Source organism: Bacteroidales bacterium, assembly GCA_035299085.1.
Classification (GTDB): Bacteria; Bacteroidota; Bacteroidia; order Bacteroidales; family UBA10428; genus UBA5072.
In genome coordinates this window covers 1-57,671 of sequence record DATGXG010000036.1, presented here as the reverse complement: position 1 = coordinate 57,671, position 57,671 = coordinate 1, and the positions used below count along the sequence as shown (strand labels likewise).

Sequence of the window (57,671 nt, the reverse complement as noted above, 5' to 3'; positions counted from 1 at the left end):
CTATTTATAACCCAACTGCTTATGATTACCGAAATCTTGCCTTAACCCAGATTTTCCCTCCGGGCTGGGAAATAAGCAATAACCGGCTATGGAATAATGAACTGGCTAATACAAACGAAAACCCGACTTACCAGGATATCCGTGATGACCGTATCTATACCTATTTTGATTTAGCAAAAGGCCAGTCAAGGGTTTTCATCGTACAACTCAATGCATCCTACCTGGGTAAGTATTACCTGTCAGGTGCATATTGTGAGGCTATGTACGACAACAGTGTATCTGCCCTTACAAAAGGGGAGTGGGTTGAAGTGACTGAACCGGGAAATTGATTACTGTTTAAACCGGGCTACCAGCTCAATAAACTGATCAAACAAAAACTCAGTATCCTTCGGACCGCTTGATGCTTCCGGATGGAACTGAGTTGAGAAAAAGGGCTTTGTTTTATGCCTCATCCCTTCATTGGTCTGATCGTTCAGATTAAGGAAAAGGGGTTCCCATTCATCCGGCAATGTTGAATTGTCAATGGCAAAGCCATGATTCTGAGATGTTATATAAGCTTTATTTGAGTCGGTTAACAAAACCGGCTGATTATGGCTTCTGTGACCGTATTTAAGTTTGTATGTATTGGCACCCGCAGCAAGTGCCAGAAGCTGGTTGCCAAGACAGATGCCATAAATGGGCACATTTTTTTTAAGCGCTTTGGCCAGGTTTGAAATGGTTATTCCACATTGTTTCGGATCACCCGGACCATTTGAAATGAACAGACCATCATATTCTTCCGATTCTATATCATGGTTCCAAGGCACCAGGATAACTGTAGTATCACGTTGAAGAAGATTACGGATAATATTATACTTTACGCCGCAGTCAATAAGAAGAATCCTGTACTTTCCAGAACCAAAGACTTTTTTTTCAGTGATACTCACCTGTTCAACCAGGTTAACCAGGTTAGGATCATAAAGGGGAATATCATTGTCATCGACAACAATTTTACCCAGCATGGTTCCTTCTTCCCTCAGAACCTTTGTCAGTTCGCGGGTATCAATTCCGTATATACCGGGAATTTCATATTCCCTTAACCAGTCGCCCAGGCTTTTATTGGCATTCCAATGACTGTATTCATCTGTGTAATCCGATATCACTAATCCTGAAATATGCAAGGCATAGGACTCGAAGAATTTGTACATTGAATCTTCAGTTGTTTTACCCGGAACTCCATAATTTCCGATGATAGGATATGTAAGCGTAAGAATCTGACCTTTATATGAGGGATCTGTCAGGCTTTCCGGATAACCGGTCATAGCCGTGTTAAAAACAACCTCACCCGAAACCGATTTATTAAAACCAAAGGAATGTCCTGAAAATTCCTTACCATCTTCAAGTATCAGTTTAATGCTTACTTTTTTATCCATTGATATTGTTAGCTTTTAATTAGTGACTTAATGATCTCTTCAACCTGATCGGGGCTGATTCTTTTGGCAAGAATCTTCTTATTTTCATCAAGAATGTAAATCTGGGGAGTTGTCAGCACATCATATTTCATTTTAAAATCATACGAGTATGGATTCCATGCATTAATCCAGTCGTAAAGCTGGTGCTGGTTTACAAAATCAACCCATTTCATCTTACCCTCTTCACCAAACAAGGTGCTGATGGCCAGGACCTTTACATCCATATTTTTCAACGAATTTTCATAGATCTTATACAATTCAGGAACCGCAACTTTGCAATGGCCGCAATCAGCTTCCCAGAAAATCAAAACGAGATATTTGGCCTGCACCTGCCGCAGGTTGATTTTAGAACCCACATGAGGATAACGGCGCAAAGCGGTATCAGCAATTGCACTTTTAAAATGGTCGGGAGGAACTGACATAAGCTCTGCATCCGGTGCAACAGCCCCGATAAGCAGAGGTTTTGCTTTTTCAGTCCGTTCTTTAAGATCTGCTATAAATTTGGCATCACTCCACCACGAATCTTTTATATAATATTTATCTGCGATATGCACCTGTACAGCATCCATACCCATGATATTGCTTTTGCCGTAGTTATTAAAAAGAGTTATCAGCATGAAACGGAATAAACCTGAATCGGACCGTGATTTGTCAATAAAGTAATCTACAGCAGGAATCAGGGTATCAGGAATCTGGGGAAGAACCTTATTCAGATACGTCATGATCTTATCCTCGTAAAATGGAGTCCGCAGGAGACGAGGATCGGTAAAATCAAAATTATCGAAATAGTGTGCCCTGTAATAATAGTATTGCCAGTTCGAATCAATAACAACACCGTTTTTATCTTTTGGGGGATCAGGAACATTCACGTCAAGTGTGGCTCTTAAAAAGGCAGATATAAACAAATCAGGATGTTCCTTCTGAATTTGCTGTATTTTGGTTATACGAAGATCGTTAATCTTTTTCAGAGAAGAGGAGAGCTCATCTTTAATTACATTATCGGTCTCTGCTTTGATGCGTATTGTAAGACTGTCGGCCTTATTTCTGAGAGAAGCGAAATAATGCTGAAAATCGAGGAATATCTGGTTTTCATCGCTTCCTTTAAAGGACAAGGTATGAAGAAAGTCAGCTGTATCGGATTCCAACGAAAATTGCTGATCGTTTCCGACAACCAGGTCAAAGTAACTTCCACCCGGGAGATAGACAAGATACATTCCTTCAGGAAGTTTCTTTTTACCGGTGAGAACTCCGTAACCTTTCTGATCCAGTTTAACCGTATCATCAGGATACATCGTTTTGCTAAGGTAATGTCCAAGGATTACCTGTTTTGAAGGCAGATTGCTTATTTTAACCTTTATTTCATAGCCCTGAGCTTGAATCTCAAATGAAATCAGAATAAGGCAAAAAAGAGAGAAGAAGGTACGTAACCGATTCATGGAATAAAAGTATTAGTTACTTGTCAGCCTTTTACAGCGGGCAAAATTAGTTATTAATTGGTGAATATAAAAATGGCTCACGGTTGCAGATTTGTCTATATTTGAAAACAAAACTTAAAATTATCCATGCTGAGTTTAGCTGATTGTCAGAAAATCATCAACAGGCATTTAAACGAAATAGAATTACCGGAGTTACCGTCAAATTTGTATGATCCTGTCCGGTACATGTTATGCCTGGGAGCAAAACGGATCAGGCCTTCTATTGTACTGATGGGCTGCAACGTATTTTCAGACAGCATTGAACATGCCGTTTATCCTGCAATGGCAATTGAAGTATTTCATAATTTCACCCTGGTTCATGATGATATAATGGACAAATCGGAAGTCCGGCGTAATCAGCCCACTGTTTATATGAAATGGAGCCCCAATATTGCCCTGCTTTCAGGAGATGCCATGGTTATTAAAGCCTATGAACTGCTTTCAAAGGCCCGAAATTCAGATCTTGAAAAGATTCTGCCTGTTTTCAATAAAACGGCCTTGCAGGTTTGTGAAGGCCAGCAGTTTGATATGGATTATGAAAGTCACGAAAAAATAAGCATCGAAGAATACCTTGAAATGGTTGAGTTCAAAACGGCGGTTTTATTAGCTGCTTCGTTCAAGATAGGTGCTTTGACCGGTGGTGCATCAGCTGCTGACGCTGATTTACTTTATGAATTCGGCCGGAAGATCGGAATTGCCTTCCAGTTACAGGATGACCTGCTGGATGTCTTTTCAAGTACGGAAATATTTGGAAAATCTACCGGGCATGATATTGTATCCAATAAAAAAACAATCCTTCTTACAGAAGCGCTTGAACGAGTAACCGGAAACACAAGAGAATACCTTCTCGGGTGGCTGAAAAAGGAAAATTTCATACCCGACGAAAAAATAAGGGCGGTGAAATCAGTTTATAGTTCTCTTGACCTGGAGACTATAGTTATAAAGAGAATCAACGACCTGTATGATTCAGCTAATGAACAGCTTGAAAAATTATCGGTTGAACAGGTAAGAATAAAAGAACTCAGGTTGTTTTCTTCGTACCTGCTCAACCGCAAAAAATAAGCTACTTTGAAGCTTGTGATGTTTTTGAAGTGTATATATTGTAAAGCGAATCAGCCGAGGCCTCGTACTTCTTAGCCAGGGCATCCAGTTTATATGTTTTTGTTACGTTTATCAGGTTCTGAAGTATCTGGAAATTATAGAGCACCTCATCATTGGCGGCAGCAATGAATTTCAGTTCCTGGTCCAGGTAATAATCAAGCTTTTCAATACTTAATGCAGCCAGTTTTTCAACCAGCTGATTGGCCTTTTCATTTTGTCCGCACTTATAGTAGGCACTGGCAACCTGTATAATATTGTAATCAAAAGGCACTTTGATATGAGGAGTCAGTTCCATGCAACGGTCAAGGACCTGCACTGCTCTTGCCGTATCGCGCTTGTTTATAAGGGCATTGGCTAGCTGAAGAAAACGGGTCCTTAACCGGATAACCGATATGGTTCTCACATGGAAATCATCAAGGTATACATCCGGCTCATTCATTCGGCCGTAGCTGAATTTTTCCATCAGGTTTTTATACAGAATATTGCTTTCAACCCTTCCTGCTTCGTACCGGTTAATTGCCGGAGTGTAAATGGGAACAAGGCGATAGGCAAATCCTTCAAGTTGCATATAATTTTCAAGTCCCAAAGTTCCTTCATGACCCAAAGAGGCAAAATAAATCGGTCTTTCCCAGTTATTATTCGCAAGAATATCCATTACGATCAGTGAACTCTTTCCCATGGTACCCCTGCTGTAGGTCCATTCAACTGAAGGTACTATAAGACTGCGATCTTCAGGGGCAACTGTACCATTTTTGAGAACGACAGAAGTATCAACCGGGAGAATAAATTTCTTAGTGGGGATGAAATTGAATTTATTCCCGCTTGACGTTTCGACTTTGGCTGCAGGAAGGTCGCTGCCGACAAATGACATGATATCCTTAAGTTCTGCCGGCTTGTTTAGCCTGTCCTGTACAAAAACAACGTCACGGGTTCCGTTTATATACTGATCCGGCTTTAATGATACAGGCAGAGGCTCTGATTCATAGGCTTTCCTGCGTATCTGATCAATATGCCAGTCCATATTCAGCAGCATCAGATTTACAACTCTCACGTCAGTGCGGATCCCTTCAACCTCCTGGGCATACCACAACGGGAAGGTGTCGTTATCTCCGTTAGTGAACAGAATGGCATTCGGCGCACAGGAGTTGAGATAGTCAGCTGCAATGTCCCGTGTGGTGTAACGACCTGAACGGTCATGATCGTCCCAGTTCTGGTTGGCCATAATACCAGGCACCAAACCAAGACACAATATCGAGATCAATATCGCCATCCCGCTTTTACGGAGTTTTACCGACAACGATTCATACAAGGCCAATACTCCGAGTCCGATCCATATGGCAAAAGCATAAAAGGACCCTGCGTAAGCATAATCCCGTTCACGGGGCTGAGAGGGTGTCTGATTGAGGTAGATCACAATGGCGATACCAGTCAGTATAAAAAGAAGCATAACAACCCAGAAATTCCTTGAATCACGCTGTAACTGAAATATAAGCCCGAAAAGTCCGAGAAGCAAGGGTAAAAAGTAATAGGTATTACGTGAGGGTGCATTTTTGAAATCACCGGGAAGTTTGTCCTGTTTTCCTATGAGCACATCATCAACCGGTTTTACCCCGCTTATCCAGTTACCATTCAGAGGATCTCCGAAACCCTGGGTATCATTTTGTCTTCCGACAAAATTCCACATGAAATACCTGAAATACATTTGCCCAAGCTGATAAGTGAAGAAGAATTTCATATTCGCGGCAAATCCCGGAGGATCTTTTGGATTATTCCGGTCATACACAATTTTTCCGCTATTGTCACGGATCGTATTTCCGTCTGCATCACGACGGGGTTCATACAGGTGACTTTCCTTCAACCCTGCCCATTCAATATACACATCGACATGTTCATTATCGGAGCTCCACATTCTGGGGAAAAGGCCGGTAAATCGTTTATCGTACTGGTACGATAGTTTACGGTTGGTGATTTTATATTTTCCATCCAGGGGTGTATAGGTAGGTTTTCCTTCTTTGATCCCCTCGGGCTGTGCATTAAAATATTGCCCGTAAATCAATGGCCTGTCACCATACTGTTCGCGGTTCAGGTAGTACTGCAGCGAAAAAATATTGTCCGGATTGTTTTCATCCATCGGAGGGTTAGCCATTGACCGGATTACAATAGTAGCAAAAGAAGAATAACCGATTATAACCATCATCAGCATCAGCAAGGCTGAATTTAAAAGAGCACGGTTGTTAAGGTGACTTTTCCAAATTCCATACGAAATGCCGCCCAAGAGAAGTATGAAATAAATAAGAACGCCTGAATTGTAAGGCATACCGAACCCGTTCACAAAAATCAGTTCAAACCTTGAGGCCAGCCAGACAAGTCCCGGAATCAAACCATACATCATTATGCCAAGAATAACAACCGAAATGAGCAATGCCTTGATTACCCCGGATGCCGTGACATCATATTTTTTGAAATAATAAACCATCACTATGGCAGGAATTGCAAGAAGGTTCAAAAGGTGAACACCTATGGAAAGACCCATAAGGTAGGCTATTAAAATAAGCCACCTGTTCGCATATTTTTGATTTGCCTCATTCTCCCATTTAAGAACAGCCCAGAAAACAAGTGCCGTGAATAATGAAGAACTGGCGTATACTTCCCCTTCAACCGCTGAAAACCAGAAGGTGTCGGAAAAGGTGTAGGCAAGCGAACCTACAAGGCCGCTCCCGAAGATAATGATCTGATCCTTCAATGAAAACTGATCAGGATTTCCTTCCGAGGCATTCCGGTAATTTACCAGTTTAAGAGCCAGATGTGTAATGGTCCAGAACAGGAACATGATAGTGAAAGCACTTGCCAGACCGGAAAATGCGTTTACCATCATGGCAACCTTTGAAGTATCACTGGCAAAAAGTGAAAAGAAACGCGCAACAATCATAAACAAAGGGGCTCCTGGAGGATGCCCTATTTGGAGCTTATAGGCTGTTGAGATGAATTCTCCGCAATCCCACAGACTGACAGTAGGCTCGATAGTTAATAAATAAACAACCGCTGAAATCAGAAAAACGACCCAGCCGAGAAGATTGTTAACACGCCTGTATTTAGACATAATTATGGTTTATTAAATATGACTCTTTTGCATAAATTCGTAATGCAAACTTTTCAAAAGCATCAAATTTACAGATTACTGAATTTGAACGAGCAAAGTACACAAAAATTAATTATTTAAACAATGGTTGCCAAAAAACGGGATGGTATCGTGTATTCGACTGACCCGAACTTCAAGTATCCGGATGATTCACATAAAGAGGAAAAGGAAACACTTCCTCCTTCACAGCAAATGCTTTATGTATGGCTCGAATCAAAGGGAAGAAACGGTAAAACGGTCACGCTGGTAAAGGGATTCGCAGGAAAGGAAGATGATCTCGATGAATTAGCAGGAAAATTAAAAAGATATTGCGGGACCGGAGGTTCCGTAAAAGACGGTGAAATCATTATCCAGGGTGATTTCAGAAATAAAGTCCTGACCTTTCTTACAGATAAAGGATTTAAATGCAAAAAGGCGGGCGGATAATGATTTTCAGAAACTGGTCCTATAAAAAGGGATTCATACTCTCTTTGATAGTAGTTATCATTTATTTAATCACAGTGCCTCGTTGCCGTTTCAGTGATCCGCTGTCGACTGTGATTTATGACCGGAATGGTATACTTCTGGGAGCCAGGGTTGCCAAAGACGGACAATGGAGATTTCCCGCAGCCGATTCTGTTCCGGAAAAAATACAAAAAGCCACATTGGCATTTGAGGACCGTTATTTTTATTATCATCCCGGTATTAATCCTGTTTCATTGTTTCATGCCCTGATTGCGAATATCAGGGCACGACACGTTGTAAGAGGAGGAAGTACTCTTACAATGCAGGTTATCCGGATATACAGGAACGGAAAAGCAAGGACCGTCAAAGAGAAATTAATTGAAATGATAATGGCAACCCGACTTGAATTGGGAAGATCCAAATCGGGAATACTGCAGTTGTATACCTCTTATGCGCCTTACGGAGGTAATGTAGTTGGAATGGAGGCGGCAGCATGGAGATACTTCGGAACTTCTGGCGCTGACCTTACCTGGGCACAGGCTGCCACACTTGCTGTATTACCGAATTCTCCCTCGCTTGTAAATCCCGGGAAAAACAGGCTGGTTTTAAAAAGTAAAAGAGACAGGCTATTAAACCGGCTTTATAAACTTAAGTGGATCGATAGCGGAACGTTACAATCTTCACTTGCTGAAGATATTCCTGAGAAACCCCTTGCAATGCCTTCATCAGCGCCACATTTGTTAAACCGTGTTTATTCTCTTACCCCCGGAAGTTTGGCAAATACGACTATCAGTGAAAAGCTCCAGCAGCAGGTAACCGATATAGTGCAGATTCATCACCGGCAATTACAATACAATGAAATCCATAATGCAGCAGCAATCGTCATTGAAGTTGAAACCGGTGAAATACTGGCATATGTGGGAAATTGCGATTATCCATTTGAAAAAGGACATTCCAATGATGTGGACATAATCACGTCTGCACGAAGTACAGGAAGTCTTCTCAAGCCCCTTTTGTTTGCCGCTATGATTGACGACGGAAAACTGCTTCCACAGAGCCTTGTTTCGGATATCCCCATTAACCTTGGAGGTTTTTCGCCGCAGAATTTCGACGGCCAGTTTGAAGGAGCGGTAACCGCTTCAAGGGCACTTTCCAGGTCACTCAATGTACCTGCTGTTGAAATGCTGAAAACTTTCGGAGTGGAGCGTTTTCATCATTTGTTAAGAAAGCTTGGGATGAGAACCATTAAGAAGCCGGCTGACTATTATGGATTATCACTAATCCTGGGCGGAGCAGAAGGAACTCTTGAGGAAATGGCAAATATATACGCCTCTTTAAGCAGGGTTCTTAACCATTACGGTGAAACCGGAAAATATTATGCAGGCGATTTTCACCCGGCCAGTTACATTAAAAACGAAGTTTATACAAAACAGGATGCACTGGCAGAACCTGAAATATTTAATTCTTCTTCAATATGGTGTGCTTACCAGGCTATGATTGAAGTAAACCGGCCTGAAGCGGAAACAGGGTGGCAATACTTTAATTCATCAAAAAAAATAGCATGGAAGACCGGTACAAGTTTTGGTTACCGCGATGGCTGGGCAATTGGTACATCTACAAAATACGTAGTGGGTGTTTGGATGGGCAATGCAGACGGTGAAGGCCGGCCCGGGTTAACCGGCATTGCAGCAGCCGCACCTGTGATGTTTGATATCTTCGGACTGCTTCAGGATGCGCCATGGTTCAAGGCTCCGCTTGATGAAATGGTTCCGGGGATTGTGTGCAGGCAGAGCGGATACCTTGCCGGACCAAACTGCCCTGATCCCGATACGGTGAAAATTCCGGTTACCGGAATCCGGTCTGCCGTATGTCCTTACCACAGGCTTGTTCATTTAACCAACGATTTTCAGTTCCAGGTCAGCAGCAATTGTTATCCGGTCGACAGTATGAAACACACAGGATGGTTTGTTCTGCCACCGGTTGAGGAATGGTATTTCAAAAAGCACCATGCCGACTATAAACGATTGCCTTCTTTTAAACCAGGTTGTGAAATGGCAGGTCAGCGTACGATGGACCTCATATATCCAAGAGAAACAGTAAAAATTTTCATACCCCGTGGCTTGAAAGGTGAGAAAGGAAGGGTAGTGTTTGAAGCGGTTCATACCGATCCTGATGCAGTAATTTACTGGCACCTGGATGACCAGTTTATCAGGGAAACAAAATATATTCACCAGGTTGAATTGCTCCCGGCGCCTGGAAAACACAGGCTTGTCCTTGTTGACAGCAAGGGACAGGAACTTGTCAGGAAATTTGAGGTGGTTGAACCATAATGTATCGCCATGGATTGCTAATCCATGGTTCGCCGGCATAGTTTATACCGAAACGCGGTTTGCAGATATATTGAGGTTTTTGACCCGAATCTTCAATCCAAATCCTATCCGATGTAACCAGGTCCTCACCATAAAACGATTTATCAAGGCCCAGAGTTTTTGTTACTTTTCCCGGACCGCTTATGCCTGAAAGTCCCCTGATGAGTACGGCCTGGGGTACTCCTTCTGGCGCTGTAACAATATTGATCATCCAGTACATTCCATAAATCAAATACATATAAATCAGACCTCCGTTTCGGAACATAACCGAATTACGGGCAGTTCTGCCGAATCGTGCATGTGAGGCCTGATCTTCGGTTCCCCTGTAGGCCTCGACTTCAGTTATTGTATAAAAAGCTGTAATTCCCTCGTGTCGGAGGACGAGCACTTTTCCTATAAGGTCAGGAGCAACTATGAGCACATCTTGTTCATAAAAGCTTCTGCCCAGCCTCATTAGAGTAAAATTTACATTAGAGGATCAGCATGGCATCACCATAGGTGCCGAAATGGTATTTTTCCTTTATGGCAATTTTATAGGATTCAAACAGAAGCTCATACCCGGCAAAGGCTGAAACCATCATAAGCAGGGTAGACAAGGGAAGGTGAAAATTGGATATCATTCGCGACGGAACGCTGAATTCATAAGGAGGAAATATGAATTTATTCGTCCACCCGTCATAAGGTTTAAGATGTCCGGCTGTTGAAACTGAACTTTCAAGAGTTCTCAATACAGTGGTGCCAACTGCACAAACCTGCTTGCGTGCGTCCTTGGCTTCATTCACAATATTGGCAGCGTCTTCACTTATAATGATTCTTTCGGAATCCATTTTATGCTTGGTCAGATCCTCCACATCAACAGTCCGGAAATTACCCAATCCAACATGAAGTGTAATTTCGGCGAAGTGAGCGCCCTTAATTTCCAACCTTTTCAGCAATTCACGGCTGAAATGAAGACCAGCAGTTGGAGCGGCTACAGCACCTTCGTGTTTGGCGAATATGGTCTGATACCTGTCCCTGTCCTCAGGCTGAACCGCTCTTTTAATGAATTTTGGGAGTGGAGTTTCACCCAGTTTGAAGAGAGTCTTCTTGAACTCGTCATAATCCCCGTCAAAAAGAAAACGGAGCGTTCTGCCACGTGATGTGGTGTTATCAATAACTTCAGCTACCAGGGTTTCATCGTCATCGCCAAAGTATAACTTATTACCGATTCTGATTTTCCTGGCCGGATCAACAAGGACATCCCAAAGTCTTTGTTCCCGGTTCAATTCCCGAAGCAGGAATACTTCAATTTCAGCACCGGTTTTTTCTTTATTCCCATATAAGCGGGCGGGAAAGACCTTGGTGTTATTCACTACAAAAACATCACCTTCTTCAAAATAATCGATTATATCCCTGAAAACCTTGTGCTCAATTTTTCCTGTAGCCCTGTTAACGACCATAAGCTTGGATTCATCCCTTTTATCTGCAGGAAATTTCGCTATGAGTTCGTCAGGCAGATTGTATTTATATTGTGAAAGTTTCATGGATATATTTTTGTGAAGATGATCTAAATAAACCTAAGGTATACGAATCAGTTGCAATAAGGTTACAAAAAAACAAAATTTCTTTCAAATTCTTCAATATTCATTGAATCCTTCAATAAAAATTCACCAATACGGGTCCGCACGAGACCCGAAAGGTAGGCTCCCGACTGTAATCTGATTCCTATATCCCTGGCCAATGCCCTGATATAAGTACCTTTGCTGCAACTTACGGTTATTTCTATTGAAGGCATTGTGCAGGATATAAGTGTGATATCATAAATTGAAATTTCTTTCGGATCCAATTCAAGTACTTTACCGCTTCGGGCCAGTGTATAAGCTCTTTTCCCGTTTACAAACCGGGCTGAGAAATCCGGAGGCACCTGTGGTTGAATTCCTTTAAATGTATCCAGCGTGGTTTCAACAAGTGACTTTGTAATATGTTCAACAGGGAATCGTGCATTGATATCGGTTTCAAGATCATACGAAGGAGTAGTGGCGCCGAGCGTTATGCAGGCATTGTATTCCTTTGACTGATTCTGGTATTTTTCAATATTCCTTGTTTCTTTCCCTGTGCAAACTATCATTAATCCTGTGGCAAGAGGATCAAGGGTACCGGCATGACCGATTTTTATTTTTTTTAAATCCAACCTGTATCTGAGGATAGCTTTAATTTTATTCACTAAATCGAAGGAAGTCCAATACAATGGTTTATTAAACAGAAGCACTCTTCCATTTAGAAAATCCTCACCGATTTTACCAATATTTTCAGGATTTGCTCCGGATGAAATTGACATTCCTAGGCTTCGTTCTGATTTTTTGGTCTTCTCATAATGGCCCAGATTTCAAAAATAAAACCAACCAGCACAATCAGGGGAGCAAGAGTGATCCGCCTGAAGCTGAAGATCTCATCTTTATTGAAAATTTTCGGATCATCTGATTTACCACCGATCATCAGAAGAAAGCCGATAATAATAATGGCAAAACCGATAACCAGGTAAATGTAATTTTCTTTTGGAAGGGCAAAAGCGGAATCCGGTTGTTTAATTTCAGTCTTTTTTTGCATAATGTATTTCTTTAAGTATAAAGATTATCGGTTTTCATCTTCAAATATTTATTCACAGATAATAATGAGGATATCCAGGCGATCAGAATGCCAAGAATCAATATCGAGCCAAAAACTGTACCCAGAATATTCAAATCCTGAAAACTGAACAGGTCTCCAAGCTGTTTTTCTGCAATATACAAAACAACAAGCAGGACAATAATGGAAAAAACGGCAGCAATAAATCCCTGGGTTATTCCTCGTAAAATAAAAGGTCGCCTTATAAGAGATGGATGGGCGCCAACCAATTGCATAGTTCGGATTATAAACCGCCTGGCATACACAGTTAAACGAATCGTGTTGTTGATAAGAGTAATTGAAATGATAAACAGTAAGATACTGAAAACCAGAATTGCCATCCCGATCCTGTTTATATTCTGATTGATGATGTAGATAAGATCCTTCTGATAGGACACATCGGCAACCTGCTGGTACTTCCTGATTTCTTTTTCTATTACGTTAAAGCTGTCGGGATTGGCATAGGCCGCATGAAGTTTTACATCAATTGAAGATGGTAAAGGATTGTATCCCAAAAAATCAACAAAGTCCTCGCCTAATTGTTTCTTAAAATCTCCGGCCGCTTTTTCTTTTGTAATATAACGTGTTTCCTTAACATAATTCTTTGCGTCAAGAGTTTTCTGAAGGTTGAATATATCAACTTCTCGTGCCTCATCAGTCAGATATACCGAAATGCCGATATTCTCCTTAACATAGTTTGACAATTTCCGTGCGTTCAGAATTAGGATACCTCCTATACCCAGCATGCAAAGTACAAGGGTTATACTTACAACTGATGTAAAATAGGAAGCCGTCAGACGACGGCGTATTGTATTGTTTTTAGCATCCATTATTTCCTTAGCCTGCGCAAAGGTATGTTAATTTTAACCGGATTGTCAATCTATATTATATACCCATCCGTGAACATCCGGTTCATCACCGGTTTGTATTGCGATAAGCTTATTATATAATTTTTTGCTTATAGGACCCGGTTGACCGTCACAGCAGTATTCATAAATTCTGTTTGTATCAGGGTCAACTATTTTGCGGATGGGAGTTATCACGGCTGCGGTGCCACAGGCACCTACTTCTTCAAAATCTGATAATTCATCGATCGGAATCTGCCGTTTTTCAACCTTGTATCCCATATCCAGGCAAAGTTGCTGAAGGCTCATATTGGTTATCGAAGGAAGAATCGATTTCGATTCCGGCGTTACAAAGGTGTTGTTACGGATGCCAAAAAAGTTAGCAGGACCGGCTTCATCAATATATTTTTTTTCCTTCGGATCAAGATAGAGGGTGGTGGAATATCCCTGGTGATGGGCAAGCTCAAGCGATGCAAGGCTGGCTGCATAATTACCGCCTACTTTGTAACATCCTGTTCCAAGCGGTGCTGCACGGTCGTAACCGCGACAAACCATAATATCAACTGGTTTAAACCCTTCTTTAAAATAAGGTCCAACCGGAGTCACAAAAACAATAAAAGTATATTCTTTAGCAGGCTTAACACCTACTTCAGCTCCGGAGCCAATCAGCAGCGGACGGATATAAAGGGATGCACCCGTGCCATAAGGGGGAACATACTTTTTATTGTGACTAACAGCCATAGTGACGACCTTTTTAAAAAGTTCCTGCGGAACCTGGGCCATTTGTATACCAGCTGCGGTATCCCACATGCGTTTTGCATTGGCCTCACATCTGAAAATCCGAATACGGCCGTCTTTGCCCGTAAATGCCTTTAGTCCCTCAAAAGCCTCCTGTCCGTAATGCAGACAGGTAGCCGCCATATGAAGATTTATATATTCGGAATCAGTGACCTCTGGTTCACTCCATTTGCCGTCTTTATAATAACACCGAACATTATAGTCGGTTTTTACGTAACCGAAAGACAGATTTTTCCAGTCCAAGCTATTCATATTGTGATAGGTTCAGATTGGCCAAAAATAGCGATTTCAGATTGATTCACAAAAGAGAGCTGTCTGAAAAACCAGAATTTTTAATGTTTTTTACGCTGATTTTCAAAATAAACAAATAATTTTATAGTTTTAAGTACAAATAAGTTAAAAGCATGGAACAAGAAAAATATTTAATAATGGTTACATGGGATTTCACTGAAAAGAACGTGTACGCCATTGAACATGCTGTTCAGATGTCATCAATGATTAAAGGTGAAATTGCTGTTGTTCATATAGTCAAAAAAGAAGATGAGATTCCCGAGGCCAAAAAAAGAATGGCCGAGGAAGTAAAAAAACGTTTCCCTGATCCGGCAATTAACTTTTCATTTGTCGTGCGCAGCGGTTCCATATTTCATACAATCGGTGAGCTGGCAACTGAATTGAATGCCCTTGTGGTAGTAATGGGAACACACGGTATCGTTGGTATGCAGAAATTTCTTGGTAGCTGGGCCCTGAAGGTTATTGCAAGTTCAAAGGCTCCCTTTATTGTTGTTCAGGAATCACCCCGGGCCGAAGGCATGAAAAACATAGTACTTCCTATTAATTATAAGCGTGAAACAAAAGAATGTGTCACATGGACTCACTTCTTTGCGCGTAAATTCGGGTCGCATTTTCACCTTTTCAGGGCAAAATACCAGGATAGTAACTTTAGAAAAGGATTGGATTCAAATATGTTCTTTATAACGAAATATTTCGCCAATAAGTCAATTCACTATGAATCGCAGGTTTCAGTCGGCGAAGATAACTTCGGAAAGGAAACTATTCAGTATGCTAAAAAAGTGGATGCCGACGCGATTATGCTTATGACAACTAGAGATATCGGTTTTACAGATTACGTAATGGGCGCTCAGGAACAGTACATTATTGCCAACAGTGAACGTATACCGGTTATCTGCATTAATCCGCGACCTGCTAAAATAGGTGGCGGTTTCAGCGCCAGTGGAGGTTGAAAAATTATTCGTTCCCTAAAAATATTTCAAAAACAAGGAACGTTCCTTGTTTTTGTTTTTTATAATCCCGGTGAATCAGATGGATCAAAAAAAAACGCAACTGGTTTTTGCAAGCAATAACAAACATAAATTTAACGAGATAGCCGGTATGCTTGACGATCGTTTTTCATTATTGTCACTGGCAGACATCGGTTGTTTTACAGAAATACCTGAAACGCAAAACACGATCGAAGGAAATGCGATTCAGAAAGCGCAGTTTATCCTTGATAATTATAATACGCCTTGTTTTGCTGATGATACAGGACTCGAAATTGAAGCATTGCACGGAGAACCGGGAGTGTTTTCTTCCCGTTATGCCGGTGAAAAATGCGATTTTGAAGACAACATGAATCTTGTACTTGCAAAATTGGGCCAGGAAACATACCGGAATGCGCGTTTCAGGACCGTGATCGCACTTGCTGAAAAATCAGGAACTATCACTTTTGAAGGAATCGTTGAAGGAACCATAATGTTCTTCAGAAAAGGAACCGGAGGTTTCGGCTATGATCCTATATTTAAACCGGATGGACTTGACAAAACTTTTGCCGAGATGACAATGGAAGAAAAAAATGCTATTTCCCACCGGGCAATTGCACTAAAAGCGTTTACCGATTATCTAAAATCACGGTAGTATGAAACGGAATCTCATATTCCTTCTTGCAACTATTTTTATAGCTCAGGTCATCCAGGCTCAAATGCCATCCGGTGCCTGGCGGGATCATCTTCCCTATTCACACGGGAAAAAGCTTGCCGAATATCATAACCGTATATATTGCCTTACCACAGACGGCAGTCTTTACTCCTTTGGTATAAATGACCGGGATATTAAAAAACATTCAAAAGTTAATGGACTTTCGGATGCGGAAATTTCAACAATCGGTACTTCATCAGTAACTTCCACATTACTGATTGGTTACTCAAACGGGAATATTGACCTTGTCAGAAATGACAGTGTTATAAATATTCCGGATATAAAGAGAAAATCCATTATTGGAGGAAAGTCTATTAATAACGTGTATATTCGTAATAATTATGCTTACCTCGCCTGTGATTTCGGAATTGTGCTTTGCGATTTGAACCGACGTGAAATCAAAGAAACCTACTATTTTGGCCCCGGCGGAACGCAGATTCAGGTAAATGCTATTACGTCCGACGGAGTTGAAATAATTGCCGCTACCGGACAGGGAATTTACCATGCGGATATTAATGATCCGAACCTGCTTGATTTCAGTGCGTGGAGTAAATATCAGAACTTACCTGATCCGGATATATCCTATAAGTATGTGGTTTCTTATAACAGCAGCCTTTATACTATTTACAGGAACGGTACTTCTTCCGATGCAGTAATCCGGTTTGATGAATCATCATGGGAAAACTGGTCCCAGGGATTCAGTTCTCATTATGAGTTTCTTGGGGGGCAAAACGGAAACCTGGTTTTATCGACAACGGATCATACGAGAATCTATTCATCCCAGGGAACAGTTTCACGGGAAATCGTTTCTTTTTATTCCCAGGATGTTCTGGTTGATTCAGGAAATGATCTTTGGTATGCCGCATTATTCGGGGGACTGGTGAAGGTGGATGCCAATGGAAATTCTTCTGCAATAGCCCCTTCAGGTCCGCCTTACCGCGATGCAGGCGATATACAAGCTTTACAGGGAAATGTATGGGTCGCCGGCGGAACGTTTAAAACTAAATGGACCGGTAATGGCGCGTACTTGTTCGTTGATGAAAAATGGAAAGAATACAATGGCAACAGCATTCCCGATTTAAAAGACTTTCTCAATATTTCGGAAATTTCAATCGATCCCAATGACCCCGGTCATGTTATCGGAGGGTCGTATGGATACGGTATTGCGGAATTTCAGGATGGAAGGCTTGTTCATATTGAAAATGAAAGCGGCGGTGTGTTGAAACCGGTTCAGAGTTATGAAGGTCAAACCGGTTATGTTCGCATTACAGGCATTGATATCGACAAAGAGGGTAATATTTACGCAGTAGGTTCCAATGCATTGACTGCGGCATACAAGAAACAGCCGGGTCAGAATTGGACAGCCATTAATCTGAATTACAAAGGTTTCGGATTTCAGACCAACACTGGAGAAATTTTAGTCACTTCAACAGGACAAAAATGGCTTGCTTTAAATAATGCAGGAATAGTAGTATTTGAAGATGAAAACGGTGAATCGACAAGTGAAAAATCTTTTAATGTAAAAAATCAATTCGGTACTGTCGTTGATAATGTTCTCTGCCTTGCAGAGGATAAAGACGGGACTATCTGGGTCGGTACCAATAAAGGTCCGGTTCAATATTCGGATCCTTCAGAAATCATAAATTCAACGGCTAATATAGAAGGATACCAATATGTTATTCCAAGAAATGACGGCACATCAAGCGGGGATATCATGTTATCCTCGGAACAGGTTAATGACATTGCAATAGACGGAGGTAACCGAAAATGGATTGCAACTGAAAAGTCAGGGGTATTTCTTATATCAGCGGATGGGAAAAAGGAACTCCTTCATTTTAATGAGGAAAACAGTCCGTTATTTTCAAACAGTGTCCAGACAATAGGAATCAACGATAAAACAGGTGAGGTTTTCTTCGGAACCGACAAAGGAATTATTGCCTATAACGGCAGTGCAACAGAGGCAGGTGAAGATTTTGGCGATGTATATGTATTTCCCAACCCAGTAAGGGAAACCTACCAGGGAAATATAACGGTTAGCGGATTGGCATCAGATGTAAATGTAAAAATCACGGATATTACTGGTAACCTGGTTTATGAAACCGCGGCCCTGGGGGGACAGGCAGTTTGGGACGGCCGTAATTTCCGGGGTGACCGTGTGCAGACCGGTGTATATCTTGTTTTTTGTACTAATGAGGACGGTACTAAAACATATGTTACAAAATTACTGTTCATCCACTAAACTTACCTATGCTTAATAAAACAAGGGCAATTGTTTTGCACCAGGTTAAATATGGAGAATCCAGCCTGATCGTCACATTTTATACAGAAAAATTCGGCAGGATCAGCGGAATAGTAAGTGGTGTAAAATCAAAAAAATCAAAGATTCCGGCCATATTATTTCAGCCCCTGACTCTTTTGGAAACGGATTTTTACTACCGACAGAATCATACTATTCAACGATTGAAAGAAGCAACCGCTGCACATATATATAATTCAATACCTTATAATACTTCCAAAAGCGCTGTGGCTTTATTTCTTGCAGAAGTATTATATTTAAGTCTACAGGAAGAAGAACATAATCCCCTTTTGTTTTCTTTTGTTTTTCATGCTTTTCAGTTACTCGATGCCAAAGATGAAAACACTTCATGGTTTCACCATTGGTTTATGCTCCAGTTAACCCGGTACCTTGGTTTTTTCCCGGGTTCAGGCACTCCTGCCACGGTTTCACCGGTTATACATGAGTTTGCGGGTTTATCTGAAAGAGCTTCAACTGCACTTATTGAATTAATCAACAGTCCTCAGGGCCCGCCTGACCTGGAACGATTTGGTCATACCCAACGAAATGAACTCCTTGAAAGAATCATCCGCTATTATACAGTGCATATTGAAGATTTTTCACGCCTTAAATCCTGGGCTGTTTTGCAGGAAGTTTTCAAACCCAATAACACATGAAAGCAGAATCGTTTAAAAATAAAAGGTAATTTTACATAAATACCGGATTATGGCTAAAAAGAAAACCTTTCGCGAACTGAAACGTGAGTCGTTGGAAAGGAAAATGGCATTTAAAGATGAAGATCCCCTTGAAATTGAAATTCTTGTTTATGATGAGAAAACGGCAAAGCGGGATGCCACTAAAGATATTCAGGATCTTAAACCCTTAGTAGACAAAGACAAAATTAATTTAATAATTATTAATAATTTAACCGAACAGGATGACATCGATGAGCTGGGAAATTTTTTCGGCATTCACCCGATGGTCATGGAAGATGCTATAAGTGAAGCCGAAATACCCAGCATACAGGAATCCGGTGATCAGCTTTTAGTCACGTTAAAACTGATTGACCTCAAAGCCAGCGGGGATTTAGATATGAAACATATTGGTTTGTTGCTGGGAGAATTTTATGTGATCGTTTTTAAAGATTCGGAAAACAAGGTATTTAATGAAATTAAGGCTCGCATTGAAAACGGAAAAAGCAAAGCGCGTCAGAAGAAACCCGATTATCTTTTCTATCTTTTAACCGATGCTGTAATTGATACTTATTATAGTGTAGTTAATGAGATAGATAATAAAATAGATAAAATGGAAGCTGTTCTACTGGAGCATCCTGACACAAATTATATTCGCAATTTATACAGGATAAAACAACCGATGAGTGAGATGCGCAGTGTGGTTTACCCTATGCGGGAGGCTTTGATGAATATGATACAGGGAGATTATCCGCTAATAGAGGATGAAACCCTGCCGTTTTTACACGATGTAAAAGATCATATCAATAACATTGTAACCATGTTTGAAACAAGCCGTGATACACTTTCTGACCTGCTTGAAATCAATAATTCAAATATAAACAACCGGCTTAATGCTACAATGAAAATGCTGACCATTATTACAACGCTGTTTGTACCCCTCACCCTGATAGCCGGCATTTATGGGATGAATTTCAGGTTCATGCCTGAATTATCCTGGAAAGTCGGATACCCCATGGCGCTTGGCCTGATGTTGGTCACTGCGGGAGTTATGTTATATATTATGAAAAGAAATAAATTACTATAACCAGGATGGAAAAAGGAAGTTATGCATGGCTTGAGATGGCCAGGAGATTGCAAGCCGTAGCTCAGGCAGGCCTTGAATATTCAGACAATAAATACGACATTGACCGGTATGAGCAAATCAGAAGCTTAAGTCTTGATATCATGCAGCATTATTCGGGAATGAATCTCGAAAGTCTGTTAAACGGATTTGCCAGTGAAAAGGGCTATCCCACTCCTAAAGTAGACGTAAGAGGAGTCGTTTTCAGGGATAATGCCATTCTGCTCGTAAGAGAAACGATTGATGGTAACTGGTCGGTTCCCGGTGGATGGGCTGATGTAGGTTTAAGCCCGTTTGAAAATTCAGCTAAAGAGGTTTTTGAAGAATCCGGGCTTGTAGTCAGGCCTGTTAAACTTCTGGCAGTGCTCGACAAAAATAAACATAACCACCCGCCCGATTTATATCATATATATAAAATTTTCGTACTCTGCGAGGAAACCGGTGGTGAATTAAAGATTGGCATGGAAACAAGCGAAGTGGGCTTTTTTACGCCTGACAAACTTCCGTCATTGTCCACTCCGCGTATTACAGTGGAAGAAATCGAAATGATGTTTGACTACAAAAATAACCCGGAGAAACCGGCCCGCTGCGATTAATACTCATCCCAGCTTTTAATCGCAATTTCTTCAAGTGAAATTTTGCACAATGCGGTAAGGAAGGCACTGGCAAGCCTTGCGTTTGTAATCAGCGGAATATTGTAATCCACTGCACTGCGGCGAATGAGGTAGTCGTTGCTAAGCTCACTCTTCGACAGGTCTTTCGGAATATTGATTACAAGATCTATCATTTTGCTCTTAAGATAATCCAGCGTGTTAGGCTTTTTATCCTCATCGGGCCAATGCAGCATTGTGCATGGAATTCCGTTCATTTCCAGGAACTGGGCTGTTCCATGGGTTCCGAATAAATTATACCCTTTATCAATTAAAAGTTTACAACTGTTTACCAATTCCACTTTTGACCTCATAGGTCCGGTAGATAATAGTATGTTTTTCTTGGGATAATTATATCCGACTGAAAGCATCGATTTAAGTATAGCCTCATAAAAGTTTTCACCGATACATCCTACTTCACCCGTAGAGGCCATATCAACTCCAAGGATTGGATCAGCTTTGAGCAATCTTGAAAAGGAGAACTGAGGCGCTTTTATTCCAATGCAATCAAGATCAAATACCGATTTCCCCGGTTTTTCAACTTCCTTGCCCAGGATAACCCGGGTTGCCAGTTCAATAAAATTGACCTTGAGGATTTTGGATACAAAGGGAAAGCTTCTTGATGCCCGCAAGTTGCATTCAATAACTTTTATATCATTGTCCTTGGCGAGGAACTGAATATTGAAAGGACCTGAAATATTAAGTTCTTTGGCGATCATCCTTGAAATGCGCTTAATACGGCGCATGGTTTCAAAGTAAATTTTCTGTGCCGGGAAAACGATCGTGGCATCACCAGAATGTACTCCGGCAAACTCCACGTGCTCGCTGATGGCATAAGCAACGAGTTCACCATTTCGGGCAACTGCATCAAGTTCAATTTCTTTGGCCTGTTCAATGAATTCTGAGACTACAACCGGATATTGTCGTGAAACCTTAGCAGCCAGTTTCAGGTAATGTTCCATTTCTTCCTTGTTGGAAACCACGTTCATGGCTGCACCTGAAAGCACATATGAAGGCCGGATGAGAACGGGAAAACCCACTTCATCAACAAAGTCGTAGGTGTCCTGTATACTGGTAAGCTCTTTCCAGCGTGGCTGGTCAATTCTGAGGTTATCGCAAAGTGTAGAGAATTTATGCCGGTTTTCAGCCCTGTCAATCGACATGGGCGATGTGCCCAAAATGTTAACCTTCTGATCATGCAGGCGCATGGCCAGGTTATTGGGTATCTGGCCTCCCATGGAAAGAATGACTCCATGGGGATTTTCTAGCTCAATGATATCCATTACCCTTTCAAAAGAGAGCTCATCAAAATACAGGCGGTCACAAATATCATAATCGGTGCTCACGGTTTCAGGATTATAATTGATCATAACTGACCTGTACCCTTCTTTATTAATAGCATAAAGGGCATTAACGCTGCACCAGTCGAATTCAACACTGCTACCAATGCGGTATGCTCCTGATCCTAATACGATAACTGACCTGTGATCACCCAGATATTTAACATCATTTGATGTTCCGCTGTAAGTCAGGTACAGGTAATTGGTCATAGCCGGGTATTCGGCTGCCAGTGTATCAATTTGTTTTACAACAGGAACGATTTTCAATTTTTTCCTCAATTCCCTGATTGTCATTACCCCGTCATGCATATATTCATGCATATCTTTCATTACGGAACGGGCTACCTGGAAATCGGAGAACCCCAGGATCTTTGCTTTACGAAGGAGCTCAGCAGGTAAATCTTCCGGGGCATTATATTTTTCAAGTTCGTTTTTGTGATCGTAAATGTGCTTCAGCTTGTGAAGGAACCAGGGATCAATACGGGTAGCCTGATGGATCTTTTCAACCGTCCATCCCTTCTCGAAAGCCTCCTCAATAACAAATATGCGCATATCGGTAGGTTCCGAAAGTTCCTTTGCAATATCCTCAAATTCAAGATCACGGTTACCCACAAAACCATGCATTCCCTGGCCGATCATTCTCAGACCTTTCTGGATAGCTTCCTCAAAGGTACGGCCAATGGCCATTACTTCACCCACGCTCTTCATACTGCTTCCGATCTGCTTGGAAACGCCGATGAATTTATTCAGGTCCCATCGCGGAATTTTACAAACGATATAGTCGAGTGCCGGCTCAAAAAAGGCAGAAGTAGTTTTTGTAATTGAATTCTTAATTTCATGCAATCCGTATCCGAGCGCCAGTTTTGCGGCTACAAAAGCAAGAGGATAACCGGTAGCTTTGGAGGCGAGGGCACTTGAACGCGACAGTCGGGCATTTACTTCAATAACCCTGTAGTCCTCGGAAATGGGATCGAGTGCATACTGGATATTGCATTCACCTACAATTCCGATATGCCGTATAATTTTTATGGCAAGCTGGCGAAGCGAATGATATTCGGAATTAGTGAGGGTCTGGGATGGAGCAACTACAATGCTTTCCCCGGTATGAATTCCCAGCGGATCAAAATTTTCCATATTACAAACGGTAATGCAATTGTCGAAGCAATCGCGTACTACCTCATATTCCACTTCTTTCCAGCCCTTTAAGGATTTTTCAACAAGGATTTGCGGTGCATAGGAAAAGGCTTTTTCAGCCATCCTTCTTAGTTCTTCCTCGTTGTTGCAAAAACCGCTACCCTGACCTCCGAGTGTATAAGCCGCACGTATGATAACCGGATAACCAAGATTGGCAGCAGCTTCAACGGCCTTTTCGGTTTCAGTGACAGCAAAACTTTGTATTGTTTTTACATCAATTTCATTCAGCTTACGAATAAACAGGTCCCTGTCTTCCGTATCCATTATGGCCTGGACCGGCGTTCCCAAAACCCTTACATTATGGCGTTCAAGAGCCCCGTTTTTAAATAAGGCAATTCCGCAATTCAGAGCGGTCTGCCCCCCAAATGAAAGCAGGATACCGTCAGGCTTCTCCTTTTTAATTACCTGTTCAACGAAATAGGGAGTAACCGGGAGAAAATAAATGATATCAGCAATGCCTTCAGTGGTTTGTACTGTGGCTATGTTTGGATTGATCAGCACGGTTTTTATTCCTTCTTCACGCATAGCTTTCAGAGCCTGCGATCCTGAATAATCAAACTCACCTGCCTCCCCGATCTTAAGGGCACCGGAACCCAGAACAATGACTTTACTGATTGATTTATCCATCGGTATTAAAAAAGCTGAAGAAAAATAGTCCTATATTTGGCCCAAAAGTACAAATATTTTTAAATTCCGCTTGCATATTAATAAATAGTTGTATATATTTGCAACGCTATTGAATATCTATACAATATAATATGGGAAACAGGACAGAAAGGCTTTTAGCCATCCGGAACATTATTTCCTCCCAAAAAGTATCCAGTCAGGAGGAATTGCTTGAACTGCTGGAAAAAAAGGGACTTAATTACACCCAGGCCACACTTTCGAGGGATCTTAAGTTTCTTAAAGTTAACAAAATCTCTGATGTGGAAAAAGGCTACATCTACGAATTACCTGATCAGCATCATCTGCCCGGCCAGGAACTGGCTGAAAGTTATGCGGCACAGGGTTTCGTATCCATCCAGTTTGCCAACAAGCTGGGAATTATCCGCACTTTGCCGGGTTATGCCCCAAGCATCGCTTCACTGATTGACAAATTTAACCCGTTTGAAATTGTCGGAACTCTTGCCGGAGATGATACCATTCTGATCATTCCCCATGACAATGTCACCGAGAAGGACGTAGTCAATACGTTAATTATTATTATTCCTGAATTAAAAAATAAGATTAAGTAATCTGATGAAGAAAGAAAAAGTAGTACTGGCTTACAGCGGAGGTCTTGATACTTCGGTTATCCTTAAATGGCTTATTGAAAAAGGGTATGAGGTGATTGCATATGTAGCTGATGTGGGACAGGATGATGATTTTGCTGAGGTTGAGAAAAAGGCGCTGAAAATCGGCGCATCAAAAGTGTATATTAAAGATCTGAAAAGAGAATTTGTAACCGATTATATTTTCCCGGCCCTGAAGGCAAATGCTGTTTATGAAAGCAGGTACCTGCTTGGAACCTCGCTTGCACGACCCGTTATTGCAAAATACCAGATTGAAATTGCAGCTCTAGAGAACGCGGAATGGGTTTCACATGGTGCCACAGGGAAAGGAAATGACCAGGTTCGTTTTGAGTTATCCTATTATGCTTTGAATCCCAAGATTAAGGTCCTTGCCCCTTGGAAAATGCAGGAGTTCCTTGATCAGTTCAAAGGAAGAACGGATATGCTGAATTATGCGCAGGAAAAAGGAATTCCGGTTAAGGCTACAGTTAAAAAACCTTACAGCGAAGACGACAATCTCATGCATATTAGCCATGAAGCAGGCATCCTTGAGGATCCGGCATACAGGCCTGAAAAAGACATGCTGACCAAAATGGTTCCCCCGCAGCTGGCTCCTGATAAAGAAACACATCTTGAAATTCATTTCACCGACGGAATTCCGGTTAAAGTGGTTAACCCCGAAGAAGGTGTCAGCGTTTCAGATCCGCTTGAATTGTTCATTTATCTTAACAAAGTAGGCGGGCAAAACGGAATCGGTTTGCTTGACATGGTTGAAAACCGGTTTGTGGGAATCAAATCACGCGGTGTTTATGAAACACCGGCAGGAACAATCCTGTTGCATGCCCACATGGATATAGAGGGCATTGCCATGGACCGCGAGGTTATGCGGTTGAGAAACATGCTTTCACCTGTGTTTGCGGAAATTGTATACAACGGCTTCTGGTTCAGTCCCGAAATGGAATTCCTCAGTTCGGCGATTGACAAAAGCCAGGAATTGATTACAGGTGTGGTCTATCTTACGCTTTATAAGGGAAATGTTATTATTGACGGGCGTGTTTCACCCAGCTCGCTGTATGACAAGGAACTTTCAAGCATGGATATCGCAGGTGGCTTTGATCAAAAAGACAGCGCAGGCTTTATTAAGATCAACGCCATACGTTTAATGGCACACCATGCCATTACCCGGCGTAAGGGTAAGTAATAGTTTTTTCTAAATAACCCTGTCCGACATATACTTACGGAATAAATTTCCGGAGGTAATATCACCGTATTGTCATGAAACTCTGGGATAAAAATATACAAACAGACAAGCTGATTGAACAGTTTACAGTCGGAAAAGACCGTGAACTCGATTTGTTGCTTGCTCCCTATGACGTACTCGGATCGCTGGCGCATATTCAAATGCTGGAGCATATTGGCTTACTCCGGAAAGAAGAATGGCTGTTACTGAGAAATGAGCTTATATCCATTTTTAACCTCACCCGTGATCAGCTTTTCGTGATTGAACCGGAAAGTGAGGATGTTCATACCCAGGTGGAAGTGTTGCTTACACGGAAACTGGGGGATACAGGGAAAAAAATACACGCTGCCAGGTCGCGCAACGACCAGGTGCTGGTTGACATCAAGCTTTTTATACGTGATCGCATACAGGAAATAGCCGGGCAAACCCATGATTTATTCGAACTGCTGATTTCCCGGAGCAATGAATTAAAAGACTTGTTAATTCCGGGTTATACCCATCTGCAGGTTGCCATGCCTTCATCCTTTGGACTATGGCTTGGAGGTTATGCCGAGAGCCTTATCGACGACATGCGTTTACTGCAGGCCGCCTATAATGTGGCTGATCAGAATCCGCTCGGCTCTGCTGCCGGTTACGGTTCGTCCTTTCCTGTCGACAGGCAGATGACTACCGACCTGCTTGGTTTTTCAAGCATGAATTATAATGTTATCCAGGCCCAGATGAGCCGTGGAAAAACAGAGAGGATCGTATCCTTTGCACTTGCCTCACTGGCATCAACCGTTTCGCGATTGGCAAATGATATCTGTTTATTTAACAGTCAGAACTTTGGGTTTATTTCTCTTCCGGATGAAATGACAACCGGTTCGAGTATAATGCCCCATAAAAAAAACCCTGATGTTTTTGAACTGATCCGTTCACATTGTAATCGCATTCAGGCCATGCCTGCGGAAATCGGCAACATGCTGATCAATCTGCCTTCGGGATATTTCAGGGATATGCAGGTGATAAAAGAAGTTTTTCTGCCTGTGTTCGACAATTTCAGCAACTGCCTGAAAATAGCTACATATGCTGTTTCAGGGATTAAACCGGCACAAAATGTGCTGAGTGATGAAAGGTACCGGTATGTGTTCTCTGTGGAAGAGGTGAATAAACTGGTTCTGCAGGGTGTTCCGTTCAGGGAAGCCTACAAAATGGTAGCCAAAACAATTGCTGAAGGCACCTACAATCCGGCTAAAACAGTGAATCACACCCATGCCGGCAGTATCGGCAATTTATGCAATGACCTCATTACTGATAAAATGAATTCGGTCATGCAAAGCTTTGATTTCGAAAAAAAAGACCGGGCGTTTCGCCACTTATTAGAAAGATGATGGGAAAGAGAAAGCAAACAATAGTAGTCAGGATAGAGATTTCAACCTTGCTCGGTTCAAACGGTAAGATAAGCAACCGGAAGATGGACCGCCTGGCCATGGTGCTCACCAATCTGCATAACAGCGGCAAGCATGTACTTGTTGTGTCTTCAGGAGCCATCGTTCTTGGAGCCGAAAAACTTAAACTGTCAAGGATACCTACAGGACAAATCGATATGCAGGCTACTGCAGCTGTAGGTCAGGCAGAGCTTATCCGTTGCTACCAACGTTTTTTTGATGATTACAACCAGATCATTGCACAGGTATTGCTCACGAGTGACATTATCGATTACCCCGAACGTGTTCAAAATACCCGGAACACCTTCAATACACTTCTTGATATGAGCATTATCCCGATCATTAATGAAAATGACCCGGTTTCGACAGCAGATATTGAATTTGACGACAATTATCCGCTCGCCCTGATTGTTGCCAATATTGCCGAGGCTGATTTTATTGTGATCAAAATGGATATGAACGGGAAGTATCTTATTGTACCCGCCGCCAGCCAGCCTGCAATGGTAGTTGACGGAGAAACCGAACTTCATAATAAGATTGAATCATACTGCGAGGTATTGATTCAGGGTGAGCAAAAAGCAGGAGTGAAATTTCCTGCTTCGATAGGCGATATTGTTTTTACAAATTGAAGAGATCATGGAATACAGGGAAGTTTTAAAGAATAAGCACCGCATTGTAGTTAAGATAGGCACTTCGTCATTATCATACGCCAACGGACGGATGAATTTTCAGCGAATTGAAAAACTGGCCTATGTGCTGAGCGCTGTTCGCCGCCGGGGTGTTCAGGTTATCCTGGTTACCTCAGGCGCCATCGGCGTGGGATCAGGGAGGCTCGGGCTTACCCGCAGACCGCAGGAGCTTGCTAAAAAGCAGGCATTGGCTGCTGTCGGACAGGCTGAATTGATGAAGATATACCAGCGTTTTTTTGAGGAATACAATCAGCTGGTCGCCCAGGTTCTTCTTACAAAAGACGTGGTCATCATCCCTTCAAGAAATCAGAATGCCAGGAGCACGTTGATTAAACTGTTTGAAATGGACATCATTCCTATCATCAATGAGAATGATACCATTGCAACCAATGAGATTGAATTCGGCGATAATGATACCCTGTCAGCCATTGTAGCCTCTCTTGTGAATGCTGATTTGCTGGTTATGCTTTCCGATATCGATGGCTTATACAATGCCGATCCAAGAAGCGAAGAAAATGCCGAGATCATTCATTCAGTGCTGGAAATCACACCTGAGGTGGAACAACTGGCTTCCGGCGCAGGATCTTCATTCAGCACCGGCGGAATGGTCACAAAAATATCCGCTGCGAAGATATGCCTTAAAGACGGTATCGATTGTCTCATCGCCAGCGGTTCGGATCCGGCTATACTTTTTGATGTACTGGCAGGCAAGGAAGTAGGCACTCATTTTGTTGCCAATGTTGAAAATTTTACGCACCATGAATGATCTTAAACAGAAATTGACTTTTCTGGCAGGTTCAGTTAAACAGGCTTCCCGGAAACTTGCCCGTGCGAATACAATGCAAAAGGATAACGCACTGAAGGCAATCGCAGATGAAATAAATAAAAACAGGGAAATTCTGAAAGCTGAAAACAGCAGGGATCTTGAATCAGGAAAATCAAAAGGCCTATCGGCCGCGTTTATCGACCGGCTTACACTGAATGATAAACGGATTGACGGGATGATCCAGGTTTTACACGATGTAGTTAACCTGAAAGATCCTGTTGGTGAAATATTCAATATGAACACCCTTCCAAACGGCCTGAAAGTAGGCCAGATGCGTGTTCCTATAGGAGTGCTTGCCATCATTTTCGAAAGCAGGCCCAATGTGTGCATTGAAGTCGCTTCACTTACCATTAAATCAGGTAACGGAGTCATTTTAAGAGGGGGTTCGGATGCCATTCACTCGAATCTGAAACTGGCTGAACTTATCCGGAATGGGTTGAAATCAGCAGGGTTACCTGAAGAATGTGTGGGTATAGTCGATAACACAAACCGGGAATCGGTTCTCGGGCTTGTTAAATTGAAGGATTACATTGATGTCATTATACCGCGTGGCGGGCTCCAGCTGATCCGCCTCGTTGAAGAAAATTCAATCATTCCGGTGATCAGGCACGATATGGGAATCTGCCATACGTATGTGGATGAATTTGCAAAGCAGGAAATGGCCCTGGATATTTGTTATAATGCAAAAGTACAGCGGCCCGGTGTTTGCAATGCAATGGAAACCCTGCTTGTGAACAGCAAAGTTGCCCCTGTCTTCCTGCCTGAAATGAAGGCAAAATTTGATAAAGCCGGTGTTAAGCTTAAAGGTGATGATAAAACAAGGAAAATTCTTACGGGCATCGAACCGGCCACCGAAGAAGACTGGAATACGGAATACCTCGACCTTGTTTTATCGGTGAAAGTGGTAAACTCGCTCGACGAGGCCATTGATCACATTAATGTCTACAGTTCCCATCATTCGGATGCCATTGTTACCGACAGCTATGAAAACGGACTTCGCTTTATCAGTGAAGTGGATTCGGCTGCCTGTTTTATCAATGCATCCACACGTTTCAGCGACGGAAACGAATTCGGACTCGGAGCGGAGATGGGAATCAGCAATCAGAAGCTTCATGTAAGAGGGCCTATGGGTTTGAAAGATCTTATGGCGCCCAAATACATCATTTTTGGAAATGGCCAGGTGAGAACCTGACCGAATATTAACCTATAAATTTCAATTACCATGCAACCACTCAGTGAATTCATGCAAAAACTTGAGGAGATTACAGTAAAGGCTTCTCAGATTGACAAAGCTCTCTTTGAAACGTACAATGTCAAAAGAGGACTCAGGAATCAGGATGGCTCAGGTGTTCTTGTAGGCCTGACCAATATCGGAGATGTGGTGGGCTATGAGAAAAAAGATAACCAGGTTATACCCTGTGAGGGAAAACTTTTTTACAGGGGAATTGACGTGGAAGATATGGTGCATGGTTTCCAGAAGGATAAAAGACATGGATTTGAAGAGACTGTCTATCTTTTGTTAACCGGTAAACTTCCTTCAAAAGATGACCTGGATCTGTTTTCATCCTATATGGCCGGCCACCGTGACCTGCCCAACAGTTTTGTCAACCTCATCCTGTCTTTCAGGGGAAAAAACATAATGAACATGCTCACCCGTTCAATCCTTGTGATGTACACACAGGACGATGAGGCTGAGAACTATTCACATATCAACCTGCTAAAGCAATCGCTTAACCTTATTGCTAAATTCCCGGTAATTGCCGCCTATGTGTATTTCGGATTTCGTCATACCTACCAGCGCAAATCACTCATATTCCGTCATCCGGATCCCGCCTTAAGCACAGCTGAAAATTTCCTGTACATGCTTAAAGGAGAAGACTATAACAAGATTGAAGCCGACATTCTTGACCTTGCCCTTGTATTGCATGCCGAACACGGAGGAGGGAACAACTCAACCTTTGCAACCCGTGTAATCAGCTCGGCAGGTACCGACACCTATTCTGCCATATCTGCAGGTCTTGGTTCACTGAAAGGTTATCTGCACGGCGGAGCCAACCTGCAGGTGGAAGAAATGATGAAGGATATTAAAAAGAATGTTTCCGACTGGAAAGATAAAAAAGAGGTTGTTGAATACCTGAAAAAAATATTGAAATGCGAAGCCGGCGACGGTTCCGGCAAGCTTTACGGTATTGGCCATGCCATCTATACGCTGTCCGATCCCAGGGCAATCCTGTTAAAGGATAAAGCAAAAGAATTGGCTGCATCCAAAGGAAAACTTGATGAATATTTGTTGTACGAATCAGTTGAGGAGTTAGCACCCGAAGCTTTTGCCAGTTTTAAGGAAGGTAGCAATAAAGTGATCAGTGCCAATGTCGACTTCTATTCGGGATTTGTATATAAATGCATTGATATTCCGAAGGAGTTGTTCACTCCAATTTTTGCCATTGCCAGGATGGCCGGCTGGTGTGCTCACAGGCTTGAAGAAGTGACATTTACATCACGAAGAATTATTCGGCCTGCCTATAAGAATGTTTTTGGCAGAGTACAGTATGAATCAATTGAATCAAGAGATTAAAAAACTGTTAAAGTACCTTCTAAAAATGAGAGTGATTTATAAATATTCAGTAGTTTTTATTATATTTGCCCCCAAGAACAGGATGTATGATTTTAACATGGATCAATAATAAAGACAATAAATGCCAATCTCATTGAGAATGGAATAATAGTATATATAAAAGGCCATTCTCAAAAAAGAATGGCCTTTTTTTACATAAAAAAATTAATATAAGAAGTAATGATAACTAATGGATTACCCACCAAAAGAGGATTGTATGATCCGGCTGAAGAACACGACAGTTGCGGTATCGGTTTTGTTGCTCAGATAAAGGGGATTAAATCGCACGATATTATAAACAGGGGGCTTGAAGTTCTCGAAAATATGTCACACCGTGGTGCTGAAAGTGCCGACAATGTTACAGGTGATGGCGCGGGAATTTTAATTCAGCTTCCTCATAGTTTTTTTAAATCCAAAGGTATTGCGGTTCCCGATGAAGGTAAGTATGGGGCAGGACTTGTTTTCCTGCCTAAATCGGATTCAGACAGGGCTCAATGCGAAAAGATACTGACTGAATCCGTGGAATCCCGCGATATGAAAGTAATCGGATTCAGGGATGTTCCTGTGGATAATTCAATCCTGGGTGAGATCTCACGAAGCTCCGAGCCTTTTATCCGGCAGGTTTTCGTGTCCGGTAACTTTGAACAGGATGAACTTGAACGGAAGCTATACATTGCCAGGAAACAGGCCGAAAACCTGGTTCGCAATTCGGAGATTGAAAGCAGGGGAACTTTTTACATCCCCAGCCTTTCTTCCAAAGTTATGATTTATAAAGGTCTGTTCACCTCTCATCAGCTCAGGCAATACTATACTGATCTTAGAGACAGCAAGCTGACAAGCGCCATAGCATTGATACATTCCAGGTTTTCAACAAACACTTTTCCCACCTGGGACCTGGCGCAACCCTTCCGCTACCTGGGACACAACGGTGAAATCAACACGATTAAAGGAAACCGCATGTGGATGAGCGCCCGTGAACCACTTATGAAAACAGGCGTGCTGGGTGAAGAACTTAAACATGTATTTCCGGTTATCGAACCGGATAAAAGCGATTCCGCATCTCTTGATAATGTCCTCGAATTCCTTGTAATGACAGGAAAATCACTTACGCATGCCATGAGTATGCTCATTCCCGAGTCATGGAACGACAGGAATCCGATACCCGAAAGTCTCAAGGCGTTCTACGAATACCATTCCACGATTATGGAACCATGGGACGGTCCGGCATCCATTGTATTCAGTGATGGCCGTTTTATAGGCGGCACTCTCGACCGCAATGGCCTGAGACCTTCACGATATATCATCACCCATGATGACCTGATTGTAATGGGATCAGAAGTGGGTGTTCAGATTTTTGCCCCCGAGCAGGTAAAAGAAAAAGGAAGGCTCAGACCCGGAAAAATATTACTTGTCGATACCAAATTCGGAATTATCGTTCCCGATGATGAATTAAAAAGACAGCTCACAGAAAGAAATCCTTACGGTAACTGGCTTAAGGAAAATCGTATTGATCTTTCGGATATCGTAGTTAAAAACAGGGTTCCTTCTACACTCGGAGATTCTTACGAGCAGTATCTCAAGGTTTTCGGCTATACAAAAGAAGATATGGATGTGCTGATGAAGCCGATGACGATTGAAGGACAGGAACCGGTGAGTTCAATGGGCAATGATACCCCGCTAGCCGTTATGTCGGACAGACCCCAAAGGCTGTTTAACTATTTCAGGCAGCATTTCGCCCAGGTAACCAACCCTCCCATTGACCCGATCCGTGAAGGACTTGTGATGTCACTCACCAATTATATCGGTTCCGTGTCAAGGAATCTGTTAATGGAATCACCTTCACATTGCAAGCTGATCAAATTCAGAACTCCTATCGTCACCAATACAGATCTTGGCAAAATTAAGAATCTCGACCAGGAACAGTTCTCTCATATCGTAATTCCCATGCTGTTTGATGCCGAAAGCAAAAAACCGGGGGAATCACTTGAAAAAGCAATAAGCGAAATGTGCCGGCTGGCCGAAGAGGCAGTGGATAAAGGCAGGAATTTCATCATTCTTTCTGACCGTGAAATCAGCAGGAAAAGAGTTCCGATTCCTTCATTGCTTGCCGTATCAGCTGTTCATCATCACCTCATCAACGCCCAGAAGCGAATGCAGATTGGGTTGATCGTTGAAACCGCTGAGCCGCGTGAAGTGAACCATTTTGCCCTTCTATTTGCCTATGGCGCCAGTGTTGTAAATCCATACGGTGCATTTGCCATAATAGAAAAGATGTGCGATTCGGGCGAGCTTAAAATGCAGTACCCTGAAGCACGCGAGCACTTTATAAAATCGATTGACAAAGGATTGCTCAAGGTGATGTCGAAGATGGGTATCTCAACGCTGAGAAGCTATCACGGTGCCCAGATTTTTGAAGCCATCGGTTTGGCAAAAGACGTTGCACTGAAGTATTTCAAGGGTACCGATTCAAGAATTAACGGAATTGGGCTGGAAGAAATAGCCAGGGAAGCACTCATTTTCCACAATAGCGCATGGAATCCTGATTCGCAGGATCCGGCAGGATTACAAACTGCAGGCGTGTATCATTATCGTAAAAACGGCGAACAGCATGCATGGAACCCTGAAACTATAGGTTTGCTTCAATGGTCTACACGAACCAATGATTACAGTAAATTTAAAGAATTCAGTGCCCTTGTTGATAGCGAGAATCGCAAGCCTATGTTTCTCAGGGGTTGTGTGAATTTTAAAAAGGGAGTTCCTGTTCCTATTGACGAAGTGGAAACAGTTGAATCCATCATGAAAAGGTTTGTGACAGGCGCCATGTCGTACGGTTCAATCAGCAAGGAAGCTCATGAATCGATGGCAGTGGCCATGAACAGTATTGGCGGCCGCAGTAACACAGGTGAAGGCGGTGAAGATTCAGAAAGGTTCGGCTCAAATGCCCGAAGCGCCATTAAACAGGTAGCCTCAGGCAGGTTCGGAGTAACAACCAGTTATCTTGTCAACGCCGATGAAATACAGATTAAAGTAGCACAGGGAGCCAAGCCCGGTGAGGGAGGTCAGCTGCCCGGCCATAAAATTGATTCCATCATTGCCCGGTTGAGACACTCGACCCCAGGCATTACCCTGATTTCTCCTCCTCCGCATCACGATATTTATTCAATTGAGGACCTGGCACAGCTGATTTTCGATCTGAAATGCACCAATCCACGGGCAAAAATAACTGTTAAGCTGGTTTCTGAAAAGGGTGTTGGAACTATTGCCGCAGGTGTGGCAAAAGCTCATGCCGATGGTATTACAATCAGCGGTTGCGAAGGAGGTACCGGGGCTAGTCCGGCCAGTTCAATAAAATTTGCCGGGTTGCCCATGGAACTCGGAATCTCTGAAGTTCAGCAAACGCTTGTCATGAATAACCTGCGCGACAGGGTTAAACTTCAGACCGACGGACAGCTTAAAACCGGAAAAGATGTTGTATATGCCGGTTTGCTGGGTGCAGAAGAATTTGGTTTTGCAACAGGATCCCTGATCGTTCTGGGCTGTGTGATGATGCGTAAATGCCATCTCAATACATGTCCCGTGGGTGTTGCCACACAAAATCCTGAACTGCGCAAACGCTTTATGGGCAAATCGCAGTACCTGATCAATTATTTCCGTTTCGTTGCTACTGAAGTTCGTGAAATAATGGCGGAACTCGGTTTCAGGAAGTTTGATGACCTGGTCGGAAGAACCGATATGCTGGAACAGAGAACCGACCTGAATCACTGGAAAGCTTCGAAAATTGATTTATCAGCAGTTCTTTACAGGCCCGAAGAAGCTTCAAAATTTGATTCTTATTGCACCTGCCTCCAGAAGCACAAAATAGATGAGGTTATGGATCATGAACTCATCAAACTTTCAAATAAAGCCATCAAGAATGCCGACAAAGTATGGATTTCAAAAGAAATCAATAATACCGACAGAACGGTTGGTGCCATGCTTTCAGGTGAAATTACCCGTGAATGCGGTGAAGCAGGATTACCTGACAGCACGATCATTTGTAAATTCAAGGGTTCAGCGGGACAGTCATTTGGAGCCTTTCTTGTAAAAGGAGTCAATTTCGAACTTGAAGGCGATGCCAATGACTACCTGGGTAAAGGTTTGTCAGGAGGCCGGATCATTGTTGTGCCACCGCGCGGTTCCACATTCAAACCGGAAGAAAATATCATTGCCGGTAACACACTTTTATATGGTGCAACGAGTGGTGAAGCTTATATTCACGGTGAAGTGGGAGGCCGTTTTGCAGTAAGAAACAGCGGCGCAATTGCTGTGGTTGAAGGTGCCGGTGATCATTGCTGTGAATACATGACAGGTGGCCGTGTGGTTGTACTTGGAATAGCAGGCCGTAATTTCGCTGCCGGTATGAGCGGGGGTATTGCCTACGTGCTCGATGTGAACGGAAATTTTGACTATTTCTGCAACAAAGGTATGGTTGAATTAGGCCCTGTAGGCGATCATGAAGATATTCTCGAACTGCAACGGCTTATCAACAACCATTTTCTGTATACACGAAGCGAGCTGGCTGAAAGAATCCTCGTAAACTGGGATGAATACCTGCCGAAATTCGTGAAGGTTATACCGCTGGAATACAAGAAAGTACTGGAAGAACAGAAGATTTCACAAATCATTCAGAAAATCCAGCGTACCGAAGACGAACCCCATTTTCATTATTAACAGTATAAAAGAGATCAGTCATGGGAAACCCAAAAGGTTTTATAGAAATACAGCGCAAGGTTGCCGGTTACAGACCGCTTAACGAGCGCACCTCCGATTTCGGTGAAGTGGAGCAGACATTAAATGAACAGGACAGGAAGGATCAGGCTGCACGCTGCATGGATTGCGGCGTACCGTTTTGCCAGTGGGGATGTCCTGTAATGAATAACATGCCCGAATGGCAGGATGCCATTTATAAGGGCGACTGGAAAAATGCAATCGACCTCCTGCATGTTACCAATAATTTTCCTGAGTTTACGGGCAGAATTTGCCCGGCTCCCTGCGAAAATGCCTGTACACTAAATATTGGCAACGAACCGGTTACCATTCGTGAAAACGAAGCTGCCGCTGCCGAACGTGCTTTTGAAGCCGGTTTTATTGTGGCCCGTCCACCACAGGTCAGGACCGGAATTAAAATCGCCGTTGTGGGATCAGGTCCTGCAGGCATGGCCTGTGCTGATTTGCTGAATAAATGGGGTCATACGGTGACTTTATTTGAGAAAGATGATGCTATTGGTGGTTTACTGCGTTACGGTATTCCCGATTTCAAACTGAACAAGAGGGTAATTGACCGCAGACTCGAGATCCTGGCGCAGGAAGGACTCATTTTCAAAACGGGTACTTTTGTAGGCCGGGACATTAAAGGAGAAAGCATGCTGAAAGATTTTGACGCCATATGCCTTACAATCGGAGCCATGAAACCCCGTGACCTTACTGTTGAAGGATCTGATCTGAAAGGGATTCATTATGCCATGGAATTCCTGACCCAGCAGAATAAAATAAACAGGGGAATTAAAATAGCCGATGAAGACAGAATTCTGGCTACCGGTAAAAATGTGGTTGTAATTGGCGGAGGTGATACCGGATCAGACTGTGTGGGAACTTCCATTCGCCAGGGAGCGAAAAGTGTAACGCAGATTGAGATTATGCCCAAGCCTTCTGAAAAACGGAAGGCAGATAACCCCTGGCCTTATTGGGCTAATGTTCTCCGCTATTCAAGTTCACATGAAGAAGGATGTGAACGGAAATGGAGTTTGTCAACGAAGAAATGCATCGGCGAAAAAGGTCAGATAAAGCAACTCGAAGTGGTTGAAGTTGACTGGGTATCCAATAACGGTAAAATGAACCTTGTTGAAAAACCCGAGACAAAACACTTTATGAAAGCGGACCTTGTCCTTCTGGCTATGGGATTTGTTCATTGTGTTCATGAGGGAATTGCTGAAGAATTTGGTCTTGAATTCGATGCACGCGGCAATATAAAAGTTGATCAGCACTTTCAGACCAGTAAGTCAAAGGTTTTTGCTGCAGGTGATGCCGCCATTGGTGCCAGTCTTGTCGTAAGAGCCATTGCACAGGGAAGAAACCTGGCAAGGTCAGTTGATAAGTATCTGAAGAAGAATAACGGTTAAAGCCGTTTGAAGTTTGAGGTTTGAAGTTTGAGGTTCATTAACTTCAAACCTCAAACCTCAAACAAAATACAATCCACATGCACAAATCGTACAGGGGAATTCTCTATGCCATAATTACAGCCGTATTATGGGGTGTGCTGGCTATTGTTCTTAAAATTTCCCTGAATCAGCTCACGCCGGTTGATATAACCTGGTTCCGGTTTTTTCTTGCCTTTGTTTGCCTGGCAGCCTATTATTACTTCAAAAAGCCAACTTACCTGCGAATCCTTAAAAAGCCTCCGCTGCTGCTCGTCATATCTACTTTATGCCTTGCTACAAATTATTATGGATTTATTGAAGGGGTTCATTTAACCACGCCCAGCGTGGCCCAGGTTTTTATTCAATTGGGACCTGTATTGCTGGCTGTATCCGGTTTCGCCCTTTTCAAAGAAAAGGTAAACTGGAGGCAAATAGCAGGACTTACGCTCGTAGTATTGGGGTTAGTTATTTTCTACCGGGAACAGCTTCATGGAATTGTTACAGGAAAAGATTCATGGCAAATCGGTGTATTATGGGTTCTTATTGCTGCGGTGACATGGGCTGTTTATTCGGTTCTGCTTAAAATTCTTGTCCTTAAACATCCTCCCATGCAGCTTAACCTTGTCATATTCGGTTTACCGGTTGCATTATACCTTCCATTTGTGCATTTCAGCCATTTCACAGGTATCGGGTTTTCAGGATGGATGATTTTGTTGTTCCTTGGACTGAATACATTGTTTGCCTATGGATTGCTTGCATTGGCCATCCAGTATATCGAAGCGAATAAAATCAGTGTTATTCTTGTTCTGAATCCCCTGCTGACCTTTGCTATCATGGCTTTGCTCGGCACCCTCGGGGTTACATGGATAAGGGCTGAACATTACACACTTCTTACAATAGCCGGAGCCCTCGTGGTTTTAGGCGGTGCCATTCTTACTATTCTCAAAAAAACACGATATCCAAAAGCATGGATATCAACAAATGATCATTAACTTTATGGTATATTTGCGGGCCTAAATCAAGCAAATGCCACTTTTAACCTCCATTATCAACTGGCTCAATGTAAAAAGGATCCACCAGATGGACCTTTTCAGGAAATATCCTGCCGAAGTACAACAGGAGACTTTGTTTAAGCTGGTTTCAAAGGCGGAGGACACCGAATGGGGTAAAAAATTCGATTACCGGTCGATCAAAACAATAGCAGATTTTCAGCAGGCACTTCCGATCCAAACGTATGAGGAGGTTAAACCTTTTGTTGACCGGCTCAGGGAAGGGGAGAGCAACCTGTTGTGGCCCGGTGAAATTAAATGGTTCGCCAAATCCTCAGGTACAACCAACGATAAAAGCAAATTCATTCCGGTTAGCAACGAGTCACTCAAAGATTGCCATTTTAAAGGCGCCCGCGACGTCATCTCAATATATTATCAGAATTACCCTGAAACCCGTATTTTAACCGGTAAAGGATTAACCCTCGGCGGAAGCCATAAAATTGATAATTACAATGCGCAATCATATTATGGCGACCTTTCTGCTATTCTTATCGAGAATCAGCCGTTCTGGACTGAATTTATCAGAACACCGAGCCAGGAAGTAGCATTGCTTGAAAAATTTGAAGAAAAGCTGGAGCATATTGCCGGGGAGACAGTAAAGGAAAATGTTACAAGCATTGCAGGTGTCCCTTCATGGAACCTGGTTATGCTTAAATATATGCTTGAATTTACTGGCAAAAGCAACATCCTTGAAATATGGCCTAATCTTGAACTGTTTATGCATGGTGGGGTGAGTTTTTCTCCTTATCGGGAACAGTTCAGAAAAATTATACCTTCTGACAACATGCATTACCAGGAAGCATACAATGCGTCGGAAGGATTTTTTGCCATTCAGGATGTGCCTTCGAGCAACGATATGCTTTTGATGCTTGACTACGGAATCTTTTTTGAATTTATCCCGCTGGAAGAAGTGGGAAAAGATAACCCAAAGGCCCTTACCATTTCACAGACTGAAGTCAATGTGGATTATGCCCTTATTATTTCCACCAATTCAGGACTGTGGCGTTACATGATAGGTGATACCATTCGCTTCACCTCAGTATTTCCCCATAAAATTGTTATTTCAGGAAGGACAAAACATTTCATTAACGTATTCGGTGAGGAGGTAATTGTAGATAATGCAGACAGGGCCCTGAGAATAGCATGCGATAAAACCTCTGCTGAAATCAGCGATTATACGGCTGCCCCCGTATTTATGAGCGATGAACACCAGGGCGCTCATGAATGGGTCATTGAATTTGAAAACTTACCGGCCGACCTTGAATATTTCACCGATCTGCTTGATCATGCTCTCATGTCGATCAATTCGGATTATGAGGCCAAACGATATCGCAACCTCACGCTGGATAAACCCAGGATACATGCCGTAAAAAATGGAAGTTTCTACAGGTGGCTCCAGGAAAAAGGAAAGTTGGGAGGGCAGAATAAGGTACCCAGGTTATCGAATAACCGGAAATATGTTGAAGAATTATTAGAATTACAGGATCGAATATAAAGATTTCAGAAAATGAGCATGCATATCGCAGTAGCAGGTAACATCGGCTCAGGCAAAACTACGCTGACCGGACTTTTATCCAAGCATTTTGGCTGGGACGCCCATTACGAAGACATTGATGACAATCCTTACCTGAACGATTTTTACAATGACATGCAGCGTTGGTCTTTCAACCTGCAGATTTACTTTTTGAATACAAGGTTTAACCAGATCCTTTCCTTCAGGAGATCAGGAAAAACCCTTGTACAGGATCGCACCATTTATGAGGATGCTTATATATTCGCACCCAACCTGCATGCGATGGGCCTTATGTCCACACGCGATTTTGAAAATTATTTCACACTTTTCAACATGCTGGGTTCGTTGATTCAGCCGCCTGACCTTGTCATTTACCTTCGTGCCTCTGTACCTACTCTTGTGAAGCAAATACAGAAGCGGGGCAGAAAATATGAGGATAATATAAGGCTTGATTACCTTAAGCGATTAAATGAACGCTACGAGGCCTGGATTGAATCGTACAAACTGGGAAAAATGCTGATTGTGGATGTCGACACCAATAACTTTATCGATAAACCTGAGGATATGAGTGTCGTAATTGATAAAGTGAGTGCTTCAATCCACGGCCTGTTTTAAATTTCAGCAAGCGCATTTCCGATAAACTGCCACGAGTTTTCACAAATTTTAGCGCCTGCTTCTTCTATTACCTTACCTGCAAGCAGTGAGCCTATCCGGCCGCACCGGTCGGGACTCATATGGTTAACAAACCCATAAATAAATCCGGCCGCATACAGATCTCCTGCCCCGGTGGTATCGAGGCATTTTACCTTAATGACATCAGCACTGTAATTTTTACCATCATGAAAGATCAGTGAGCCTTTGGCTCCTGTTTTTACAATACAGGTTGAAGTATATTGTGAAATGTAATCGAGAGCTTTCCCGGGCTCTGAATATCCTGAAAATGCCCTGGCTTCTTCCTCATTGGCAAAAACAACAGGTTTATACATTCGGATGATCCGTTTCAGAAATTCAAGATTGGATTCAACTACGTTATAACTGGCCAAATCTAGTGACAGAGTCATACCGGCGTTTGTTGCTATCCGCAGGGCATTCTCTACAAGAGGTTGATTGGGAACAAGATATCCTTCGAGGTGCAAATGATCATAATCTCCAAAAATGGCAGGATCGGCAATTTCAGCCGACAATTCAATGGCAGAGCCCAGGTAAGTGCCGAATGTTCTCTCACCTCCCGGTGAAACAAGCGAAACCGCCCTGCCAGTGCCAATGGTACCAATGGATAATAACGGTTTGATTCCTGCTGAAATCATATCGTCTTTAAAAAAGTTACCAAAATGATCTTCACCCACTGTGCCGATAAAAGCGGTCGTTAACCCAAGCCTGGCCAGACCTTGAATGGTGTTGGCAGCAGAGCCTCCGGATGCCATGAATTTTTTAAGAGATCCGGCAGCTTTTTCAATCTGATCAGCTTTACCTGCATCCACAAGCTGCATGCTTCCTTTAGGAAGTTCGAAATTTTCAAGGAACGCATCATTTTCAAGAAAGTAAATGATATCAACGAGCGCATTACCGATGCCGAGAATTTTTTTCATGGTGTGTGTTAAACAGGTGAGCCACAAAGCTAAAAAAAAAGACCACAAAGTTAAATTTATTAAAACACTTTGTGGCCTGTTATGCTCCTCAGCTAAGACTCGAACTTAGGACCCTCTGGTTAACAGCCAGATGCTCTAACCAACTGAGCTACTGAGGAATTTTTCAGAGGTGCAAAAATAAATGATATATCGGAAATATCAAAATAAAATTTACTTTTTTCGCATGCGGCATGTATACTGTTCCCTGGTGAAACTAAAGCCTTCCGATTTGTTAATCTACAGTTAACAGGAAACCTTTTCATTTTAAAAGTGTTAGTCGCAAAACGTTTAAGTATGTTGGTTTCTGCAACCTTATCGAATATTCATCGTGAGAATGAAGTTACAGTAAGCTCAGGCGAGAGCAAAAAAAAGATAATAATTCCGAGTAAGCCTTTGGGTAAAGGATCATCTGTTACAGGCGGGGAACTTTTGTTCCTTGCTTTGGCTACCTGTTTCTGCAACGATATATATCGTGAAGCGGCTCGCCGGGAAATGGAGATCAGTGCAGTTGAAGTGATTGTCAGAGGTGAGTTTGGAAGGGAAGGCGAGCCTGCTTCCAATATTATGTACGAAGCAAAGGTACAGTCGCCCGGAAGTACATATGATGAAATTGCCTCACTGATCAGGGATGTGGACAGAATTGCAGAAGTGCATAACACGTTAAGACAAAGCACTCATATTTCACTGCGTATTCCGGAACCTGCCCCCACACAAATTTATTAATAAAAAAACCGCCTCATAAGGCGGTTTTTTTTCAGTTGTCCGATCAGGATTCGAACCTGAACAGGCAGAACCAAAATCTGCAGTGCTACCGTTACACCATCGGACAGCGCAATTTGGAGGTTGCAAAGTTATACAAAAAACCGTTTTTACAAACTAATTCTTTAATTGCCTATTAGTTCTCATTCAATCAATAGCCCCGGCCTTAAGACCGGGGCATATGGCATGATGAATCTATATTCCCGGTATTAAAGCGGGGCTATTTTAATACAGGTCCGGGGTAATTATTCTGTTGCTATGAGCGCTCCTTCAGGAGACATCATCCATTTCTTTCCAGGTGGGACTTCCTCACAGTATTTTTGTCTTTCATCCATGGTGAGCATTTCACATGCATCCCGGTTGAATTTAATCTTTTGGCCTTCAGGCACCTTCAGGATAAGATCAACCCGTGGAAACATCCAGAAGTCATTGTCATCGGTGAAGAAATACTTGTCAAGTGTCAAAACCGAATCTTTTACATCCCAATTGTAACGGACTTCATCCAAAAAATCCTCTGAATCATTGAATTGCGCATTTTTAATTTTTTTCTGAACAGTCAGGTGAAATTGTTTATCCGGGGATCTTTCAATGTTAAGGCTGGCATCATCATACAGAGCTTCATCCCAACGGCTGTAGTTAAAGCGCATTCCCATTACACGATAATGAGTTACACTTCTGTCTTCAAGATTATCATTCACATTGATTACCAGGTATGGATACTTTTCCGGCTCAATAACAGAGGAATTCGACCCGGAAGCCTCTATGGGGCTGTTGGGTATATTTACAATTAAAACTGTTCCGAAAAGGATGAGGGCCAGAATCCACGAGGTTAATAAAAAGGCTCTCAGTACGGGATGTTTTGTTTTAATATTGAATAAAATTTTAACCCCACCGTAGATAAGAGCGATGATAGGAATGAGAACCAGCACAATGAGTGCTATAACAGCAGCATAATAGTACCCGCTGTTGGCAAAGAAATTTATTGCATCAGGTACATAGACTCCATTCCATGCATGTCCGAAAAATCCGGTGAAACCGAATATGGCCATAATAAGTCCGGCCAGAAAAATCGAACCGATTACAAGAAATATCACACCGATAAAAGCTACAATAAATTTAAAAATAGCCACAACCACTAATCCCAGGGCCCTGAAGATATTTTCAACGGCGTTTCTTGTTCTTTCGCCTGAATCGGGACCTGTTGTCTGGTATGTTCTTACTTTTTCATATTCTTCATTTACCGTTTCCTTAATAGTGGAAAGATTCACCGGCTTGCCCCGCATTTGCAGTTTTTCAGCCGTTGTCCTTGCTTTCGGTACCACAATCCATAGTATAAGATAAATCAGAAGTCCTGCACCCTTTGCAAAGAACAGAAGAACAAAGGCAAGTCTTATCCACATCGGATCGATGTCGAAATATTCACCCATGCCACCGGCAACACCGCCAATATAATAGTTGTCCGGATCGCGGTAAAAGCGCCTGTAATCCCTGCGGTTTGTGTAAATTTCCTGCTGATCCGGACGATCATCATTGAAAACAAAATCCTCTACATTTCCAAGGGTTGAAATAGCCTCATTCACATCACTGAGGTTAACAGCCTGCTTTCCCTGTGTAATTTTGCTCTCAAGGAGTTCGGCAATTCGCTGCTCAATATCATCAACCACTTCACTGCCTGATTCCCCTTCACCGGCGAAATGCCGTTTAAGTGACTCAAGGTAAAGGTTAAGTTTCTGAAAGGCATCCTCATCGATAAAAAAGTGCCTTCCGCCAATATGAATCTGAGTTGTTTTTTTCATGGGGGATGTTATTTACCGGTTATTGAATCAACTGCCTGGATAAGCTGGTTCCAGCTTATCTGCAATTCAGAAAGAGTTTCCCTTCCTTTATCCGTAAGGGCATAGTATTTCCTGGGAGGTCCCTGTGTGGATTCTTCCCAACGGTAACTCAGCAACCCTGCATTTTTTTGTCTTGACAGAAGAGGGTAAAGAGTACCTTCCACAACGATCAATTCAGATTCCTTAAGGGCATTCAGAATATCCGTTGCATAGGCATCATTCTTTGAGAGAATGGAAAGAATACAGAATTCAAGTACTCCCTTTCTCATTTGGGCTTTTGCATTTTCCATATCCATATGCTTAATATATTTCAGTTATAAATAGAAGTGTTTTATCTTTTTCTGCGGAAGCTCTTTTTAACGCTATCGAATTCTTCACGTACAAAATTTCCGATGTTACTGGCGTTGACATGGTCTCCCCGCATTTCGAGTTTTTGCGCTGTAGTCCTGGCCTCAGGCACCACAATCCACATGATCAGGTAAACCAGTAAGCCTGCTCCAAAGAAGAAAAACAAGATCACAAGGATTACCCTGAGAATAACAGGATCAATATCCAGGAAGGCACCAAGGCCACCACAAACTCCGCCTAATACCCTGTTGTCAGGATCGCGGAATAACCTGCGCCTTGTTCTTCCAGTGTAGGCAGTGTATACAGGCTCTGATTTTCCCTTTTCACCTCCTATTTCACGGGGATCACCCATTATCTTAATGGCATCATCCACGTCGGTAAGTGTGATAACCTGCCTGTTTACATTCAGTCTTTCAGAAAATAATTCCGAAAGACGGAGCTCAATGTCATTTATAATATCCTCACGCTCTTTTTCGTCTGAAAAATAACTTTCTATATTGTCGAGATAGTCTTTCAGTCGCAAGTAAGCGTCGTCATCGATGTTGTACACCCGATTCCCCAGGTTGACCGAAAAAGTCTTTTTCATTTTGGTATAAATTTTAATACTTGGTTATAGAAGAATAATTACATAACAAAGATATAAATAAATATTAGTAATATGCAAGACATAGTAGTAAAATATTTCAGATATTCGGTAAAACATTTATATTTACCGGTGAAATGAATGAAACCGACGGTATGACTTCTCTTTTTTTGTGTCATTTTACTACTTTTAACCAAACTATCAGAAATGCGAGCGGTAATTCAGAGGGTCAGCCGGGCATCGGTGACAATCAACAGCGTTACAAAATCTTCTGTTCAGAAGGGCTTATTGGTTTTACTGGGAATCGAAGAAGCGGATACAATTGAAGATGTGGAATGGCTGTCTGCTAAGATATCAAAGCTGCGTATTTTCAGCGATGATAATCAATTAATGAACCTGTCGGTTCTTGATGTTAACGGAGACATCCTTGTTGTCAGTCAGTTTACCCTTCACTCCAGTACAAAAAAGGGCAACCGGCCCTCATTTATTAAAGCCGCCCGACCTGAAACCGCTATCCCATTATATGAATCTTTTCTCAGGCAGATCTCATCAGATACCGGCAAGGATGTATTGTCAGGTGAATTCGGCGCTGATATGAAAGTGGAATTGATCAATGACGGTCCCGTTACAATAATAATGGATACAAAAAATAAGGAATAATGACAATAGGCGAAGCTCAGCAAAAGGTTGATCAATGGATCAATGAATACGGAGTGAGGTATTTTAATGAACTCACCAACCTGGCTCTTTTAATGGAAGAGACTGGTGAACTGGCGAGGATTATGGCGCGGCAATTCGGCGAACAATCCTCCAAACTGGGCGAGGCCGGCAAAAGCCTGGGCGATGAAATGGCTGATATCCTGTTTGTACTGATTTGCCTGGCTAACCAAACAGGCGTTGACCTGCAAACTGCTTTTGAAAAAAATATCGAAAAAAAAACGACGCGAGATCAGATGAGGCATAGAAATAACCCGAAACTGGGTTCATAAATTTACTATCTTTGTGCACTTTTCAGCAGTTATGCGTATGATTCCGGTTAATTATCATTCCGCTTTTCAGGATACAATTATAACAAGGCAGGCAGTAACAGATACTACTCATTCTACCGCCCAAACAACCGCCACCATAACCCGGCATTTTAAACGGCCGTTACCGGAAAAACCGGAAGCGGTTATTACGAAAATCCCCTTTGACCACCAGGATGTGATTGACAGCGGGTGGAATTCTTCGGATTTCCTGAATGAGAATGGTATTTCTGGGATTGTTTCGGGACTTTCCCGCGGGAATACAACCGTGACGACACATACAGGCACTGCTCAGCCTGAATCAATCAAACCGGCAGAAAGAAAACTATACACATACGACTGGCTTCTTGGAATTTTTCTTTTCCTTGTTTTACTCTTTGTCTGGATCCGCATATTTTACAATAAGTTCTTTTCTTCGCTGGGCAGTGCCCTGTCGAGCTTCCAACTGTCCTCAAAACTATTCGAAGAAAAAAATGTACTTCATCAGCGTGTTTCCATTGTGCTCGATTTTATTTATATAACGGTATTCTCGGTCTTCCTATTTGAATATATCGAATATACAGGGGACGCCAGGGCGGGCATGACAGGCATGCGGTTATTCCTGCTTTTACTGAATATCGTTCTGTTATATACAATAAGCCGTGTAGTTGTTTTACGCCTCACCGGTTCATTGTTTATGTCAAGAAGGCTGTTCGCTGAATACATGCACAACACATTTGTTGTAAACAAGGGTATGGGAATTGTTTTATTTCCGGTTATTATTATGGCTCAGTATCTGCCTTTTAAGATCATACCCGTTGTCTTCATCCTGGGTATTATAGTGTTCATTGCTGCATTTCTTCTCAAAACACTCAGGGCCTATCAAATAATAATGCGAAGGGATATTTTATTATTCTATTTGATTTTGTACCTTTGTACGCTTGAAATTTTGCCCCTTCTTCTTGGGTATAAATTTGCTACATCATTGATACAGAGTAATTAATGAAGAGACGATTATTATGAAGATAAAGAGGATTCTCGTATCTCAGCCCCGGCCCGAATCAGATAAGTCCCCTTACTTTGAGCTGGCTGAGAAGAATAATGTAAAAATCGATTTTCGTCCCTTCAGTCATGTAGAAGGGATACCTTGCAAAGATTTCCGGAAACAGCGTATTGACATTCTTGCCCATACGGCTGTGATCTTTAACAGCAAAACGGCTATTGATCATTTCTTCCGGATTTGCGGTGAACTACGGATCATTGTTCCCGACACAATGAAGTATTTCTGTATTTCAGAATCAGTTGCCTTTTATCTTCAGAAATACATCATTTACAGGAAACGTAAAATTTTCTTCGGTGCAGGGACAATCAATGACCTGGTTGAGGTAGTAAAGCGCCATGGTGAAGAAAAATACCTGCTGCCTTTTTCTGACCTGCCGCATGAAGAATTAACCGAATTGCTGGATAAGAACGGTATAAAGTATGAAAGAGCGATTCTTTATCATAATGTAAGCTGTGATTTAACCGACTTTTCAGTGATCAATTATGATCTTCTTGTATTCTTCAGTCCTTCAGGCATTAAATCGCTTATGAAGAATTTTCCTGAATTTCAGCAAAACGATATACGCATAGGATCATTCGGTACAGCTACAGCAAAAGCCGTGGTTGATGCAGGATTACGGCTTGATCTGCAGGCACCCCGTCCCGAGGCACCTTCTATGATCATGGCATTGGATATGTATATCCGGGAGCAGAATAAAAACTGCAAAAAATAATCCGGCCGCCTCCTTCCTCATTTTGTTTAAGATTTGCCTTAAACGCTGTAACACCACAGCCTTTAGTTTCGTACAATAATGGCAAATTGATATTTCATGAAGCCGGTACACTCTGAGAAGTTAGGTAAGTTATGTAAGCGTTGTTTTAAGAATACTGCAACTGATATCATCTGCCCAGCATGCAAAAGTGAACTCCTGTCAATTTATGACAATAAACTTTCCTGGCGTACTGCCTTCGAAGTGGAAAGAATAAGCAAAAAAGCCATGCGTTTTTTAGGGGATAGTGAAGAAGAGATCTATTAACCTTTTTTAACGCACATTTCATTTGATTTTCCTGATTTTAATATGCTTATTTGGATTAATTTTGAAATCCATTTTAATTAATTTATACCGATGAAAGCAAGGTTTAAACGTTTTAAAACCAGTCTGCTTATTGTCATTCCCTTAGTGGCTGTTATAAGCTTTGGTTTTGTTTCACTGAAAGATAAAGAATTCGATATTGTAAAGAACCTCGAAATATTTGTATCCTTATTTAATGAGCTGGACCGGTTTTATGTTGATGACACCAATCCCGACAAACTCATTAAATCGGCAATTGATGGAATGTTGACTTCGCTTGATCCATATACCACGTACATTCCCGAAGAAGATATGGCTGATTTTACATTCATGACAACCGGCGAATATGGTGGCATCGGGGCGCAGATCAGGAAAGCCGGCAATAATGCCATTATACTCGAGCCTTATGAAAATTTTCCGGCACAGAAAGCCGGTCTGAGAGCCGGTGATACCATTCTTTTTATTGACGGCGAATCAACAAAAGGGAAAGAAATCAGTGCAGTAAGTGAAAAGTTGAAGGGAACACCGAACACCAGCCTGAAGGTCGTTATTAAAAGGCCGGGCATGAAGGAATCGATGGAAAAGACACTTGTCCGCCAGCAGATCACCATTACCAATGTGCCTTATTACAGTATTGTAGATAACGGTATCGGCTATATCCGTTTGTCCGGTTTTACCAAGGATGCAGGCAAGGAAACGCGGGAGGCACTTATGAAACTTAAAGAGCAGGGCGCTAAATCGATCATCCTTGATCTACGCGGAAATCCAGGGGGTTTGCTTATTGAAGCCGTGAATGTCGCCAATATTTTTGTGCGCCGGAACCAGGAAATTGTGAGCACACGCGGAAAGGTAAAACAGTGGGATAATGTGTACAAAACAATGTCGGAACCCGTTGATACCATCATTCCCCTTGTTGTTCTTATAAACAGGGGCTCAGCCTCTGCATCCGAAATTGTAGCCGGGGCCATGCAGGATCTTGACAGGGGTGTCATGGTCGGGCAGCGTACTTTCGGGAAAGGCCTTGTACAAACCACACGCCCGGTAAGCTATAATTCCGAACTTAAAGTGACTACGGCAAAATATTACATTCCAAGCGGCAGATGCATCCAGGCGGTCGATTATTCTCATCGGAATGACGACGGGAGCGTTGGGTACATTCCTGACTCACTGATAAATGAATTTACCACATTTCACGGAAGAAAGGTGTTCGACGGCGGAGGGATCACTCCGGATATTCCAATTGAAGCTACTCCTGCAAGTGATATTGCAATTAGCCTGTACACCAAAAACCTTATATTCGATTTTGCCACACAATATGCAGCAAACAATCCGAATGTTTCATCTATCAATCAGCTGAAACCGAATGATGGGCTGTACAATAAATTCATAGAATTTCTGAAGGGCAAGGAATACGATTATACGACTGATACCGATGAAAAGCTCGAGGCGCTGATTAAAAGTGCAAAACAGGAAAAATACTATGAGCCGGCAATAGATGAATTTACAAAACTTAAAACCAAGCTGGCCCATGATAAGGATAAGGACCTTCAGACTTTCAAATCCGAAATCGAAAGCCTTCTTTATGAGGAAATTGCAAGCCGCTATTATTACCAGAAGGGGAGAATCCAGGCTACTCTAAATGAAGATCCGGAACTGGCAAAAGCCATTGATGTGCTTAAGCATCCTGACACCTATGCCATGGTTTTTGACAAATCATTCGGGCATGAAAATCTGAAGACAGGAATGCAACAGGGAAGTAGTTATGAAAAAGCCGGTAATTAACCGGCTTTTAAATTCTTTTGGATAAGTTCATCATAAGCCTGCATCAGTTTCCCCAGGATCGGATCGGTAACTTTATAATTCCATCCCGATATGAAGCGTATAGGCAGGATTTTCGGAGAGGTGCCGCTAAAAAATGCTGCTCCGGCCGTCTGAATTTCCGCCCGGGTTATTGGCTTTTCAACAAGCGGTATCCGCAACCTGTTACATAAAAAGATCAGCTTTTCGCGCGTAATCCCTTTCAAAACTTTGTCACCGGGTGATGTAAGCACCTGGTTGTTTTTTATAAAAAACACATTAGTCCTGCTGCCCTCTGTAACGCAACCTGATTTGTCAACCAGGAGAACATCATATATCTCCTGGTCCTTAATAAATGCTGAAATACGCCTGATCATGTCAGGATGCATCTTTTTAATGTTCGGATCCGGTCTTTCAGCCTCAAAGAAGGCAGCAGCGACACCATGGCTGTACATTTCTTCCGTAGGATAGGAGTGAGGTATAAAAAAGGTAAATATATCAGCCTGAGCCGAATGGAAAAAGGCGATAATTTTAACATTGCCCATATCGATCCTGTTCTTTTCAGCCAGGTCTGAAAGCCGTTTCTTTAAAACCTCCGCTTCAACCGGCAGTTTGTACCCCGAAAGCAAAACAGATTGATGAAAGCGGCTGAAATGATCTTCAAAAAAGAGAGCCTTCCCCTCCTGCATGCGAAGTACCTCATAAATAACGAGACCTTTTTCAAAGATTTGCGGCCTGAAAAGTTCAATAGGCCTCAAAATCTCGTTTTCAGTAAAATATGAACCGGTATATTCGGTCATCCTGAATAATTATTGAGCCAGAAAAACGTATGTAATGGATCCTAACTGTTTTGCAGAAGCTTTGGGATCGGCATTAAACTGCGCTGAAACAGCCGACCGGTATGCTTCTTCACGCAGGCATGGATCTGCTGTTGATTTATTCTCCTGGATAATGGCAGATAGTACCCTTCCGTTGGGATTGATAACTATATCAAGAACCACTGTTCCACCACCCTGACATTTGTAGGTGGGAATATAAATATAACTGTGCCAGCGTCCCTCCAGAAAATAGGAAACCGTTGTATTATCTTTCCGAATGACGTTCGGCCTGTCAAGGTCCCTTACAGCATCCTTCTTTTCATTTTCCTGCCGGGCTATCGCATTTTCGTCCGCTTCCTTTTGCGCCGCTTCTTTTTCCATTTCAGCACCGGGTGACTTAAGACTCGAAATGCCAAGTTCCTGCAACACCTGCTTTTCATATTCGCTTGTGCTTATTTTAGGATCCAGTTTACTGGCCTCATTGGAAGCCATTGTATGAAGGGCCTGTCTTTCTGAAGCCGTCATCTCTTGACCGGCTACATCAGAAGATTGTTCGTTTTCAGCCGGTTTTTGTTCTTCAGGAGGAGGCTGAACCACCTCATTGAATTCGACTAAAACCTGGTCTTTCTTAATCTCATCCATCTGGCCCAGCTTGAACCAGAAGAAAACCAGTACAATCAGCAAGTGCACGCTGATGGCGGCAAGTATACTGTTAACGTTATCTGTAAAGAAACTTCTCAATGGAATATGTTAATATAAGTACAAAAATAATAAAACTAACAAAACTGCTGACCGTTAAGGATACAGGCTGTCTTCATTTGTGTAATTTTAACACCGTTTTTAACAGCTATGAAACGATTTATTTTCATTTTTCTTATATACGCATTTTCATTTCCTGTTGTTCATTCCCAATTTTACTCCACCGGTGAGGCTCCTGCGCGGATTAAATGGAAACAACTTCAAACCGGTCATTTTACGTTGGTATTCCCTGAGAATATGACTCAAAATGCCTTTAAAATGGCTGATTTAATGCAACATTATTATTCACCCACGGTTGATAAATATAATCCAAGATTCAGAAAGATTCCGGTATTGCTTCAGCCGCAATCCGTTTTGTCAAACGGATATGTGACCCTGGCTCCCTGGAGGATGGAATTGATTACAACTGCACCTCAGGAAACATATTCGCAAGACTGGCTTTCACAACTGGCATTGCATGAAACGCGGCATGTAGTGCAACTTGCAAGCCTTAATAATGGATTCAGTCATGGATTGGGATTTTTCATGGGTCAAATATCAAGAGGTATTTCTGCAGCACAGGTTCCGGCATGGTTTTTTGAAGGTGATGCTGTTGATAATGAAACCAGGCTTTCGCTGGCTGGCAGGGGACGCCAGGCTTCATTTGAAATGCCTTTGAGGACTATCCTCGATACCCGGCGAAAAATGTATTCATATGATAAATCTCTTTTCGGTTCTTACAGGGATTATGTTCCCGATCATTATCATTTCGGATACGAAATAGTGAAATACGGCAGAAACCGGTTCGATACAATCTGGTCAGATGCCATCAATTTTACCGCCAGGCATCCTTACATAATTTGGCCGTTTGCCATCCGGATGAAAGCAAAGTACGGCGTTTTCAATTCAGGAATGTACCGTGGGGCCATGAAATGGCTCGACCAGACTTATTACGATCAAAAATCAAGTGATCAGTATAAACTGTATAAGCCTGTCAATAATCGCAAAAGTTCTGTCTATACTTCATATTCTTATGCCCAATCCTTTAATGATATAAAGCTTATTACTTACAGAAAGAGTTTAAATGAAACAGGTAGTTTTGTAATACTGGACTCAAATGGTTATGAAGAAAAACTGTTAACTACCGGTTATCGTCAGGGCGAACGATTTGACTACAAAAAGGATTTCATTGTGTGGGACGAAGTGCATGTGGATCCCCGGTGGTCGCAACGCAGTTATTCCATTATCCGCACACTTAACCTGAAAACAGGAAAAGTAAAAACACTGACCCGTAAATCCAGGTATTTCGCCCCTTCTTTTTCACCTGGTCATGATAAGATAGCTGTTTCCGAAAATGATGTGAAGGGAGATAACTATCTTACAATCGTGAATTCCATTACCGGTAATGTAATCAACCGGATATCAGTAAATAACCAGGAGATCATAAGTCCTTCATGGGGCAAGGAAGATGAAATCATTTTCCTTACTGTTTCGGCCCATGGAAAAAGCCTCTTAGCCGTTAATCCTGAAACATCAGCCATTGAAGTGCTGATCCATGAAACTTCAGCCGATCTGGCTGATCCGGCTCCACTGGGAAACTATGTTGTATTCAGTGCTGATGTTTCCGGCAGGAATGATATCTATGCCGTAAATAAAACAACAGGCGAATTTTACCGAATAACCCGCAGCCAGTATGGAGCTATGTATCCGACAGTATCTGGAGGAGCAATTTATTTTTCAAATTACGGCATAAAAGGCTTTGATATTTGCCGGATAAAAGCTGAGCCCAACAGTTGGGAAAAGGTAAGCGGTTTTGAAACGAAAACAGTGATCATACATGACAGTATTCCCCACAGATCCTATTCTGTCACGAATTTCTCCAAAGCCGGTCATTTGATTAATGTACATTCCTGGCTCCCCTTTTATGTTAATCTGGATGAGATCCGTAATAATTCAGCCGATATTAATATGTTTCCGGGATTTATGTTATTTAATCAAAATCTGTTAAGTACTTTTACCTCAACTATTAGTTACCATTACTATAAAGGCTACTCCTATTTCCGGCCTGAAATAGAATTCAGGGGTTGGTATCCTGTAATCAGAGCCTCTGCAATTTTCGGAGGGCCGCAACAAACTTTTGGAGTTAACACAGGTGAATTGCCGCGAAATGCTCCTCTTTCTAATAGGTATACGTTAGAGGCTTACCTTCCTTTATATTTTAATACAGGAAGTTATAATTGTTATATTCAACCATCAGTTGAATTAGAGCATTCTTCAACTTATTATAGTTTTAAGAATGATCTTAAGAGAGGACTGAACCTCTTACATTTCAGCGTTAGTTCGGGTATTTTAAAAAGAATGCCGGCCCGTCAAATTTATCCTGCCCTGGGTCAGACCTTTTCTTTTGTGTATTCACAAGGCGTTGGTGATTACAGACTATACGGTAATATGTTGGGTGCTGAGGGCACAACCTATCTTCCGGGACTATTCCGCAACCACAGCGTAATTCTCCGATACGGAATTGAAAAGCAAAATCCGGAGACCTATTTTATTCCTCTTGTCCGTATTGCATATCCCAGGGGATATCCGGAATATGTTTCCCGTTTGTTTACCTCGTTGAAAGCTAATTATAGTTTTCCTCTTGTTTATCCCGACCTGGCGCTGGGTCCGTTAATCTATATTAAAAGGATTAGGGCTAATCTTTTTTATGATATTTCCTACGGAAAGGACATTCGTTCGATCAGCAAAGGGTATACCGGAAATTTTAATTCATACGGAACCGATCTCCTTCTTGATTTTCATGCCCTACGGATTTTATTCCCGGTTTCTGCCGGGATACGGATGGGCTATAAACCAAAGGAAGATATGTTATTCTCAGAATTTCTTTTCAGTGTTAATATGAACCGGTTCTGAAAACTGGTCAAGAAGACGTTTCATCAGGGTAACGAGTGAATTTTCAATCTCGGCATACTCTGCATTTTTATTGTCGCCTGTATAAATAAAGGCAATATTTAAAGAATTATATGAAGGGATTGGCTTTAACAATTCTTTATTCAGGCGGTAAGCTTCCCTTATTTTCCTTTTTATACTGTTTCGGTCGACAGCTCTTTTAAATCTTTTACGGGATATAGTTACAATAACCTGGATTTTACCTGTTGTATTAGGCCTGTAGAGAATTCTCAACGGGGAACAACTGTAACTCTTCCCTTCTTTAAAAAGAGAGTCTATTTCATTTAAAAGAACAAGTCTTTCGTGTTTAGCGAATGAGAATCGTTTCATGGCTTTTTAAGGAGTATGCGGAAAACGGTTCCCTTGTTAATTTCCGATTGGTAAACAAAGATCCTGCCCTCATGATATTCCTCAATGATTCTCTTAACAAGTGACAGGCCCAGACCCCATCCTTTCTTTTTAGTTGTAAATCCGGGTTCAAAAACACTCTTAAACATTGATTTTGGCATTCCTTTGCCCGTATCACTTACATCAATCTGAACCCATTGATTTAAATTAGAAGCCGAAATTTTGATATGTCCTTTGCCCTGCAGAGCATCAATCGCATTCTTGCATAAGTTTTCTATTACCCATTCAAAAAGGGCGGCATTGAGCGGAGCATCAAGAGGCGCCGTAGGCAGGTCAATTGAAAAATGAATTTTATCAGATGACCTCGATTTAATGTAATTGACTGCATTTTGGATCACCAGTCGGATATCCTGCTGAGACATTACAGGCTTTGATCCTATTTTTGAAAAGCGCTCGGTTATCTTTTCAAGACGGCTTACATCTTTCTCAAGTTCCTTAAGCATTTCTTCATCGCTATTCCTTATTTTCATCATTTCCATCCAGGCAAGCAAAGAAGATATAGGCGTACCAAGCTGGTGAGCAGTCTCCCGGGTAAGACCCACCCAAACCTTATTTTCTTCAAATTTACGGGACGTTCTTAAAGCAAGATATGCGACAAATATGAATAACAGGATGATGCCCAGTTGGATATACGGGTAATACTTGAGCCGGGTCAACAGGAGCGATTCATTGTAATACAGGTATTGTTTATCCGGAACAAGCGTAATGGATATGGGTTCTGAATTTTCTTTCATTTCTCCCAGCATTTTCTTTACATATGTGGGATTCCTGAGTCTTGAAGTATCCAGATTTCGCGAAAATATCAAGTTCTGTGCGGAATCCGTAACAATTACAGGGATGGTCTCATTGTCCTGTATAACACCGGCAAAAAAGTCAAGATTCTGATCGGATGGCTCTGCATTTACAATCTGAGTGTATGCGTTGGCTAGCATAGCAGCTTTTAAATGCTCCTGCCTTGCCATTTTAGTGACAAGCTGGTTTGTGTAAAGAAGTGATGATATACCAATTACAACTGCCGCTATAAAGAGCAGAATTTGCCAGTACTGTTTATTTTTAAATAAGTTCAACTTATAGTGTATTGTTATTCATCCCATTCAATTACAACATCTGATGAATTGCTTTTAGTTGGTTTCTTTTCCTGGTTGGTTTCCTTTACAGGTTCCTCCCATTCAACTTTTACATTCTCAGAAGGCGGCTTAATATTCGCTTTCCTATCGTTACGATTTTTATTACCCAAACCAAAAACTTTTTTCCTGTCCAGGTTTACTTCAAAATCGTCCGGCGTACCGGCTACGATGAGAGGAATCGTAGTTCGCTCCTGGGGATTATCCTCGATAAGAAAATCATCTATTTCTTTCTTCTTGTTTCGCGCTTTATTGAAAAGGACTTCAGAAAGCAAAACCCGCAGGTGGTATTCAAATGCGTTATCAAAGTTATGGGTTCCTTCGACACTAATGTTAAATGCCGATGAATGTATATCCATTTCAGGTATTTCAACAATCCGGTTATTGATTGTGATTGTATTCTCGAGGGTTTTGAAACGAATATGCTTTAATTCCTGCACGTCAATGTACTTTGAGAGCTTAAGCATTGGCTCAAACTGCACCAGTTCTCCGTTTGAAATTTTGAAATTGCCACGTGCGGATATTGACGAGGGGATAAGATTTAAAGTCGAATCCCATTGCACAAAGCAACTTAATGAGCCTTCCAGCTGCCCGCGAAGGTTTTTATCCAGGATAAAGCTTTGAGTAAAATTATCGAACTCATAAAATAATTCCTGAATGTTTATTTTATCGGGTTGAGCATCGCATATAACTGTATACCTGTGCCTGCGGTCATACGATATCAGTGCCGACCCGGTTATTAAACCATCAGGAAAGCGAAACCCGATCTTGTTCATGTAAATCGAATCCTTCCTTGCCAGCAGGCTTACATTAACCGACTTAGCTTCAAATTTCCCCGCTACAAACAACCCGGAATGAATATCTGACCTGAGCCATATGCGGTCAGGAAATAAAGCGAATTTCCTGTTCCCTTGTTTTCCTGAAGATGAGGATGTGTTTCTTAAATATTTGGTAATGTCAATTTTATTCACTGTAATATCAAGATCAGCTTTAAGAATTCCGTTTTGTAGAATATAATTTACAAGATTCTCAAGTTCACCTGAAATTTTCATTTCCGAATTGTTCATTTTCATCGAAACACTATCAAGCCGGATGGTTTGGCTCCATAGGGCGGTACCGTTTACCTCCTGCAAATCAAGTGGCAATCGTTTAATCTTCAATGAAACATCTTCAAATCGGAAAAAACCTTTCTGCAAAAATTTAAGTGCGGATGCAGAACTATCAGAACTATAGTTTTTTAATAAACCTGAT

The 57,671-nt window shown here is 42.1% G+C and carries 49 protein-coding genes and 2 tRNA genes (1 of these 51 running past the window's edge); 30 read left to right on the top strand and 21 right to left on the bottom strand.

Going from position 1 to position 57,671, the window contains the following annotated elements; genetic code table 11:
• Positions 1-329: the 3' portion of an MG2 domain-containing protein gene (locus tag VK179_11380; protein HLO59335.1), read on the top strand. Its footprint begins 5,245 nt before the window's first position; 329 of the gene's 5,574 nt are visible here — the last part of the coding sequence; the start codon falls outside the window, past its left edge; it ends in the stop codon at positions 327-329.
• On the opposite strand, the gene carA is transcribed toward VK179_11380, so the two are convergent.
• On the bottom strand, positions 330-1,412 hold the full coding sequence (carA, locus tag VK179_11375; GenBank protein ID HLO59334.1) for a glutamine-hydrolyzing carbamoyl-phosphate synthase small subunit: 1,083 nt from the start codon (positions 1,410-1,412) through the stop codon (positions 330-332).
• Between the two features lie 8 nt (positions 1,413-1,420).
• Positions 1,421-2,887, bottom strand: a complete 1,467-nt coding sequence (locus VK179_11370; protein HLO59333.1) for a thioredoxin-like domain-containing protein — start codon at positions 2,885-2,887, stop codon at positions 1,421-1,423.
• 126 nt (positions 2,888-3,013) lie between these two features.
• On the opposite strand from VK179_11370, the gene VK179_11365 reads away from it, so the two are divergent.
• A complete protein-coding gene (locus tag VK179_11365; protein ID HLO59332.1) occupies positions 3,014-3,988 on the top strand; it encodes a polyprenyl synthetase family protein in 975 nt (324 codons plus the stop codon).
• A gap of 1 nt (position 3,989) precedes the next feature.
• Here VK179_11365 and VK179_11360 read toward each other — a convergent pair whose 3' ends face one another.
• Positions 3,990-7,127 (bottom strand): DUF2723 domain-containing protein, encoded by a 3,138-nt coding sequence (locus VK179_11360; GenBank protein HLO59331.1) that lies wholly within the window; start codon positions 7,125-7,127, stop codon positions 3,990-3,992.
• A 123-nt stretch (positions 7,128-7,250) separates the two neighbouring features.
• Here VK179_11360 and VK179_11355 point away from each other — a divergent pair, with 123 nt between their 5' ends.
• Together VK179_11355 and pbpC are read left to right on the top strand one after the other, a co-directional pair.
• Positions 7,251-7,592 carry a translation initiation factor gene (locus VK179_11355; protein ID HLO59330.1) on the top strand — a complete coding sequence of 114 codons (342 nt, stop codon included), beginning with the start codon at positions 7,251-7,253 and terminating at the stop codon, positions 7,590-7,592.
• Complete coding sequence (gene pbpC, locus VK179_11350) at positions 7,592-9,940, top strand: penicillin-binding protein 1C (GenBank protein ID HLO59329.1); 2,349 nt, start codon at positions 7,592-7,594, stop codon at positions 9,938-9,940. Before VK179_11355 ends, pbpC begins: the two co-directional genes overlap by 1 nt.
• Here the strand turns inward: pbpC and VK179_11345 are convergent.
• From VK179_11345 to VK179_11320, 6 genes are all read right to left on the bottom strand, one after another.
• Positions 9,912-10,433 carry a DNA-3-methyladenine glycosylase gene (locus VK179_11345; GenBank protein HLO59328.1) on the bottom strand — a complete coding sequence of 174 codons (522 nt, stop codon included), beginning with the start codon at positions 10,431-10,433 and terminating at the stop codon, positions 9,912-9,914. The two genes, pbpC and VK179_11345, sit on opposite strands and share 29 nt — an antisense overlap.
• A 16-nt stretch (positions 10,434-10,449) precedes the next feature.
• Positions 10,450-11,502 (bottom strand): tRNA preQ1(34) S-adenosylmethionine ribosyltransferase-isomerase QueA, encoded by a 1,053-nt coding sequence (gene queA, locus VK179_11340; protein HLO59327.1) that lies wholly within the window; start codon positions 11,500-11,502, stop codon positions 10,450-10,452.
• A 62-nt stretch (positions 11,503-11,564) separates the two neighbouring features.
• Positions 11,565-12,296: a tRNA pseudouridine(55) synthase TruB gene (gene truB, locus VK179_11335; protein ID HLO59326.1), complete on the bottom strand. Its 732-nt coding sequence runs from the start codon at positions 12,294-12,296 to the stop codon at positions 11,565-11,567.
• Between the two features lie 2 nt (positions 12,297-12,298).
• Entirely contained in the window at positions 12,299-12,565 is a 267-nt protein-coding gene (locus tag VK179_11330; protein ID HLO59325.1) for a DUF3098 domain-containing protein, read from the bottom strand.
• A gap of 11 nt (positions 12,566-12,576) precedes the next feature.
• Complete coding sequence (locus tag VK179_11325; GenBank protein HLO59324.1) at positions 12,577-13,452, bottom strand: permease-like cell division protein FtsX; 876 nt, start codon at positions 13,450-13,452, stop codon at positions 12,577-12,579.
• A 45-nt stretch (positions 13,453-13,497) separates the two neighbouring features.
• On the bottom strand, positions 13,498-14,517 hold the full coding sequence (locus VK179_11320; protein ID HLO59323.1) for a branched-chain amino acid aminotransferase: 1,020 nt from the start codon (positions 14,515-14,517) through the stop codon (positions 13,498-13,500).
• A gap of 152 nt (positions 14,518-14,669) precedes the next feature.
• On the opposite strand from VK179_11320, the gene VK179_11315 reads away from it, so the two are divergent.
• The 6 genes from VK179_11315 (at position 14,670) to VK179_11290 (ending at position 20,922) form a co-directional block, all read left to right on the top strand.
• Positions 14,670-15,506: a universal stress protein gene (locus VK179_11315; GenBank protein ID HLO59322.1), complete on the top strand. Its 837-nt coding sequence runs from the start codon at positions 14,670-14,672 to the stop codon at positions 15,504-15,506.
• 79 nt (positions 15,507-15,585) lie between these two features.
• Positions 15,586-16,176 carry an RdgB/HAM1 family non-canonical purine NTP pyrophosphatase gene (gene rdgB, locus VK179_11310; protein HLO59321.1) on the top strand — a complete coding sequence of 197 codons (591 nt, stop codon included), beginning with the start codon at positions 15,586-15,588 and terminating at the stop codon, positions 16,174-16,176.
• Position 16,177: 1 nt separating this feature from the next.
• Positions 16,178-18,475, top strand: a complete 2,298-nt coding sequence (locus VK179_11305; protein ID HLO59320.1) for a T9SS type A sorting domain-containing protein — start codon at positions 16,178-16,180, stop codon at positions 18,473-18,475.
• A gap of 8 nt (positions 18,476-18,483) precedes the next feature.
• Positions 18,484-19,188, top strand: coding sequence for a DNA repair protein RecO (gene recO, locus VK179_11300; protein ID HLO59319.1), 705 nt, complete (start codon positions 18,484-18,486; stop codon positions 19,186-19,188).
• A gap of 49 nt (positions 19,189-19,237) precedes the next feature.
• Positions 19,238-20,290: a magnesium/cobalt transporter CorA gene (corA, locus tag VK179_11295; protein ID HLO59318.1), complete on the top strand. Its 1,053-nt coding sequence runs from the start codon at positions 19,238-19,240 to the stop codon at positions 20,288-20,290.
• 5 nt (positions 20,291-20,295) lie between these two features.
• On the top strand, positions 20,296-20,922 hold the full coding sequence (locus VK179_11290) for an NUDIX hydrolase (GenBank protein HLO59317.1): 627 nt from the start codon (positions 20,296-20,298) through the stop codon (positions 20,920-20,922).
• Here VK179_11290 and carB read toward each other — a convergent pair.
• A complete protein-coding gene (carB, locus tag VK179_11285; GenBank protein ID HLO59316.1) occupies positions 20,919-24,137 on the bottom strand; it encodes a carbamoyl-phosphate synthase (glutamine-hydrolyzing) large subunit in 3,219 nt (1,072 codons plus the stop codon). The genes VK179_11290 and carB overlap by 4 nt on opposite strands.
• A gap of 131 nt (positions 24,138-24,268) precedes the next feature.
• Between carB and VK179_11280 the strand changes: the two genes are divergently transcribed.
• The 12 genes from VK179_11280 to VK179_11225 all read left to right on the top strand — a co-directional run bounded on the left by VK179_11280 (position 24,269) and on the right by VK179_11225 (position 40,930).
• Positions 24,269-24,745 (top strand): hypothetical protein, encoded by a 477-nt coding sequence (locus VK179_11280; GenBank protein HLO59315.1) that lies wholly within the window; start codon positions 24,269-24,271, stop codon positions 24,743-24,745.
• Between the two features lie 4 nt (positions 24,746-24,749).
• Positions 24,750-25,982: an argininosuccinate synthase gene (locus tag VK179_11275; protein ID HLO59314.1), complete on the top strand. Its 1,233-nt coding sequence runs from the start codon at positions 24,750-24,752 to the stop codon at positions 25,980-25,982.
• A gap of 74 nt (positions 25,983-26,056) precedes the next feature.
• Entirely contained in the window at positions 26,057-27,391 is a 1,335-nt protein-coding gene (gene argH, locus VK179_11270) for an argininosuccinate lyase (GenBank protein ID HLO59313.1), read from the top strand.
• Positions 27,391-28,077, top strand: coding sequence for a hypothetical protein (locus VK179_11265; GenBank protein ID HLO59312.1), 687 nt, complete (start codon positions 27,391-27,393; stop codon positions 28,075-28,077). Before argH ends, VK179_11265 begins: the two co-directional genes overlap by 1 nt.
• Positions 28,078-28,084: 7 nt before the next feature.
• Positions 28,085-28,903, top strand: a complete 819-nt coding sequence (proB, locus tag VK179_11260) for a glutamate 5-kinase (protein HLO59311.1) — start codon at positions 28,085-28,087, stop codon at positions 28,901-28,903.
• Entirely contained in the window at positions 28,896-30,155 is a 1,260-nt protein-coding gene (locus VK179_11255; GenBank protein HLO59310.1) for a glutamate-5-semialdehyde dehydrogenase, read from the top strand. The genes proB and VK179_11255 overlap by 8 nt, the downstream gene beginning before the upstream one ends.
• 30 nt (positions 30,156-30,185) lie before the next feature.
• Complete coding sequence (locus tag VK179_11250; protein ID HLO59309.1) at positions 30,186-31,538, top strand: citrate synthase; 1,353 nt, start codon at positions 30,186-30,188, stop codon at positions 31,536-31,538.
• A gap of 219 nt (positions 31,539-31,757) precedes the next feature.
• The gene (gltB, locus tag VK179_11245; protein ID HLO59308.1) at positions 31,758-36,287 is read left to right on the top strand and encodes a glutamate synthase large subunit; all 4,530 of its coding nucleotides are present in this window, start codon (positions 31,758-31,760) and stop codon (positions 36,285-36,287) included.
• A gap of 20 nt (positions 36,288-36,307) precedes the next feature.
• A complete protein-coding gene (locus VK179_11240; protein ID HLO59307.1) occupies positions 36,308-37,735 on the top strand; it encodes a glutamate synthase subunit beta in 1,428 nt (475 codons plus the stop codon).
• Positions 37,736-37,812: 77 nt separating this feature from the next.
• Positions 37,813-38,745, top strand: coding sequence for a DMT family transporter (locus VK179_11235; protein HLO59306.1), 933 nt, complete (start codon positions 37,813-37,815; stop codon positions 38,743-38,745).
• Between the two features lie 34 nt (positions 38,746-38,779).
• A complete protein-coding gene (locus VK179_11230) occupies positions 38,780-40,297 on the top strand; it encodes a GH3 auxin-responsive promoter family protein (protein HLO59305.1) in 1,518 nt (505 codons plus the stop codon).
• A gap of 12 nt (positions 40,298-40,309) precedes the next feature.
• Positions 40,310-40,930 carry a deoxynucleoside kinase gene (locus tag VK179_11225; GenBank protein ID HLO59304.1) on the top strand — a complete coding sequence of 207 codons (621 nt, stop codon included), beginning with the start codon at positions 40,310-40,312 and terminating at the stop codon, positions 40,928-40,930.
• On the opposite strand, the gene VK179_11220 is transcribed toward VK179_11225, so the two are convergent.
• The gene (locus VK179_11220) at positions 40,927-41,904 is read right to left on the bottom strand and encodes an adenosine kinase (GenBank protein HLO59303.1); all 978 of its coding nucleotides are present in this window, start codon (positions 41,902-41,904) and stop codon (positions 40,927-40,929) included. The two genes, VK179_11225 and VK179_11220, sit on opposite strands and share 4 nt — an antisense overlap.
• A gap of 84 nt (positions 41,905-41,988) precedes the next feature.
• Positions 41,989-42,062 (bottom strand) — tRNA-Asn (locus tag VK179_11215).
• A gap of 175 nt (positions 42,063-42,237) precedes the next feature.
• Between VK179_11215 and VK179_11210 the strand changes: the two genes are divergently transcribed.
• On the top strand, positions 42,238-42,666 hold the full coding sequence (locus tag VK179_11210; protein HLO59302.1) for an OsmC family protein: 429 nt from the start codon (positions 42,238-42,240) through the stop codon (positions 42,664-42,666).
• Positions 42,667-42,701: 35 nt separating this feature from the next.
• Here the strand turns inward: VK179_11210 and VK179_11205 are convergent.
• The 4 genes from VK179_11205 to VK179_11190 form a co-directional block, all read right to left on the bottom strand.
• A tRNA-Gln gene (locus VK179_11205) sits at positions 42,702-42,772 on the bottom strand.
• Between the two features lie 175 nt (positions 42,773-42,947).
• Complete coding sequence (locus tag VK179_11200) at positions 42,948-44,498, bottom strand: PspC domain-containing protein (GenBank protein HLO59301.1); 1,551 nt, start codon at positions 44,496-44,498, stop codon at positions 42,948-42,950.
• Positions 44,499-44,506: 8 nt separating this feature from the next.
• Positions 44,507-44,827, bottom strand: a complete 321-nt coding sequence (locus tag VK179_11195) for a PadR family transcriptional regulator (protein ID HLO59300.1) — start codon at positions 44,825-44,827, stop codon at positions 44,507-44,509.
• A 41-nt stretch (positions 44,828-44,868) separates the two neighbouring features.
• Complete coding sequence (locus tag VK179_11190; GenBank protein HLO59299.1) at positions 44,869-45,471, bottom strand: PspC domain-containing protein; 603 nt, start codon at positions 45,469-45,471, stop codon at positions 44,869-44,871.
• 204 nt (positions 45,472-45,675) lie between these two features.
• Here VK179_11190 and dtd point away from each other — a divergent pair, with 204 nt between their 5' ends.
• The 6 genes from dtd (at position 45,676) to VK179_11160 (ending at position 50,368) form a co-directional block, all read left to right on the top strand.
• Entirely contained in the window at positions 45,676-46,128 is a 453-nt protein-coding gene (gene dtd, locus VK179_11185; GenBank protein ID HLO59298.1) for a D-aminoacyl-tRNA deacylase, read from the top strand.
• Entirely contained in the window at positions 46,128-46,457 is a 330-nt protein-coding gene (locus VK179_11180) for a nucleotide pyrophosphohydrolase (GenBank protein ID HLO59297.1), read from the top strand. The genes dtd and VK179_11180 overlap by 1 nt, the downstream gene beginning before the upstream one ends.
• A 13-nt stretch (positions 46,458-46,470) precedes the next feature.
• Complete coding sequence (locus VK179_11175) at positions 46,471-47,475, top strand: DUF4271 domain-containing protein (protein HLO59296.1); 1,005 nt, start codon at positions 46,471-46,473, stop codon at positions 47,473-47,475.
• 16 nt (positions 47,476-47,491) lie between these two features.
• Positions 47,492-48,247 carry a uroporphyrinogen-III synthase gene (locus VK179_11170; GenBank protein ID HLO59295.1) on the top strand — a complete coding sequence of 252 codons (756 nt, stop codon included), beginning with the start codon at positions 47,492-47,494 and terminating at the stop codon, positions 48,245-48,247.
• A gap of 96 nt (positions 48,248-48,343) precedes the next feature.
• Complete coding sequence (locus VK179_11165) at positions 48,344-48,550, top strand: hypothetical protein (protein HLO59294.1); 207 nt, start codon at positions 48,344-48,346, stop codon at positions 48,548-48,550.
• 90 nt (positions 48,551-48,640) lie between these two features.
• The gene (locus tag VK179_11160) at positions 48,641-50,368 is read left to right on the top strand and encodes a S41 family peptidase (GenBank protein ID HLO59293.1); all 1,728 of its coding nucleotides are present in this window, start codon (positions 48,641-48,643) and stop codon (positions 50,366-50,368) included.
• Here the strand turns inward: VK179_11160 and VK179_11155 are convergent.
• Together VK179_11155 and VK179_11150 are read right to left on the bottom strand one after the other, a co-directional pair.
• Positions 50,365-51,183 carry an aminotransferase class IV gene (locus VK179_11155; GenBank protein ID HLO59292.1) on the bottom strand — a complete coding sequence of 273 codons (819 nt, stop codon included), beginning with the start codon at positions 51,181-51,183 and terminating at the stop codon, positions 50,365-50,367. The genes VK179_11160 and VK179_11155 overlap by 4 nt on opposite strands.
• A gap of 9 nt (positions 51,184-51,192) precedes the next feature.
• On the bottom strand, positions 51,193-51,942 hold the full coding sequence (locus VK179_11150; protein ID HLO59291.1) for a hypothetical protein: 750 nt from the start codon (positions 51,940-51,942) through the stop codon (positions 51,193-51,195).
• Positions 51,943-52,050: 108 nt separating this feature from the next.
• On the opposite strand from VK179_11150, the gene VK179_11145 reads away from it, so the two are divergent.
• A complete protein-coding gene (locus VK179_11145; protein HLO59290.1) occupies positions 52,051-54,852 on the top strand; it encodes a hypothetical protein in 2,802 nt (933 codons plus the stop codon).
• Here VK179_11145 and rnpA read toward each other — a convergent pair.
• The 3 genes from rnpA to VK179_11130 form a co-directional block, all read right to left on the bottom strand.
• The gene (rnpA, locus tag VK179_11140; GenBank protein ID HLO59289.1) at positions 54,814-55,218 is read right to left on the bottom strand and encodes a ribonuclease P protein component; all 405 of its coding nucleotides are present in this window, start codon (positions 55,216-55,218) and stop codon (positions 54,814-54,816) included. The genes VK179_11145 and rnpA overlap by 39 nt on opposite strands.
• Positions 55,215-56,363, bottom strand: coding sequence for a HAMP domain-containing sensor histidine kinase (locus VK179_11135; protein ID HLO59288.1), 1,149 nt, complete (start codon positions 56,361-56,363; stop codon positions 55,215-55,217). The genes rnpA and VK179_11135 overlap by 4 nt, the downstream gene beginning before the upstream one ends.
• 14 nt (positions 56,364-56,377) lie before the next feature.
• On the bottom strand, positions 56,378-57,671 hold a 1,294-nt coding region (locus tag VK179_11130), incomplete at its 5' end, for an AsmA-like C-terminal region-containing protein (protein HLO59287.1).

Bases quoted from the DNA above. Each gene is read 5' to 3' on its own strand.
- proB (HLO59311.1), top strand. From the start codon at position 28,085: ATGGAATACAGGGAAGTTTTAAAGAATAAGCACCGCATTGTAGTTAAG.
- gltB (HLO59308.1), top strand. From the start codon at position 31,758: ATGATAACTAATGGATTACCCACCAAAAGAGGATTGTATGATCCGGCT.
- VK179_11255 (HLO59310.1), top strand. From the start codon at position 28,896: ATGAATGATCTTAAACAGAAATTGACTTTTCTGGCAGGTTCAGTTAAA.
- rdgB (HLO59321.1), top strand. From the start codon at position 15,586: ATGGATCAAAAAAAAACGCAACTGGTTTTTGCAAGCAATAACAAACAT.
- VK179_11265 (HLO59312.1), top strand. From the start codon at position 27,391: ATGGGAAAGAGAAAGCAAACAATAGTAGTCAGGATAGAGATTTCAACC.
- VK179_11275 (HLO59314.1), top strand. From the start codon at position 24,750: ATGAAGAAAGAAAAAGTAGTACTGGCTTACAGCGGAGGTCTTGATACT.
- VK179_11360 (HLO59331.1), bottom strand. From the start codon at position 7,127: ATGTCTAAATACAGGCGTGTTAACAATCTTCTCGGCTGGGTCGTTTTT.
- VK179_11330 (HLO59325.1), bottom strand. From the start codon at position 12,565: ATGCAAAAAAAGACTGAAATTAAACAACCGGATTCCGCTTTTGCCCTT.
- VK179_11280 (HLO59315.1), top strand. From the start codon at position 24,269: ATGGGAAACAGGACAGAAAGGCTTTTAGCCATCCGGAACATTATTTCC.
- VK179_11230 (HLO59305.1), top strand. From the start codon at position 38,780: ATGCCACTTTTAACCTCCATTATCAACTGGCTCAATGTAAAAAGGATC.
- VK179_11165 (HLO59294.1), top strand. From the start codon at position 48,344: ATGAAGCCGGTACACTCTGAGAAGTTAGGTAAGTTATGTAAGCGTTGT.
- VK179_11225 (HLO59304.1), top strand. From the start codon at position 40,310: ATGAGCATGCATATCGCAGTAGCAGGTAACATCGGCTCAGGCAAAACT.
- VK179_11370 (HLO59333.1), bottom strand. From the start codon at position 2,887: ATGAATCGGTTACGTACCTTCTTCTCTCTTTTTTGCCTTATTCTGATT.
- queA (HLO59327.1), bottom strand. From the start codon at position 11,502: ATGAAACTTTCACAATATAAATACAATCTGCCTGACGAACTCATAGCG.
- VK179_11305 (HLO59320.1), top strand. From the start codon at position 16,178: ATGAAACGGAATCTCATATTCCTTCTTGCAACTATTTTTATAGCTCAG.
- VK179_11170 (HLO59295.1), top strand. From the start codon at position 47,492: ATGAAGATAAAGAGGATTCTCGTATCTCAGCCCCGGCCCGAATCAGAT.
- VK179_11345 (HLO59328.1), bottom strand. From the start codon at position 10,433: ATGAGGCTGGGCAGAAGCTTTTATGAACAAGATGTGCTCATAGTTGCT.
- carA (HLO59334.1), bottom strand. From the start codon at position 1,412: ATGGATAAAAAAGTAAGCATTAAACTGATACTTGAAGATGGTAAGGAA.
- VK179_11290 (HLO59317.1), top strand. From the start codon at position 20,296: ATGGAAAAAGGAAGTTATGCATGGCTTGAGATGGCCAGGAGATTGCAA.
- VK179_11250 (HLO59309.1), top strand. From the start codon at position 30,186: ATGCAACCACTCAGTGAATTCATGCAAAAACTTGAGGAGATTACAGTA.
- carB (HLO59316.1), bottom strand. From the start codon at position 24,137: ATGGATAAATCAATCAGTAAAGTCATTGTTCTGGGTTCCGGTGCCCTT.
- VK179_11315 (HLO59322.1), top strand. From the start codon at position 14,670: ATGGAACAAGAAAAATATTTAATAATGGTTACATGGGATTTCACTGAA.
- VK179_11180 (HLO59297.1), top strand. From the start codon at position 46,128: ATGACAATAGGCGAAGCTCAGCAAAAGGTTGATCAATGGATCAATGAA.
- pbpC (HLO59329.1), top strand. From the start codon at position 7,592: ATGATTTTCAGAAACTGGTCCTATAAAAAGGGATTCATACTCTCTTTG.
- VK179_11190 (HLO59299.1), bottom strand. From the start codon at position 45,471: ATGAAAAAGACTTTTTCGGTCAACCTGGGGAATCGGGTGTACAACATC.
- VK179_11365 (HLO59332.1), top strand. From the start codon at position 3,014: ATGCTGAGTTTAGCTGATTGTCAGAAAATCATCAACAGGCATTTAAAC.
- VK179_11235 (HLO59306.1), top strand. From the start codon at position 37,813: ATGCACAAATCGTACAGGGGAATTCTCTATGCCATAATTACAGCCGTA.
- VK179_11320 (HLO59323.1), bottom strand. From the start codon at position 14,517: ATGAATAGCTTGGACTGGAAAAATCTGTCTTTCGGTTACGTAAAAACC.
- dtd (HLO59298.1), top strand. From the start codon at position 45,676: ATGCGAGCGGTAATTCAGAGGGTCAGCCGGGCATCGGTGACAATCAAC.
- corA (HLO59318.1), top strand. From the start codon at position 19,238: ATGGCTAAAAAGAAAACCTTTCGCGAACTGAAACGTGAGTCGTTGGAA.
- VK179_11325 (HLO59324.1), bottom strand. From the start codon at position 13,452: ATGGATGCTAAAAACAATACAATACGCCGTCGTCTGACGGCTTCCTAT.
- truB (HLO59326.1), bottom strand. From the start codon at position 12,296: ATGTCAATTTCATCCGGAGCAAATCCTGAAAATATTGGTAAAATCGGT.
- recO (HLO59319.1), top strand. From the start codon at position 18,484: ATGCTTAATAAAACAAGGGCAATTGTTTTGCACCAGGTTAAATATGGA.
- VK179_11145 (HLO59290.1), top strand. From the start codon at position 52,051: ATGAAACGATTTATTTTCATTTTTCTTATATACGCATTTTCATTTCCT.
- rnpA (HLO59289.1), bottom strand. From the start codon at position 55,218: ATGAAACGATTCTCATTCGCTAAACACGAAAGACTTGTTCTTTTAAAT.
- VK179_11160 (HLO59293.1), top strand. From the start codon at position 48,641: ATGAAAGCAAGGTTTAAACGTTTTAAAACCAGTCTGCTTATTGTCATT.
- VK179_11200 (HLO59301.1), bottom strand. From the start codon at position 44,498: ATGAAAAAAACAACTCAGATTCATATTGGCGGAAGGCACTTTTTTATC.
- VK179_11195 (HLO59300.1), bottom strand. From the start codon at position 44,827: ATGGAAAATGCAAAAGCCCAAATGAGAAAGGGAGTACTTGAATTCTGT.
- VK179_11220 (HLO59303.1), bottom strand. From the start codon at position 41,904: ATGAAAAAAATTCTCGGCATCGGTAATGCGCTCGTTGATATCATTTAC.
- argH (HLO59313.1), top strand. From the start codon at position 26,057: ATGAAACTCTGGGATAAAAATATACAAACAGACAAGCTGATTGAACAG.
- VK179_11155 (HLO59292.1), bottom strand. From the start codon at position 51,183: ATGACCGAATATACCGGTTCATATTTTACTGAAAACGAGATTTTGAGG.
- VK179_11355 (HLO59330.1), top strand. From the start codon at position 7,251: ATGGTTGCCAAAAAACGGGATGGTATCGTGTATTCGACTGACCCGAAC.
- VK179_11210 (HLO59302.1), top strand. From the start codon at position 42,238: ATGTTGGTTTCTGCAACCTTATCGAATATTCATCGTGAGAATGAAGTT.
- VK179_11240 (HLO59307.1), top strand. From the start codon at position 36,308: ATGGGAAACCCAAAAGGTTTTATAGAAATACAGCGCAAGGTTGCCGGT.